51 protein-coding genes and 1 tRNA gene (2 of these 52 only partly in view) are annotated in these 56,954 nt (G+C 72.5%); 32 read left to right on the forward strand and 20 right to left on the reverse strand.

Going from position 1 to position 56,954, the window contains the following annotated elements:
* From J2S63_RS11050 to J2S63_RS11085, 8 genes are all read left to right on the forward strand, one after another.
* On the forward strand, positions 1 to 345 hold the 3' portion of the coding sequence (locus J2S63_RS11050; RefSeq protein WP_310301952.1) for a hypothetical protein. The gene continues 249 nt to the left of window position 1, outside the view; the window shows 345 of its 594 coding nt (coding positions 250-594); its start codon lies off the left edge, out of view; it ends in the stop codon at positions 343 to 345.
* A 42-nt stretch (positions 346 to 387) separates the two neighbouring features.
* On the forward strand, positions 388 to 828 hold the full coding sequence (locus J2S63_RS11055; RefSeq protein ID WP_310301953.1) for a nuclear transport factor 2 family protein: 441 nt from the start codon (positions 388 to 390) through the stop codon (positions 826 to 828).
* Between the two features lie 46 nt (positions 829 to 874).
* The gene (locus J2S63_RS11060) at positions 875 to 1,450 is read left to right on the forward strand and encodes a hypothetical protein (protein ID WP_310301954.1); all 576 of its coding nucleotides are present in this window, start codon (positions 875 to 877) and stop codon (positions 1,448 to 1,450) included.
* Between the two features lie 230 nt (positions 1,451 to 1,680).
* Complete coding sequence (gene dnaK / locus J2S63_RS11065) at positions 1,681 to 3,543, forward strand: molecular chaperone DnaK (protein WP_310301955.1); 1,863 nt, start codon at positions 1,681 to 1,683, stop codon at positions 3,541 to 3,543.
* Positions 3,540 to 4,178: a nucleotide exchange factor GrpE gene (gene grpE / locus J2S63_RS11070; protein ID WP_310301956.1), complete on the forward strand. Its 639-nt coding sequence runs from the start codon at positions 3,540 to 3,542 to the stop codon at positions 4,176 to 4,178. The genes dnaK and grpE overlap by 4 nt, the downstream gene beginning before the upstream one ends.
* A 49-nt stretch (positions 4,179 to 4,227) precedes the next feature.
* Positions 4,228 to 5,424, forward strand: a complete 1,197-nt coding sequence (gene dnaJ, locus J2S63_RS11075) for a molecular chaperone DnaJ (protein WP_310301957.1) — start codon at positions 4,228 to 4,230, stop codon at positions 5,422 to 5,424.
* The gene (locus tag J2S63_RS11080) at positions 5,421 to 5,870 is read left to right on the forward strand and encodes a heat shock protein transcriptional repressor HspR (protein WP_310301958.1); all 450 of its coding nucleotides are present in this window, start codon (positions 5,421 to 5,423) and stop codon (positions 5,868 to 5,870) included. The genes dnaJ and J2S63_RS11080 overlap by 4 nt, the downstream gene beginning before the upstream one ends.
* A gap of 105 nt (positions 5,871 to 5,975) precedes the next feature.
* Positions 5,976 to 6,368: a response regulator gene (locus J2S63_RS11085; protein WP_310301959.1), complete on the forward strand. Its 393-nt coding sequence runs from the start codon at positions 5,976 to 5,978 to the stop codon at positions 6,366 to 6,368.
* Between the two features lie 147 nt (positions 6,369 to 6,515).
* Here the strand turns inward: J2S63_RS11085 and J2S63_RS11090 are convergent, their stop codons facing one another.
* Positions 6,516 to 8,636, reverse strand: a complete 2,121-nt coding sequence (locus tag J2S63_RS11090; RefSeq protein WP_310301960.1) for an ATP-binding protein — start codon at positions 8,634 to 8,636, stop codon at positions 6,516 to 6,518.
* A gap of 209 nt (positions 8,637 to 8,845) precedes the next feature.
* On the opposite strand from J2S63_RS11090, the gene clpB reads away from it, so the two are divergent.
* Positions 8,846 to 11,431, forward strand: coding sequence for an ATP-dependent chaperone ClpB (gene clpB / locus J2S63_RS11095; RefSeq protein ID WP_310301961.1), 2,586 nt, complete (start codon positions 8,846 to 8,848; stop codon positions 11,429 to 11,431).
* On the opposite strand, the gene J2S63_RS11100 is transcribed toward clpB, so the two are convergent.
* Both J2S63_RS11100 and J2S63_RS11105 read right to left on the reverse strand, forming a co-directional pair.
* A complete protein-coding gene (locus tag J2S63_RS11100) occupies positions 11,418 to 11,798 on the reverse strand; it encodes a GntR family transcriptional regulator (RefSeq protein ID WP_310301962.1) in 381 nt (126 codons plus the stop codon). The two genes, clpB and J2S63_RS11100, sit on opposite strands and share 14 nt — an antisense overlap.
* Positions 11,795 to 12,640, reverse strand: coding sequence for a hypothetical protein (locus J2S63_RS11105; RefSeq protein WP_310301963.1), 846 nt, complete (start codon positions 12,638 to 12,640; stop codon positions 11,795 to 11,797). The genes J2S63_RS11100 and J2S63_RS11105 overlap by 4 nt, the downstream gene beginning before the upstream one ends.
* 119 nt (positions 12,641 to 12,759) lie before the next feature.
* On the opposite strand from J2S63_RS11105, the gene J2S63_RS11110 reads away from it, so the two are divergent.
* The gene (locus J2S63_RS11110) at positions 12,760 to 13,902 is read left to right on the forward strand and encodes a hypothetical protein (protein WP_310301964.1); all 1,143 of its coding nucleotides are present in this window, start codon (positions 12,760 to 12,762) and stop codon (positions 13,900 to 13,902) included.
* Here J2S63_RS11110 and J2S63_RS11115 read toward each other — a convergent pair.
* Complete coding sequence (locus J2S63_RS11115) at positions 13,877 to 15,055, reverse strand: pyridoxal phosphate-dependent aminotransferase (RefSeq protein ID WP_310301965.1); 1,179 nt, start codon at positions 15,053 to 15,055, stop codon at positions 13,877 to 13,879. The genes J2S63_RS11110 and J2S63_RS11115 overlap by 26 nt on opposite strands.
* Before the next feature lie 49 nt (positions 15,056 to 15,104).
* Between J2S63_RS11115 and J2S63_RS11120 the strand changes: the two genes are divergently transcribed.
* Positions 15,105 to 15,758: a class E sortase gene (locus tag J2S63_RS11120; protein WP_310301966.1), complete on the forward strand. Its 654-nt coding sequence runs from the start codon at positions 15,105 to 15,107 to the stop codon at positions 15,756 to 15,758.
* Positions 15,759 to 16,149: 391 nt separating this feature from the next.
* Here the strand turns inward: J2S63_RS11120 and J2S63_RS11125 are convergent, their stop codons facing one another.
* On the reverse strand, positions 16,150 to 16,908 hold the full coding sequence (locus J2S63_RS11125; RefSeq protein WP_310301967.1) for a DedA family protein: 759 nt from the start codon (positions 16,906 to 16,908) through the stop codon (positions 16,150 to 16,152).
* A gap of 100 nt (positions 16,909 to 17,008) precedes the next feature.
* Between J2S63_RS11125 and J2S63_RS11130 the strand changes: the two genes are divergently transcribed.
* Positions 17,009 to 17,650, forward strand: a complete 642-nt coding sequence (locus J2S63_RS11130; protein ID WP_310306673.1) for a TrmH family RNA methyltransferase — start codon at positions 17,009 to 17,011, stop codon at positions 17,648 to 17,650.
* Here J2S63_RS11130 and J2S63_RS11135 read toward each other — a convergent pair.
* The 3 genes from J2S63_RS11135 to J2S63_RS11145 are packed head-to-tail and all read right to left on the reverse strand — an operon-like array spanning position 17,631 to position 19,909.
* Complete coding sequence (locus J2S63_RS11135; RefSeq protein ID WP_310301968.1) at positions 17,631 to 18,119, reverse strand: SigE family RNA polymerase sigma factor; 489 nt, start codon at positions 18,117 to 18,119, stop codon at positions 17,631 to 17,633. The genes J2S63_RS11130 and J2S63_RS11135 overlap by 20 nt on opposite strands.
* A complete protein-coding gene (locus J2S63_RS11140) occupies positions 18,116 to 18,964 on the reverse strand; it encodes a hypothetical protein (RefSeq protein ID WP_310301969.1) in 849 nt (282 codons plus the stop codon). Before J2S63_RS11140 ends, J2S63_RS11135 begins: the two co-directional genes overlap by 4 nt.
* A gap of 54 nt (positions 18,965 to 19,018) precedes the next feature.
* Complete coding sequence (locus J2S63_RS11145; protein WP_310301970.1) at positions 19,019 to 19,909, reverse strand: HDOD domain-containing protein; 891 nt, start codon at positions 19,907 to 19,909, stop codon at positions 19,019 to 19,021.
* Between the two features lie 194 nt (positions 19,910 to 20,103).
* Here J2S63_RS11145 and fbaA point away from each other — a divergent pair, with 194 nt between their 5' ends.
* From fbaA to J2S63_RS11160, 3 genes are all read left to right on the forward strand, one after another.
* Positions 20,104 to 21,138 (forward strand): class II fructose-bisphosphate aldolase, encoded by a 1,035-nt coding sequence (gene fbaA / locus J2S63_RS11150; protein ID WP_310301971.1) that lies wholly within the window; start codon positions 20,104 to 20,106, stop codon positions 21,136 to 21,138.
* 187 nt (positions 21,139 to 21,325) lie between these two features.
* Entirely contained in the window at positions 21,326 to 27,553 is a 6,228-nt protein-coding gene (locus tag J2S63_RS11155) for a CLIPPER-2 domain-containing protein (RefSeq protein WP_310301972.1), read from the forward strand.
* A 53-nt stretch (positions 27,554 to 27,606) separates the two neighbouring features.
* Entirely contained in the window at positions 27,607 to 28,020 is a 414-nt protein-coding gene (locus tag J2S63_RS11160) for a DUF3151 domain-containing protein (protein WP_310301973.1), read from the forward strand.
* Between the two features lie 7 nt (positions 28,021 to 28,027).
* Here J2S63_RS11160 and J2S63_RS11165 read toward each other — a convergent pair whose 3' ends face one another.
* Positions 28,028 to 28,972, reverse strand: coding sequence for a diacylglycerol/lipid kinase family protein (locus J2S63_RS11165; RefSeq protein WP_310301974.1), 945 nt, complete (start codon positions 28,970 to 28,972; stop codon positions 28,028 to 28,030).
* A 212-nt stretch (positions 28,973 to 29,184) separates the two neighbouring features.
* On the opposite strand from J2S63_RS11165, the gene J2S63_RS11170 reads away from it, so the two are divergent.
* Entirely contained in the window at positions 29,185 to 30,459 is a 1,275-nt protein-coding gene (locus tag J2S63_RS11170; protein WP_310301975.1) for an adenylosuccinate synthase, read from the forward strand.
* A 13-nt stretch (positions 30,460 to 30,472) separates the two neighbouring features.
* Here the strand turns inward: J2S63_RS11170 and J2S63_RS11175 are convergent, their stop codons facing one another.
* Genes J2S63_RS11175 through J2S63_RS11190 form a run of 4 tightly spaced genes read right to left on the reverse strand, consistent with a single transcriptional unit; the run spans position 30,473 to position 34,709 of the window.
* Entirely contained in the window at positions 30,473 to 30,868 is a 396-nt protein-coding gene (locus J2S63_RS11175; protein WP_310301976.1) for a response regulator transcription factor, read from the reverse strand.
* Positions 30,865 to 32,490 carry a sensor histidine kinase gene (locus J2S63_RS11180; RefSeq protein ID WP_310301977.1) on the reverse strand — a complete coding sequence of 542 codons (1,626 nt, stop codon included), beginning with the start codon at positions 32,488 to 32,490 and terminating at the stop codon, positions 30,865 to 30,867. The genes J2S63_RS11175 and J2S63_RS11180 overlap by 4 nt, the downstream gene beginning before the upstream one ends.
* Complete coding sequence (locus J2S63_RS11185) at positions 32,477 to 34,360, reverse strand: sensor histidine kinase (protein ID WP_310301978.1); 1,884 nt, start codon at positions 34,358 to 34,360, stop codon at positions 32,477 to 32,479. The genes J2S63_RS11180 and J2S63_RS11185 overlap by 14 nt, the downstream gene beginning before the upstream one ends.
* Entirely contained in the window at positions 34,353 to 34,709 is a 357-nt protein-coding gene (locus J2S63_RS11190) for a response regulator (protein WP_310301979.1), read from the reverse strand. The genes J2S63_RS11185 and J2S63_RS11190 overlap by 8 nt, the downstream gene beginning before the upstream one ends.
* 176 nt (positions 34,710 to 34,885) lie before the next feature.
* On the opposite strand from J2S63_RS11190, the gene purD reads away from it, so the two are divergent.
* The 9 genes from purD to J2S63_RS11235 all read left to right on the forward strand — a co-directional run bounded on the left by purD (position 34,886) and on the right by J2S63_RS11235 (position 45,486).
* Entirely contained in the window at positions 34,886 to 36,121 is a 1,236-nt protein-coding gene (purD, locus tag J2S63_RS11195) for a phosphoribosylamine--glycine ligase (protein WP_310301980.1), read from the forward strand.
* 6 nt (positions 36,122 to 36,127) lie between these two features.
* Entirely contained in the window at positions 36,128 to 37,546 is a 1,419-nt protein-coding gene (gene purB / locus J2S63_RS11200) for an adenylosuccinate lyase (protein ID WP_310301981.1), read from the forward strand.
* Between the two features lie 129 nt (positions 37,547 to 37,675).
* Positions 37,676 to 38,257, forward strand: coding sequence for an RNA 2',3'-cyclic phosphodiesterase (thpR, locus tag J2S63_RS11205; protein WP_310301982.1), 582 nt, complete (start codon positions 37,676 to 37,678; stop codon positions 38,255 to 38,257).
* An 87-nt stretch (positions 38,258 to 38,344) separates the two neighbouring features.
* Positions 38,345 to 38,995, forward strand: a complete 651-nt coding sequence (locus J2S63_RS11210; RefSeq protein ID WP_310301983.1) for an ACT domain-containing protein — start codon at positions 38,345 to 38,347, stop codon at positions 38,993 to 38,995.
* A gap of 109 nt (positions 38,996 to 39,104) precedes the next feature.
* Complete coding sequence (locus J2S63_RS11215) at positions 39,105 to 41,747, forward strand: PAS domain S-box protein (protein WP_310301984.1); 2,643 nt, start codon at positions 39,105 to 39,107, stop codon at positions 41,745 to 41,747.
* Positions 41,744 to 42,412 carry a class I SAM-dependent methyltransferase gene (locus J2S63_RS11220; protein WP_310301985.1) on the forward strand — a complete coding sequence of 223 codons (669 nt, stop codon included), beginning with the start codon at positions 41,744 to 41,746 and terminating at the stop codon, positions 42,410 to 42,412. The genes J2S63_RS11215 and J2S63_RS11220 overlap by 4 nt, the downstream gene beginning before the upstream one ends.
* A 94-nt stretch (positions 42,413 to 42,506) precedes the next feature.
* Positions 42,507 to 43,772, forward strand: coding sequence for an NAD(P) transhydrogenase subunit alpha (locus J2S63_RS11225; RefSeq protein WP_310301986.1), 1,266 nt, complete (start codon positions 42,507 to 42,509; stop codon positions 43,770 to 43,772).
* On the forward strand, positions 43,769 to 44,080 hold the full coding sequence (locus tag J2S63_RS11230) for an NAD(P) transhydrogenase subunit alpha part 2 (RefSeq protein WP_310301987.1): 312 nt from the start codon (positions 43,769 to 43,771) through the stop codon (positions 44,078 to 44,080). Before J2S63_RS11225 ends, J2S63_RS11230 begins: the two co-directional genes overlap by 4 nt.
* Positions 44,080 to 45,486 carry an NAD(P)(+) transhydrogenase (Re/Si-specific) subunit beta gene (locus tag J2S63_RS11235; protein ID WP_310301988.1) on the forward strand — a complete coding sequence of 469 codons (1,407 nt, stop codon included), beginning with the start codon at positions 44,080 to 44,082 and terminating at the stop codon, positions 45,484 to 45,486. The genes J2S63_RS11230 and J2S63_RS11235 overlap by 1 nt, the downstream gene beginning before the upstream one ends.
* 55 nt (positions 45,487 to 45,541) lie before the next feature.
* On the opposite strand, the gene upp is transcribed toward J2S63_RS11235, so the two are convergent.
* Entirely contained in the window at positions 45,542 to 46,183 is a 642-nt protein-coding gene (upp, locus tag J2S63_RS11240) for a uracil phosphoribosyltransferase (protein WP_310301989.1), read from the reverse strand.
* Positions 46,184 to 46,354: 171 nt separating this feature from the next.
* Between upp and J2S63_RS11245 the strand changes: the two genes are divergently transcribed.
* From J2S63_RS11245 to J2S63_RS11255, 3 genes are all read left to right on the forward strand, one after another.
* Complete coding sequence (locus J2S63_RS11245; RefSeq protein WP_310301990.1) at positions 46,355 to 46,843, forward strand: tRNA adenosine deaminase-associated protein; 489 nt, start codon at positions 46,355 to 46,357, stop codon at positions 46,841 to 46,843.
* A 47-nt stretch (positions 46,844 to 46,890) separates the two neighbouring features.
* On the forward strand, positions 46,891 to 47,334 hold the full coding sequence (locus J2S63_RS11250; RefSeq protein ID WP_310301991.1) for a nucleoside deaminase: 444 nt from the start codon (positions 46,891 to 46,893) through the stop codon (positions 47,332 to 47,334).
* A 30-nt stretch (positions 47,335 to 47,364) separates the two neighbouring features.
* Positions 47,365 to 47,451, forward strand: a tRNA-Ser gene (locus J2S63_RS11255).
* 148 nt (positions 47,452 to 47,599) lie between these two features.
* On the opposite strand, the gene J2S63_RS11260 is transcribed toward J2S63_RS11255, so the two are convergent.
* From J2S63_RS11260 to J2S63_RS11270, 3 genes are all read right to left on the reverse strand, one after another.
* Positions 47,600 to 47,776 carry a hypothetical protein gene (locus J2S63_RS11260; RefSeq protein WP_310301992.1) on the reverse strand — a complete coding sequence of 59 codons (177 nt, stop codon included), beginning with the start codon at positions 47,774 to 47,776 and terminating at the stop codon, positions 47,600 to 47,602.
* A 212-nt stretch (positions 47,777 to 47,988) separates the two neighbouring features.
* The gene (locus tag J2S63_RS11265) at positions 47,989 to 49,068 is read right to left on the reverse strand and encodes a fibronectin-binding protein FnbA (RefSeq protein ID WP_310301993.1); all 1,080 of its coding nucleotides are present in this window, start codon (positions 49,066 to 49,068) and stop codon (positions 47,989 to 47,991) included.
* A 241-nt stretch (positions 49,069 to 49,309) separates the two neighbouring features.
* Positions 49,310 to 50,215: an LPXTG cell wall anchor domain-containing protein gene (locus J2S63_RS11270; RefSeq protein WP_310301994.1), complete on the reverse strand. Its 906-nt coding sequence runs from the start codon at positions 50,213 to 50,215 to the stop codon at positions 49,310 to 49,312.
* 375 nt (positions 50,216 to 50,590) lie between these two features.
* Between J2S63_RS11270 and J2S63_RS11275 the strand changes: the two genes are divergently transcribed.
* A complete protein-coding gene (locus J2S63_RS11275; RefSeq protein WP_310301995.1) occupies positions 50,591 to 51,346 on the forward strand; it encodes a M23 family metallopeptidase in 756 nt (251 codons plus the stop codon).
* Positions 51,347 to 51,647: 301 nt separating this feature from the next.
* On the opposite strand, the gene J2S63_RS11280 is transcribed toward J2S63_RS11275, so the two are convergent.
* Positions 51,648 to 52,835 carry a pyridoxal phosphate-dependent aminotransferase gene (locus J2S63_RS11280; RefSeq protein WP_310301996.1) on the reverse strand — a complete coding sequence of 396 codons (1,188 nt, stop codon included), beginning with the start codon at positions 52,833 to 52,835 and terminating at the stop codon, positions 51,648 to 51,650.
* Positions 52,836 to 52,946: 111 nt separating this feature from the next.
* Here J2S63_RS11280 and J2S63_RS11285 point away from each other — a divergent pair, with 111 nt between their 5' ends.
* The gene (locus J2S63_RS11285; RefSeq protein WP_310301997.1) at positions 52,947 to 54,440 is read left to right on the forward strand and encodes a potassium/proton antiporter; all 1,494 of its coding nucleotides are present in this window, start codon (positions 52,947 to 52,949) and stop codon (positions 54,438 to 54,440) included.
* 6 nt (positions 54,441 to 54,446) lie between these two features.
* On the opposite strand, the gene J2S63_RS11290 is transcribed toward J2S63_RS11285, so the two are convergent.
* Positions 54,447 to 54,959: a LytR C-terminal domain-containing protein gene (locus J2S63_RS11290; protein ID WP_310301998.1), complete on the reverse strand. Its 513-nt coding sequence runs from the start codon at positions 54,957 to 54,959 to the stop codon at positions 54,447 to 54,449.
* Positions 54,956 to 55,276, reverse strand: coding sequence for a type II toxin-antitoxin system VapB family antitoxin (locus J2S63_RS11295; protein WP_310301999.1), 321 nt, complete (start codon positions 55,274 to 55,276; stop codon positions 54,956 to 54,958). The genes J2S63_RS11290 and J2S63_RS11295 overlap by 4 nt, the downstream gene beginning before the upstream one ends.
* Positions 55,277 to 55,331: 55 nt before the next feature.
* Between J2S63_RS11295 and J2S63_RS11300 the strand changes: the two genes are divergently transcribed.
* Positions 55,332 to 56,930, forward strand: coding sequence for a helicase HerA-like domain-containing protein (locus tag J2S63_RS11300; protein ID WP_310302000.1), 1,599 nt, complete (start codon positions 55,332 to 55,334; stop codon positions 56,928 to 56,930).
* Positions 56,927 to 56,954, forward strand: partial view of a nuclear transport factor 2 family protein gene (locus tag J2S63_RS11305; RefSeq protein ID WP_310302001.1) — the beginning only. It continues 455 nt past the right edge of the window; only the first 28 of its 483 coding nucleotides appear in the window; its start codon is at positions 56,927 to 56,929; its stop codon lies beyond the right edge, outside the window. Before J2S63_RS11300 ends, J2S63_RS11305 begins: the two co-directional genes overlap by 4 nt.

Genomic DNA, 56,954 nt, shown 5'->3' on the forward strand with positions numbered 1-56,954 from the left:
GGCGCCCGGACGGTGTACGCCGAGTACGCCCGCGGGCGCAGCACGCTGGCCCTCACCGGCATCCTCCCCGCGGGCGGGACCGACCTGCGCCAGGCGCTGGAGGACTCCCCGGGCGGGGCCATCGCCCACCAGTTCGTCAACGTCGGCCTCGGCGAGGGCACGCCCTACCCCTCCGGGGTCCCCGGCGTCTCGCTGCGGTGCGAGGCGCCCCGGCCCGGTCGGCAGGCCTGCATCTGGGCCGACTCCTCCGCGCTGGTCCTCATGTCCTGGCGGCTCGAGGGCGGGGTCGCCCGCGCCGCGGAGCTGACCCGGGCACTGATCCCCGTCTTCCGCCGGCCCGCCTGAGCGGACTAGAACACGTTCCACTTGTGCGGCTAGGGTGCGCCGATGGACGACGTACGCCGCTTGCTGGACCGCACCGAGATCGCCGACCTGCTGACCCGCTACACCCGGGCGGTCGACACCGGCCAGGTCGACGGGTTCGACCAGGTGTTCACCGAGGACGCGACCATCGACTACACCGCCAGCGGCGGTGCCTCCGGCCCGGTCGCGGAGGTGAAGGCCTGGATGGCCACCGAGGCGATCCCGCTCTTCGCCCAGACCCAGCACCTGGTCGGCCAGGTCGCGACCGAGTTCACCGGCGACGACCAGGCGCACGTGACGGCGTACTTCTGGAACCCGATCCGCATCCAGCTGCCGGCCGGCCCCGACGGTCCGGTCGACCCGTTCGACATGGAGATCGGCGGGCTCTACGAGCACGACCTGGTCCGCACGGGCGAGGGCTGGCGCAGCCGCCGGCTCGTGGAGCACGTCCTCTGGCGCAAGTAGCCGGGGGCGGCTTGGACGGCGCCGGCGCGTCGGGGAGGATGGGCGCATGGCGACCCCTGACGACCGCGAGGACGACCCCGGGCGCGCGCTCGCGTGGGCGCTCGCGACGATGCTGGGCGTCGCGGTCGTCGTGGGCCTGTGCATCGGCGGCGCGATGGTCGCGGTGGCCCAGGTGGGCGGTCTGACCGGCGACGCCGGCGGCGGGGGGCGAGCGGCGGCGCCGGCCTCGCTCTACATGCCCTCCTACGTCCCGACCAAGGACTCCGGCCAGGAGGGGTTCGACCTGCCGGGCCCGCAGGCCATGCCGTCCGCGCTGCCGAGCGACGGCTCCGCCACGACCGCCCCCAAGGGCGACAAGATCACCCTCTTCGTGGCCCCGCAGAACGTCGGGCCGGGCGAGCGGATCAACTTCAACGGCGTCTACACCGACGGTGAGGGCGCCCGGCTCCAGGTGCAGCGCCGCGAGGGCGGGTCGTGGAGCGACTTCCCGGTCGAGGCCACCGTGCGCGGGGGATCGTTCGAGACCTGGATCCAGACCAGCCGCAGCGGACGGACCAAGTTCCGGGTCCTCGACAAGGACGCCAACCGCGCCTCCAACGTCGTCACCGTCACCATCGGCTGAGCACCTCTCCCGGGTCTCACTCCGCCCTCTCTCCGCCCTCTCTCCGCCCTCTCTCCGCCCGGCAGCGTGACCCAGGTCACACCGCAGACGGAAACACCGCTGCCTTCCGCCGGGTTGAACCAGTCGAACGAAGTTGAGTTGAAGCGGCTCAACTTGTTTGACAGACTCGGAGAGGTGCGGCCCGGTCCTGGAGCCGCCCCACCGACCCAAGCAGTGGAGGTAGCACACACATGGCACGAGCCGTCGGTATCGACCTCGGTACGACGAACTCCGTCGTCGCCGTCCTCGAGGGTGGCGAGCCCACCGTCATCGCCAACGCCGAAGGCGCCCGCACGACCCCCTCGGTCGTCGCGTTCGCCAAGAACGGCGAGGTCCTCGTCGGTGAGGTCGCCAAGCGTCAGGCGGTCACCAACGTCGACCGCACCATCCGCTCCGTCAAGCGCCACATGGGCACCGACTGGAAGCAGCAGATCGACGACAAGTCGTTCACCCCGCAGCAGATCTCCGCGTTCGTGCTGCAGAAGCTCAAGCGCGACGCCGAGGCCTACCTCGGCGAGACCGTCACCGACGCGGTGATCACCGTGCCGGCGTACTTCTCCGACGCGCAGCGCCAGGCCACCAAGGAGGCGGGCGAGATCGCCGGCCTCAACGTCAGCCGCATCGTCAACGAGCCGACCGCGGCGGCGCTGGCCTACGGCCTCGACAAGGAGTCCGACCAGACGATCCTCGTCTTCGACCTCGGTGGCGGCACGTTCGACGTGTCCCTGCTCGAGATCGGCGACGGCGTGGTCGAGGTCAAGGCCACCTCCGGTGACAACCACCTCGGTGGTGACGACTGGGACGAGCGCCTCGTCGAGTGGATGGTCAAGAAGTTCAAGGGCAACAACGGGGTCGACCTCGGCGCCGACAAGATCGCCAAGCAGCGCCTCCAGGAGGCCGCCGAGAAGGCCAAGATCGAGCTGTCCTCCTCCTCGGAGACCACGATCCACCTGCCCTACATCACCCACGGCGAGAGCGGCCCCCTCCACTTCGAGGAGAAGATCAGCCGCACCGAGTTCCAGAAGCTCACCGCCGACCTGATCGAGCGCACCAAGGCGCCGTTCCGCTCGGTGATCAAGGACGCCGGCATCGACGTGTCCGGCATCGACCACGTCGTGCTCGTGGGTGGCTCCACCCGCATGCCCGCCGTCGCCGAGGTCGTCAAGGAGCTGACCGGCGGCAAGGAGCCCAACAAGGGCGTCAACCCCGACGAGGTCGTCGCGGTCGGTGCGGCCCTGCAGGCCGGCGTGCTCAAGGGCGAGGTCAAGGACGTCCTGCTGCTCGACGTGACCCCGCTGAGCCTCGGGATCGAGACCAAGGGCGGCGTGATGACGCGCCTCATCGAGCGCAACACCACGATCCCGACCAAGCGGTCCGAGGTGTTCACCACGGCCGACGACAACCAGCCCTCGGTGATGATCCAGGTCTACCAGGGCGAGCGCCAGATGGCCGCGCAGAACCAGCCCCTCGGCAACTTCGAGCTGACCGGCCTCCCGCCGGCCCCGCGCGGCGTGCCGCAGATCGAGGTCACCTTCGACATCGACGCCAACGGCATCGTCCACGTCTCCGCCAAGGACCGTGGCACCGGCCGTGAGCAGTCGATGACGATCACCGGTGGCTCGGCGCTGTCCAAGGACGACATCGACCGCATGGTCAAGGAGGCCGAGGAGTACGCCGAGGAGGACCGCAGGCGCAAGGAGGAGATCGAGGCCCGCAACCAGGCCGAGACCCTCGCCTACTCGACCGAGAAGTTCCTCACCGACAACGGCGACAAGATCCCGGACGAGGTGAAGACCGAGGTCCAGGCCGACATCGACGCGCTCAAGAAGGCGCTCGAGGACACCTCCGAGGGCTCGACCGACCTGATCGGCTCCGCCGCGGCCAAGCTCGCCGAGTCCAGCCAGAAGATGGGCGCCGCGATGTACGCCGCCGGCGAGTCCGAGGCGGCCGGGTCCGGTGCGGGTGACTTCGCCACCGGTGACGCCGACGACGACGTCGTCGACGCCGAGATCGTCGAGGACGAGGGCGACGGCACGGCGGGTGACGCCAAGTGACCGACCCGACCGGAGACAGTCACGAGGGAGGTCACTTCCCGGACGCCGGCCAGGTGGACTTCGACACCGACGTCGACCTCGAGCGGGAGGGGTCGCGGGAGACCGCGACCCCGCCCGTGGGGCCCGAGGGGCCCTACGACGAGGCGCACGCCGGCCCGGACGCCGAGGCCGGGACGGACGAGGTCCCCTCCGGCGAGGAGGAGTCCCGTGAGCTCGACAAGCGGGTCGCGGAGCTCACCGCCGACCTGCAGCGGCTCCAGGCGGAGTACCTCAACTACAAGCGCCGCGTCGAACGCGACCGCGATCTGGTCGTGCAGAACGCCAAGCTCTCGGTCCTCAACGCGCTCCTGCCCGCGCTCGACGACGTCGACCGCGCCCGGGAGCACGAGGAGCTGAGCGGCGGCTTCAAGGCGGTCGCCGAGGCCCTCGAGCGGGTCGTGGCCGGCGCCGGGCTGGAGAAGTTCGGGGCCAAGGGCGACGAGTTCGACCCGCGGCTGCACGAGGCGCTCATGCACGGCCACTCCAGCGAGGTCACCACGACCGTGTGCGACAACGTGTTCCAGGCGGGCTACCGCCTCGGCGACCGCGTCGTGCGGGCGGCCAAGGTGACCGTCCTCGACCCCGAGCCGAGCTGATCGGCCCGGTTCCACCAGCGACACCCACGACCTCGGGAGGGAGGGAGCGATGACCAGCTCCGACTGGGCGACCAAGGACTTCTACCAGGTCCTCGGCGTGGCCAAGGACGCCTCGGCCGCGGACATCAAGAAGGCCTACCGCAAGCTCGCGCGGGCCAACCACCCCGACTCCAACCCGGGGGACAAGGCGGCCGAGGAGCGCTTCAAGGCGATCGCCGAGGCCTACGACGTGGTCGGCGACGAGCAGAAGCGCAAGCAGTACGACGAGACGCGCGCCATGTTCGTCGGCGGCGGCTTCAACGGCGGTTTCGGTGGCGGCGGGGCCGGGCAGCCCTTCGACCTCAACGACCTCTTCGGGGGCGGGGCGGGGGGCGCCGGCTCGGCCAACCTGGGCGACCTCTTCGGCGGCATGTTCGGCAGCGGTGGCGGGGGCGGTCCCCGCACCACCCGCCGCACCCGGGCCCGCCGCGGCTCCGACATCGAGACCTCGACGACGATCAGCTTCAGCGACGCGCTCGAGGGCGTCACGGTGTCGCTGCGGCTGGCCTCCGAGCAGCCCTGCGCGGTGTGTCACGGCACCGGCGCCCAGCCGGGGTCCCAGCCCCAGATGTGCCCCGACTGCGAGGGCTCCGGCATGCGGGCGGCGTCGATGGGTGGCGCCTTCACGATCAACGAGACCTGCCCGACCTGCCGCGGGCGCGGCATCTACGTCTCCGACCCGTGCCAGGTCTGCCACGGCTCCGGCCGTGCGCTCTCCGACCGGGCCATCCAGGCGCGCATCCCCGCCGGGGTCAAGGACGGCCAGAAGATCCGCCTCAAGGGCCGCGGCGGCCGAGGCGAGCACGGCGGGCCGCCGGGCGACCTGTTCGTGGTGGTCAAGGTGTCCCCGCACCCGGTGTTCGGCCGGTCCGGCGACGACCTGACCATCACGGTGCCGATCTCCTTCGACGAGGCGGCGCTGGGCGCCGACATCGCGGTGCCCGTCCCGGTCGTGGGCGGCACGCCCGGCGGGTCCAAGGTGACCGTCAAGGTGCCCCCGGGCACGCCCAACGGCCGCACCTTCCGGGTGCGCGGCAAGGGCGCGCCCCGCAAGGACGGCACCCGCGGCAGCCTGCTGGTCACCGTCGAGGTCCACGTGCCTGCGACGCTCTCCTCCGAGGCGCGGGCGGCCGTGGAGGCCTACCGTGAGGCCACGGCCGGCAACGAGCTGAGGGGGAGGCTCCTCGAGGCGGGAGGCGCGCGATGAGCAGCACGCCGCGCCGGCGCCCGGGCGGCCAGGTCCCCGGCCCCGAGATCGGGGTCTACGTCATCTCGGTCGCCGCCGAGCTGACCGGGCTCCACCCCCAGACGCTGCGCACCTACGACCGGCTCGGCCTGGTCTCCCCCGGCCGCACCGGTGGGGGAGGGCGCCGCTACTCCCTGCGCGACATCGAGCAGCTGCGCGAGATCGCCGAGCTCACCGCCTCCGGCATCGGGCTGGAGGGGGTGCGCCGCATCCTCGACCTGGAGAACCACCTCACCGCGCTGCGGATGCGGGTGCGTGAGCTCGAGGACCAGCTCGAGGCCACGGAGTACGCCCTCGGGCAGGCCCTCGCCCGCGGCGAGCGCGGCCCCGAGCCGCGCCCCAACCTCCCGGCCGTCCAGTCCGGTGTGCCGGGGGCGTCGCTCATGGTGTGGCGACGCCAGAGGTGACCGAACAGCCGATCAATTGCGGAACCCAGCGCGTGGTGTCGGTCCCCGGGTCTAGACTCCCGGCATGCCACCAGGGGTGTGTGGCGCGGAAGGCTGGGAGGCCCTGTGACTGTCGTGCTCGCTGAAGACGACGTCGACATCCGAGATCTCGTGCAGATCGTCCTCGAGGGGCTCGATCTGACCGTGACCGCGGTCGGCAACGGCGCTGAGGCGTTGGCCGAGTGCCGTCGCGTCAAGCCGCGGCTGCTGCTGCTCGACATCACGATGCCGATCATGAACGGCCTCGAGGTCTGCCGCGAGGTCCGCGCGGACCCCGAGCTCAAGGACGTGCCCGTCATCTTGATGACGGCCCGTGCCCAGGCCAGCGACGTGCAAGCCGGCATGGAGGCGGGTGCCGACACCTACATCATCAAGCCGTTCGGCCCGATCGAGCTGCGCGAGCACGTGGAGGACATCCTCGGCAACGGGCGCGGCGACTGGACCACCAACGTCGGCTGACCCCCGCGCGGACCCCTCACGCCACCCGCACGGACCGAGCCGGAGCGCTCACCGCCCCCAGCGGCCACCGAGCAACCGCGACCCCGTCGACATCGGCGGGGTCGCTGCGCGTCCGGGACCCCCAGGCCTGCTCGGCCAGGCGGCCGCTCAGGCGTCGGCGGCGGCGTCGGCCGCACCGACGCCCTCGGCCGCGAAGGGGAGGGCCACGGTGAACGTCGAGCCCTCGCCCAGGGACGAGACGCAGCTGATGGAGCCGCCGTGGCCGTCGACGATCATGCTCGTGACCGACAGCCCGAGCCCGGCGCCCTGGATCGCGCGGGCGTGGGCGTCGCTGCCGCGGAAGAACCGGTCGAACAGGTGCTCCTGGTCCTCGCTGCTGATCCCGAGCCCGTGGTCCACGACGGCGACCCGGGCCGCGTCGTCGTCGCGGGAGACCGCGAGGTGGACCACGTCGCCGGGCTGGCTGTACTTCGCGGCGTTGTCGAGCAGCGCGGCCAGGGCGCGCTCGAGCTTGTCGGGGTCGGCCTCGACCCAGACCGGCTGGCCGACGACGTCCTGGGTGAGCTGGACCCCGAGGGAGCCGAAGACGCTCGTCTCGGTCTCCACCGCGCTCTGGACGACGCTGCGCAGGTCGACGCGCTGGAAGACGTAGCGGAAGTCGCCGACCTCGACCTGGGACATGGTGAGCATGTCCTCGATCAGTCCGAGCAGCCGGCGGCCGTTGCGCTCGATCCGGCCGACGATCTGGCGGTGCATCACCGGCAGCGCGCCGGTCTCGTCGGAGAGCAGGAGCTGGGAGTAGCCCAGGATGCTGGTGATCGGGGTGCGGAGCTCGTGGCTGACCGTCGACATGAAGTCGTTCTTGGTGCGGTCGACCTGGGCGAGCCGGTCGACCAGCTGACGCTCGGCGTCGAGGGCCGCGGCGGCGGACTCCTCCTCGCGGCGCTTCTCGGTGACGTCCTCGGCGATGCCGACGTAGCCGACGCCCCGCCCGTGGTCGTAGCGACGGCTGATCGTCACCGCCAGCGTGCGCCGCTCGCCGTCCCGGCGCAGGAGGGTCCAGTCGTCTCGGAAGGTGTCGTCCTCGGTGTCGACCAGGAACGGCTCGATCAGGGCCTCGAGCGAGCCCGCCCCGGGCTGGTCGAGGTCGACGGTGACCAGGTGCTCCTCCTGCCCGTCCTCACCCTCGGTGGTCACGATCGCCAGGCAGGCGTGTCCCACGACCTCCGCGGCGGTCCAGCCCGAGATCTCCTCGGCGCCGATGTTGAAGAACTCGATGTTGCCGACCAGGTCGGTGCCGATCACGACGGTCGAGGTCGCCGCGGCGAGGATGTTGTCGAGCAGGTCGCTCGACGAGCTCGCCTGCTGCAGGGCGACCGCGCGCTGGGACTTGAGCACCGCCAGGGGCAGGGCGACCAAGGCGCAGGAGGCGATCGCGGCCTGGGACAGCGCCGCCACGACCTGAGGGCTGGCGTCGCCGAGGTTGGCGAACGGGCCCCACCCGCTCGTCGTGGCCGTGGTGATCACGAGTGCGGTGAGGAAGACCTGCCAGGCGACGGCGCGGACGCTGAGCCGCATCGCGCCCCACAGCAGCGGGACGAAGACGAGGTAGACCAGGGGCAGGCCCTGGTCGGGGGCGAAGACGACCCCCACCACCAGGGCGAGGGAGAGCCACTGCACGGCGAGCTCGGTGCGTCCGGCCCGCTGCCGCACCTCGGACGAGCCGAGGCCGAGGGGCGTGATCGCGAGGATGGCCGCGAGGTGGCTGGCGAACACCGTCCGCCAGGTGATCAACGGCTCGGCGCCGTCCATCGCCAGCCCGACCGCCACGAACAGCCCTGCCGCGGTCGCGCCGGCCAGGGCGGCGAGCACGAAGCGCACCAGGTCGTCGAGCCCGGTGAGGACGGGGCGCAGGTCGCGGTGGCGGCTGAGAAGGGCGGCGGTGACCAGGGCGTCGGCCCCGGTGGCGAGACCGAGGAGGGCCGCGACGCCGGGGTCGCGGCCGAAGGTCCAGTTGGCCAGGAAGCCGCAGAGGGCGACCCCCAGTGCGACCAGGGGCCGTGACCGGCGGGGGGCGAGGGCGGCGGCGATGACGCCGACGCCGGCCGCGGGCCACCACATCGCGAGGTTGGTGCCGAACCGGCCCCAGGCCAGGGCGGTCATGCCGAGGGGGAGGACGAGGAGCACGAGCAGCCAGACGAGCGGCCTGGGCGTGGCCGTCTGGCCCGCCGTGGGGCCGGTGACCTTGCCCTGGGTCACAGCGCTCATCGGGGGAAGCTCCGGGTTCCTGCTCGATGGTTCCGTCGTCGGTCGACGGGGTCGCGCGCCCGTGCAGGCGCGCTCTCCCCGCGCGTGCCACGCTACTTGCTCATCCCCCCGCTGGTGGGCATTGCGGTAAAACTGGAGTTGAGCGGAACAGACTCAACTTTGGCCGCGTTGTGCAAGTGTCAGGTCCCCTCCGTCACAGGGAGTCGTGCATGGAGATTGCGAAGTTCACCACCCGCGCGCAGGAAGCGATCGCCGCGGCGATCCAGGCCGCGACCGGCCGGGGCAACACCCAGCTGGAGGCGCTGCACCTGCTCGAGGCTCTGCTCGGCCAGAGCGACACCGTCGTGCCCCCGCTGCTGGAGGCGGTCGGGGTCCAGCCCGCCGCGCTGAGCGCGGCCGTCCAGGCCGAGATCGGCAAGCTGCCGGCGGCCAGCGGCGCCACCGTGAGCGCGCCGACGTACTCCCGTGGTGCGGTCAACGCGCTCACTCTCTCCCAGCAGATCGCCGACTCGATGAAGGACGAGTTCACCTCCGTCGAGCACGTCCTGGTCGCGCTCGCCGAGACCGAGTCGAGCGCCCAGCAGGTGCTGCTCGACCACAAGGTGACCGGCGAGGCGCTGCGTGCGGCGCTGCCCGGCGTGCGCAAGGGGCGTGTGACCAGTGCCGACCCGGAGGCGACCTTCGAGGCGCTGGAGAAGTACTCCGTCGACCTCACCGCACGCGCCGAGGAGGGTCGCATCGACCCCGTCATCGGTCGTGACTCCGAGATCCGCCGGGTCGTCCAGGTGCTCTCGCGTCGCACCAAGAACAACCCGGTCCTCATCGGCGAGCCCGGCGTGGGCAAGACCGCCGTCGTCGAGGGCCTCGCCCAGCGCATCGTCGACGGCGACGTCCCCGACTCCCTCAAGGGCCGCCGGCTGCTCAGCCTCGACCTGGGCGCGATGGTGGCCGGGGCGAAGTACCGCGGCGAGTTCGAGGAGCGCCTCAAGGCCGTCCTGACCGAGATCAAGGACGCCGAGGGGCAGGTCATCACCTTCATCGACGAGCTCCACACCGTCGTCGGCGCGGGCGCCGGCGGCGACTCGGCGATGGACGCCGGCAACATGCTCAAGCCGATGCTCGCGCGCGGCGAGCTGCGGATGATCGGCGCGACCACGCTCGACGAGTACCGCGAGCGCATCGAGAAGGACCCGGCGCTCGAGCGTCGCTTCCAGCAGGTGTACGTCGGCGAGCCGAGCGTCGAGGACACGATCGCGATCCTGCGAGGTCTCCAGGAGAAGTACGAGGCCCACCACGGGGTCAAGATCAACGACGCCGCCCTGGTGGCCGCGGCCACGCTGTCCGACCGCTACATCACCGGGCGCAACCTGCCCGACAAGGCGATCGACCTCATCGACGAGGCCGGCTCGCGGCTGCGCATGGAGATCGAGTCCTCCCCCGAGGAGGTCGACCAGCTGCGCCGCGCCGTCGACCGGATGCGCATGGAGGAGCTCGCGCTGGAACGTGAGACCGACCCCGCCTCGCGCGACCGGCTCGAGCGCCTGCGGCAGGACCTCGCCGCACGCGAGGCCGAGCTCGACGAGCTCCAGCAGCGGTGGGAGCGCGAGAAGGCCGGGCTCGAGGGCGCCGGCGAGCTGCGCAAGCAGATCGACCAGCTGCGCGTGGAGTCCGACCGGCTGCTGCGCGAGGGCGACCTCGCCGGAGCCAGCGAGATCCGCTACGGCCGCATCCCCGAGCTGGAGAAGCAGATCGACGCCATCGAGAGCGCCGAGGCCGACCCGGGCGAGGAGCCGATGGTCCACGAGGAGGTCGGTCCCGAGGAGATCGCCGACGTCGTCGAGGCCTGGACCGGCATCCCGACCGGACGGCTGCTCGAGGGCGAGACCGCCAAGCTGCTGCGCATGGAGCAGGTGATCGGCGAGCGGCTGATCGGCCAGCGGGCCGCGGTCAACGCGGTCTCCGACGCCGTACGCCGGTCGCGCGCGGGGGTGTCCGACCCCGACCGGCCCACCGGGTCGTTCCTCTTCCTCGGCCCGACCGGCGTCGGCAAGACCGAGCTGGCCAAGGCGCTCGCGGACTTCCTGTTCGACGACGACCGGGCGATCGTGCGCGTCGACATGAGCGAGTACTCCGAGAAGCACTCGGTGGCGCGCCTGGTCGGTGCGCCTCCGGGCTACGTCGGCTACGAGGAGGGCGGCCAGCTCACCGAGGCCGTGCGGCGCCGGCCCTACTCCGTCGTGCTCCTCGACGAGGTGGAGAAGGCCCACCCCGAGGTCTTCGACATCCTGCTGCAGGTGCTCGACGACGGGCGGCTCACCGACGGCCAGGGCCGCACGGTCGACTTCCGCAACGTGGTGCTGATCCTGACCTCCAACCTCGGCTCGCACTTCCTGGTCGATCCCACGCTCGACCCGGAGAAGCAGCGCGAGTCCGTGATGGGGGTCGTGCGGCAGGCGTTCAAGCCCGAGTTCCTCAACCGCCTCGACGAGATCGTCACCTTCGACGCGCTCACCCGCGACGACCTGGCGCACATCGTCGACCTGCAGGTGGCCGCGCTCGACCGGCGCCTCGCCGTGCGGCGGATCGCGCTGGAGGTCACCGAGGCGGCGCGCGACTGGCTGACCCGCACGGGCTACGACCCGCTCTACGGTGCGCGCCCGCTGCGACGGCTGGTGCAGACCGCGATCGGCGACCCGCTGGCCAAGCTGCTCCTGTCGGGCGCCGTGCTCGACGGCAGCACGGTCGTGGTGGACGCCGGGCCCGACGCGACCGAGCTGACCCTCACCCCCCGCTGACCCGGCCCAGGGCGGCCTCGACGGCCTCCCGGATCCGGTCGGCCGCCGTGCCCCGGGCCAGCTCGGCCCGGACGAACTCCGCGACCCGCTCTGCCGCACCGTCGGTGGGGCGGGTCGTGGCGTCCGGGCGCAGGACGCGCGTCCCGGCCGCACGTCGGGTCGCGACCAGGCCCTCGGCCTCCAGCTCGCGGTAGGTGCGCGCGACGGTGCCCACGGCCAGGCCGAGGTCGGCGGCGAGCTGCCGCACGGGTGGCAGCCGCTCGCCCTCGGCCAGTGCCCCGGTGGCGACCAGCGTGGCGATCTGGCGGCGCAGCTGCTCGAAGGGCGGGGTCGGGTCCGCGGGGTCGACCCGGAGCCAGTGGCTCACTGGTCCGAGCGCACGCGGTCGCGGGCCGGAGCGGGGCGCAGCAACGTCGCGGCGGACGCCACCAGCAGGGCGAGCGCGGCGAGGGCGAGGACGGTGGCGACGAGCAGCAGCGCCGTCCACGAGCCCGGGCGGCAGTCGATCCCGTTCAGCGCCCCGGCGGTGGTCACGGCGACGCCACCCAGGGGCACGGCCACGAGCACCCCGAGGGCGGCTACCACGTCGGCCACCGACGAGCGCCGCGCCTGCGTCTCGGCGGCCAGGTCGGCGTCGGCACCCAGCCTCAGCGGACGTCGTACGACGGCGCGCGCGGCCAGCGCGGACGCCACGGCGCCACCGAGGAGCACCGCCGCCAGCGGGACGGCGTAGAACGAGCCGGGCCACGGGCCCCGCGCCTGTCCGAACCCGTTGCCGCAGCTGATCGCCAGGGAGCGGCCGGCCCGCCCGAGGTCGTCCGGCGAGCCGAGGGCGATCCCGGCGGCCAGCAGGCCGAGGAGGCCGGTGAGCCCGGCGGCCACGGCCGCCGTGAGGACGCGGGGCAGGTGGTCGGCGACGCGGCGCACCTGGAGCGAGGCGTGGCGGGTGCCCTGGGCCGGTGCCAGGCCGCGCGTCTCGCCGACGAGCACCCCCGCGAGCAGCCCCAGGGCCACGAGCGGGACCGCGAGCATCGTGCCGCGCCCGAGGTCCGAGACCCGGTCCACGCCCCACGCGGCGACCACCCCCACGGCCAGCCCGCCCCACCGCCACGCGGCCGGACGTCGCTGGGTGACGGGTCGTGGGGTGCCGATCGCGAGCGCGACACCGAGGGTGGGGACGAGGACGACGAGCAGCAGGAGGAGGGGCACGACGACTCCTTGTGTCAGATGGTTGGCACAAGAGTGCGGGCCGTCGCCCCTTGTGTCAAGTCTTTGGCACAAGGGGTGTCTCAGGGAGTCCTCAGCCGGGTCCGGCGACAATGGGGGACGTGAGCGACTCCCCCCGCCCTGCCGCCCGCCCGCCGAGGGTCACCTTCGCATCGGTGCTGGGCGCGGCCGGGTGCGCGGTGCTCGTGGTCAGCCTCTTCGACACCATGGCCCGGCTGCGTGGCACCGACGCCCGCGAGCAGGTCGCCGAGCTGCTCGCGGACCCGCCGCTGCGGGGCAGCGGGGTCGGCGTCGACGAGGTGCTCGGCGCGCTGCGGGGGCTCGGCTACGCCGCCGGCGCCCTCGCCGCGGCCGGCGTCGTCCTCGCGGTCTTCGTGGCGCTGCGCCACCGGGGCGCCCGCATCGGGTTCACCGTCGTGGCCGCGCTGCTGCTGCTCACCATGCCGACCACCGGCCTGCTCCCCGTCCTCCCCGCCGTCGCGGCCGCCCTGCTGTGGCGCCGCGACGTCCGCGACTGGTTCGCCGGCCGCGAGCCGGCTCCCGCGCAGGTCCGGCCGCCGACCCCGCCGACCCCGCCGACCCCGCCGACCGCACCTCCGCCGACCCCGACGCTGCCGACCGGCCCCACCCCGCCGGCCGCGCCTGCCCCGCCGGCCGCCGGGCAGCCGCCCCAGCCGGCCCCGTCGCCGTACGCCGCACCACCGCAGGCCGTGCCCTGGGCCGGCCCCTACGCGGCGGTCCCCCCGGCCGGTCCCCCGCCCGGGGCGTACGACGGCCGGCGCCCGCGCACCGTCACCGTCGCCGGCGTGCTGTCGTTCGTCGGGGCCGCGCTCGGGCTCCTCGCCGGTGGGGCCGTGCTCGCGGTGGCTGCCCTCTCCCCGAGCACGATCGAGGAGGCGATGGCCCGCGACGACCAGTTCCAGCGCCTCGACGTCACCACCAGCCAGGTCGTCGCGATGGTCTGGGCGATGGGTGCGGTGATGGTCCTCTGGTCGCTGGTCGTCGGGGTGCTCGCGGTGCTCGTCCTGCGCCGCCAGCAGGTCGCGCGCATCCTGCTCGCCGTGTCCGCCGGGATGGCGGCGCTGTTCAGCCTGCTGGCCATCCTCAGCGGTGTCGCCCTGGTGACGCTCGTGCTCGCCGGCACGACCCTGGTCCTGCTCTTCAGCGGCGGCGCCAACGACTGGTTCGCCCGCCGGCCGCCCGGTGCGAGCCGAGGGGTCAGCGGGTCAGGTCAGCCCTGGTGAGCCGCTCGAGGGCCGCCTCGAGGGTCGAACGGTCCTTGCAGAACGCCCACCGCACGAGCTGGTCGCCGGCGGCGGAGTCGTAGAACGGCTGCGCCGGCACGGCCACCACGCCGGCACGTTCCGGCAGGGCGAGGCAGAACTCGGTCGCGTCGGACCAGCCCAGGTGGCTGATGTCGCCGAGCAGGAAGTACGTCGACCGCGAGGGCCGCGGACGCAGCCCGGCGGCGGCGAGGCCCTCGGTGAGCAGGTCGCGGTGGGCGGCCAGGGTCGCGGCCAGGTCGGAGACGAAGCCCATCTCGTGGTCGAGCGCGTGCGCGACGGCCGGCTGCAGCGGCGCCGCGTTGGTGAAGGTCAGCCACTGCTTGGCGGCCATGACGGTGTCGACCAGCTCCGGGCTGCCCGTCACCCAGCCGACCTTCCAGCCGGTGACCGAGAACGACTTGCCGGCGCTGGAGACCGTGATCGTGCGGTCGGCCATGCCGGGCAGCGTGCACAGCGGCACGTGCCGCCGCCCGTCGAAGGTCAGGTGCTCGTAGACCTCGTCGGTGACCACCACCAGGTCGTGCTCCTGGGCGACCGCGGCGACGGCGGCGAGGTCGGCCTCGCCTAGCACGGTGCCGGTCGGGTTGTGCGGGGTGTTGAGCACCAGCGCGACGGTCCGGTCGGTCACCGCGGCGCGCAGCGCCTCGGTGTCGAGGGCGAGGCCGTCGTCGGTGGGCACCAGGCCGACGGTCCGTCGTACGCCCCCGGCCATGGTGACCGCGGCGGCGTAGGAGTCGTAGTAGGGCTCGACGAGCACCACCTCGTCGCCGGGTCCGACCAGCGCCAGGATCGCCGCGGTCAGGCCCTCGGTGGCGCCCGCGGTCGCCAGCACCTGCGTCTCGGGGTCGAGGTCGAGGCCGTAGTGACGCTGCTGGTGACGTGCCACCGCCTCGCGCAGGGCGGGGACGCCGCGGCCGGGGGCGTACTGGTTGGCTCCGCCCAGCACCGCGCGCGCCGCCACCTCGAGCATCCCGGTGGGACCGTCGGCGTCGGGGAAGCCCTGACCGAGGTTGAGCGACCCCGTCCGGACGGCCAGCGCCGACATCGTGGTGAAGATCGTCGGCGGGATCGCCGCCAGCCGGGGGGTGAGGCGGGGGAGCGGGGCGGGCATGCCGCCGAACGTACCCCGGCGCCACCGCTGCGCCCCTACCCTGAGGCGCGTGCGCGGTCGATGGGTCACCAGGCTCGGGATGCTCCTCATCGCCGGGGGGCTGGTCGCCCTGGGCTACGTCGCCTGGCAGCTCTACGGCACGACGTACGTCGCCAAGCGCGACCAGGAGCGCACCGTCGAGCGCACGCTCCAGGCGTGGGCGAAGCCGGTGACGGTGCGCAGGGCGGGCCCGGTCCCGAAGGGCGAGGCGACCGCGCTCGTGCGGATCCCCGCGTTCGGCAAGTCCTACGTCGTGCCGGTGTTCGAGGGCACCGACGACGACGTGCTGGCTCGTGGCTACGGGCACTTCGAGGGGGCTGCCGGGCCCGGGCAGGTGGGCAACTACGCCCTGGCCGCGCACCGGATCACCCACGGCGAGCCGCTGCGCCGCATGCCCGAGCTGCGCCCCGGCGACCGCGTCGTGGTGGAGACGCGCGCGGCGACCTACACCTACGTGCTCGACACGAATCCCAACGACCTGGTCGTCGACTTCACCCAGGGCTGGGTGGTCGACCCGCTGCCGACCAACCCGGCCGGCGGGGTACAGCCCGCGCAGCGGCCCGGGCAGCGCCTGATCACGCTCACGACCTGCGCCGAGCTGTTCCACACCGACGAGCGCCTGATCGCCTTCGGGCACCTGGTCACGACCGACCGGAAGCGCTGAAGGTAAAGACTTCCGATCTTTACCTTCGGGCCCGTAACCGGCCCTCCGAGGGGTCGTTGATGCCTACGTAGCCGGCCCGGAGAGCTGTGGGGCAGACCCGGACCGGCCGCACGCGAGGAGGAGAAAAACTCTCCCTCCCTTCCTCTCCCCCTCGCAGCAAGGTCCGCCGGGCTCCTCCTGGCCCGACGGACCAACGTGGGTGCAGGACTCCTCCCAAGTCCGGCACAGCCCGCGGCAGGACCTCCCATCCACCGCGGCGACCGTGCGGTCCCCCTCCCAGGGCTCGTACGAAGACGAGAGGCCCCCGGTCCACGGACCGGGGGCCTTTGTCGTGCTCAGCCGCTCACTCGGCGGCTCACTCGGCGGCTCACTCGGCGGCTCACTCGGCGGCTCACTCAGCCGGGTGGCGCCTCGTGTCGCCCCCGACGATGTCGACGTCGGGGACGCCGTCACCGTCGTTGTCGTCGCCCTCCGGGCCGGACGTGCGGCGGTGGCGCCACCACTCGAAGGCCACGGGGATCACCGAGAAGACCAGGATCGCGATGATCGCCAGGTCGATCTTGTCCCCGAGCCAGGGGAAGACGCCGCCGAGGAAGTAGCCCAGCAGGGTGATCGAGATGACCCACAGCACGGCGCCGACGAGGCTCCACGTGAGGAACCGCCGGCGCTCCATCCGGGTGACGCCGGCCACGACGGTGATGAAGGTGCGGACGAACGGCACGAAGCGGCCGATGACCAGCGCCTTGTTGCCGTGCTTGTCGAAGAACGCCTCGGTCTGGTCGAAGTACTTGCGCTGGAGGAGGCGCCCGTCCCGCTCGTAGAGCGGTGGACCGACCTTGCGCCCGATCTCGTAGCCCACCACGTTGCCCAGGAAGGCCGCGGCGCTGAGCACGGTGAGCGCGAGGAGCAGCTCGACGAACGGGGCCGAGGAGCCGAACACGTCGATCTTGCCGGTGGCGATGAACAGCCCCAGCGCGAACAGCAGGGTGTCGCCCGGGAGGAACGGGAAGAGCAGTCCGCACTCGACGAAGACGATGAGCAGGCTGATCCAGAACAGCTCGGTGCCGAATCGGTCGAGGAGCCAGTTGGGGTCCATCCAGTCCATGCCCAGCAGCAGAGGCGTGGCCAGCGTGGCGAGGGCGTCGGGCATGCCGCGATCGTATCCAGCGGCACCGACCCCGCCCGGTAGCCTCCCAGCCGTGGAGCAGCCGGAGGAGCCCGACGTCGCGCGCCGGGCGCCGTACGACCCGATGCCGCACGGGCCGGTCGAGGTCGGCGTCGGTCCCTGGACCGGGCCGCGGCCCACCGGCCCCGGGTCCGAGGTGTACGACGAGCGGCTGCTCGCCGACGGCGACCGGCGCAACGTGGTGGACCGCTACCGCTACTGGACCCTCGAGGCGATCCGGGCCGACCTCGACGCCCGGCGGCACGACTTCCACGTCGCGATCGAGAACTGGCAGCACGACTTCAACATCGGGACGATCGTGCGGACGGCCAACGCCTTCCTGGCCGCCGAGGTGCACATCGTGGGCAGACGGCGGTGGAACCGCCGCGGGGCGATGGTGACCGACCGCTACCAGCACGTGCGGCACCACCCCGACGTGGCGACGCTGCGGGAGCACCTGGGCGACGTCCCGCTGCTCGGCATCGACAACCTGCCCGGGTCGGACCACCTGGAGACGATGACGCTGCCGCGCCGGGTGTGCCTGCTGTTCGGCCAGGAGGGACCCGGGCTCTCGCAGGAGGCCCGGGAGGCGTGCGACGGGACGTTCTCGATCGCGCAGTTCGGCTCCACCCGCAGCATCAACGCCTCGGCCGCCGCCGCGATCGCCATGCACACCTGGGTCCGCCAGCACGCCGACCTGTCCGGTCTCACGACCTGGAGGGGCTGAGCACCTCCCGCAGCCGGTCCCGTCCCCGTGAGGCGTGGCTCTTGACGGTGCCGGGGGAGATCCCGAGCTCGGCGGCGGTCTCCTCCACCGACAGGTCGAGCAGGTAGCGCAGCACCACGACCTGCCGCTGCATGACCGGCAGGGTCTGGAGCACCTCGACCAGCGCCGAGCGGTCCTCCGGGGCGGGGTCGTGGACGGACCGGTCGTGCCCGTCCAACGGGGTCCGCTCGCGTCGCCACGGTCGCCGGCCCTCGTCGACGTGCGAGGTCAGCACCGCCCGCCGTACGTAGGACTCCTCCGCGCCCTGGGTGTGCAGCCGCCCCCAGGCGAGGTAGGTCCTGACCAGCGCGGTCTGCACGAGGTCGTCGGCGCGGTGCCAGTCCCCGCACAGGGCGTAGGCGAACCGACGCAGGGCAGGGCGCCGGGCCTCGACGAAGGTGGTGAACTCCGCGTCGACGTCGCGCCTCACCGCCGGCCCCCGGCCGCGAGGGCGGAGAACAGGTCGCCGTAGAGGCTCCTCGCGTCTCGGACCAGGGCCGGGAGCGAGTCGGCGAACCGGTCGCCCTGCACCAGGACGTAGACCGGCGCGTGGCCGGGACGCAGCCGCGCCAGGACCCAGCGACGCTGTCCCCTCACCCTGAGCTCGGCGGCTGCGGTGAAGGTGCCGTCGGCGGCGGGTCCGAGGTCGACCCCCGTCCGCACCGCGACGACCCGGGTGGGCCCGGTGCCCCGGAGCGACCCGTCCGGGGTGAAGTAGACCGGGTGCGGCTCGACGGTGCCGGTCGACGCGGCCACCACGTGGTCGAGCCAGTCCTCCACCGCGGCGAACCGGACCCGCGCCGGCTCGACGGAGGTGAAGGTGCCTGCGCCGGACCAGTCGACCAGGCCCCACAGCTCGGTGTCGCCGCGTCGCACGACCAGGCCCCAGGACCTGCCGGAGGGCTCGCGGCCGAGCGGGTCGGCGACGGTCCGCTCGATCGCGGTGCCGGGGCTCGCGACCAGCCGTCCCTCGGAGGTGACGTGCACCTCCAGGTCCGGCGGGGGCTGCTCCTCCGCGGGCCGGGTGGCGAGCCCGGTGCGGTCGTCCCCGCCGGTGACCGGCGCCGCGAGCAGGTGCGTCCCGGCCAGGACCGCCGCGGCCGCCACCGCGGCGACGGCCAGACCGCCGGCCGCCCGGCGTACGCCCCGGCCACGCCGGGCACGGTGGGCGGCGAGGAGCAGGTCGTCGAGCGGTGCTGCCGGTGGGCCGCACGCCACGGCGGCGTGCAGCGCGTCGCGCAGCTCCGGGTCGTCGTCCACGTCGAGGTCGTTCATGACCCTGGGACGGAACCACGGCGGCGCGCGGTTGTCACGCGCGCCACGAGAAGGTCAGTCGACCCCGAACTTGTCGGCCATCAGGACGTAGCGGGCCCGCGCGGCCTCCAGCAGTGCGGGGTAGCCCGCCGGGTCGATGCCCAGCGCCTGGAGCAGCACGCCGTGGCTGGCGGCCACGTCCTCCGCCGGCGGCGCGTCCTCGGCGGACGGGGCGTCGTCCTGGCCGTGGAGGACGTCGGCCACCATCGCGTGGGCGACGCTCACCGCGGCGACCGTCGGCGTCATGCCCGGGTCGATGTCGTGGTGGTGGATGATCGCGTCCACGATCGTGTGGGGCAGCTTCCACCGCTGGGCCACGACCCCGCCGATGTCGGCGTGGTCGACCCCGAAGACGGCACGCTCGGCAGACAGCAGGTCCATGCCGTCGGAGCTCGCGGCCTGCTCGAGCATGGTGAGCACCTGGGCGCCGAAGTGGGTGGAGAGCACGACCTTGCCGAAGTCGTGCAGCAGCGCGGCGGTCGAGGCCTCCGGCGGGACCGTGACCTTGGCCTTCATCCGCAGCACGTCGGTCGACAGCGAGGCCGAGACCGACTGCTTCCACAGCTCGCCCGCCGAGAGGCCGTACGCCGGCAGCGCGCCGCCCATGCGGTTGTGCACCGAGCTGGCCAGGGCCATCGACAGCAGCGCGCCCGTGCCGAGCCGCATCGCGGCGTCACGGACGGTGGTGATCTGGGTGCGGCCGCCCATGGCGACCGAGTTGGCCCGGCGCAGCAGCAGCGCGGTCAGCGACTGGTCCATGGAGACGACCTCGGCGATGTCGCGGAAGTCGTGGGCGTCGTCGGCCACCAGCTCCGCGAGCCGCGTGACGGTGATCGGCAGCGCGTCGATCGCCTCGGCGGACGAGAAGAGGTCGAGCAGGTCGATCGCCTGGGCGGCGCGCTCCACGGTTGAGGACCTCCTGGGTCACGTCGGGGGCAGGTGTGACGTCCCAATGGTTCCTCATCAACCGCCACCACGGAAGGTTTTGGCCCCGCCGGGTGGGTGGTCCAGGAGTGGTCGGTACGGGCCGGTCCCAGGTGGCCCCCGGTGGATAGAGTGATGGTGACCGACCGCCGCCGGGCCGCCAGGAGACAGCCGACATGCCGATCGCCACCCCTGAGATCTACGCGCAGATGCTCGACACCGCCAAGGAGCGCGGGTTCGCGTTCCCGGCGATCAACGTGACCTCGTCCCAGACCCTCAACGCGGCCCTCGCCGGGTTCGCCGAGGCGGGCAGCGACGGCATCCTGCAGGTCTCGACCGGCGGGGCCGACTACCTGTCCGGTCCCACCGTCAAGAACATGGTGTCGGGCTCGCTGGCCTTCGCGGCCTACGCCCACGAGGTCGCCAAGAACTACCCGGTCAACGTCGCGCTGCACACCGACCACTGCCCCAAGGACAAGCTCGACGCGTTCGTGCGGCCGCTGATCGCCGCCTCCGCCGAGCAGGTCAAGGCCGGCGGGCTGCCGATCTTCCAGTCGCACATGTGGGACGGCTCCGCGGTGCCGCTGGAGGAGAACCTCCAGATCGCCGAGGAGCTGCTCGCCAAGTGCGCCGAGGCACGCATCATCCTCGAGATCGAGGTGGGCGTCGTCGGCGGCGAGGAGGACGGCGTCGTCGGCGAGATCAACGAGAAGCTCTACACCACCCCCGAGGACGCCATCGCGACCGTCGAGGCGCTCGGCACCGGCGAGAAGGGCCGCTACATCACCGCGCTGACCTTCGGCAACGTGCACGGCGCCTACAAGCCCGGCCACGTCAAGCTGCGCCCGGAGATCCTCAAGAAGGCCCAGGAGACGATCGTCGAGCACCTCGGCCTCGAGGCCGGCTCCCGTCCGTTCGACCTGGTCTTCCACGGTGGCTCGGGCTCGAGCGCCGAGGAGATCGGCGCGGCGGTCGACTACGGCGTGGTCAAGATGAACGTCGACACCGACACCCAGTACGCCTTCACCCGCCCGGTCGTGGCGCACATGTTCACCAAGTACGACGGCGTCCTCAAGATCGACGGCGAGGTCGGGGACAAGAAGTCCTACGACCCGCGCTCGTGGGGCAAGTCGGCCGAGGCCGGCATGGCGGCCCGGGTCGTCGAGGCCTGCGAGAACCTCCGGTCGACGGGGCACTCCCTCACCGCCTGACCCGCCCCAGGGCGACCTTCCGGCATGCCCACCCCCGTGCCCTCAGTCCCGTTGATACCGGGACCTTCCGGGACATAGCCGAGGCCTTCGGACTCCTGTTTACCCCCTTGTGTCCAGGTTGGATGGATATGGGAGGGGGCCGTTCCCGCGGAGGGGACGGCAACACACTGGGGTAGATGGGGCCGTCATGAAGACTCGCAAGCCGCTGTACAAGCACGTCAAGACGCCGGAGGGGTCCCGCAAGCGACTCGCCCTGGCGGCGGTCCCGCTGCTGGTGGGGGCAGCGACGGCGATCGTGCCGGTCCTGCCCGCCGCGGCCGCCTCCGGCGACTTCTCGCTCAACTTCGTGGGCGCGGCGCCGTACTCCTACAACCACCTGCACGGCGGCGGTGCGTTCGACGACGGGACCAAGGGCAAGACCGCTGACATCGTCGAGTCGCTCGAGGCCGTCGACTTCTCGTGCGGCGACATCGTCACCTACCTGACCAAGGTCTCGGTCGGCGACACCGCGCAGGCCGCGACCGACGGCCCTCAGACCATCGACATCGACTACCGGTTCCTGATGGACACCACCGGCCAGTCCGGTGTCGCCATCGGTGACATCACCAAGGTCGAGGTCAACCGGGCCCCGGTGGTCGACCTGGTGGCGGGGGAGGACTCCACCGACCAGGCGATCGTCGACGACGGGGGCAGCGTCGCGACGCTGACCAGCGAGACCAAGTCGGGTCCGATGTTCGTGGCGGGGTCGACGCTCAACGGGACCGTGCGGCTGACGGACCTGGAGCGGGCCGAGACCGTCGTCGTCCGGACCGACGTCCGGCTCTACTGCAAGCCCGGCGCCAGGCCGACCGGCAACCTGCAGGGCGCGGTCACCGCAGCGCGGCTGACGAAGGTCCAGGGCTCGGTCCCCGTGACCCCGGCGGCCGCCATCAGCGTCGGCAACCAGACGGTCCCCTTCTACCAGTTCGGCAACCTGCACTGGCCCGAGCTCGACCTCCAGAAGACCGTGACCACCAAGAACGGCACGCGTCCTGGGGTCGAGACCCTCGACATCGCCTCCGGCGACGAGGTCAAGTACCTCTACAAGGTCTCCAACCCCAGCAACGTCGGCAACCCGCCCGGGGCGGCGCTGTACGACGTGTCGACGATCACCGACGACAACCGGACGCCGGGCGACCCGAGTGACGACTTCACCGTCGCCCTGACCGGGCTGACCGACGTCGACGGTGACGGCCAGGCCGACGACCTGGCGGCCGGCGGCGTCGCCTACGGCGAGAAGGTCATGACGATCACCGTGCCGCAGGTCGGCACCTACACCAACACCGCGGCCGTGAGGGGCTACACCTTCCCGGGCGACGACACGCTCCCGCTCACCGACTCCGACACCGCCGCGGTCCGGGTCACCTCGGTGCCGGCCCCCGCGATCGACGTCGAGAAGGACGTCAGCGTCGACGGCGGCGCCACGTGGAAGGACGCCGACACCCTCGCGGGGGCGCCGACGGTCGCCGAGCGCAGCAACGTCAAGTACCGCTTCACCGTGACGAACACCGGCAACGTCCCGCTCTCGTCCCTCACGCTCTCCGACGACAAGCTCGGGCTCTCGGGGTGCACCGTCCCGGCCACCCTCGCGGTGGGTGCCTCCTTCACCTGCATCGTCACGACGACGCTGGCCCAGGCCAACCCCGACCACGTCAACATCGCCACCGCGACGGGCACCTCGAGCGGGACCACGGTCCAGGACACCGACCCCGCCCACGTGGTCGTGACCGACGTCGCGCCGACGATCCAGGTCACCAAGACCGCCGACAGGGCGACGGTCCCCGAGTCGGGTGGCGACGTCGACTTCACCTTCGTGGTGAGGAACACCAGCGGTGAGCCGGTGACGATCACCAGCCTGTCCGACTCGGTCTTCGGGACCCTGGCCGGTGACGCGGACTGCCAGGTCGGCACGGCGCTGGCCGTCGGGGACAGCTGTGCCTTCTCCGTCACGCGCTCGCTCGCGGGTGACGCCTCGGGTGCGGACCACCACAACGTGTTCACCGCCAAGGCGGTCGACAACGAGGGCACCGAGGCGAGCGACCACGACGACGCGACCGTGGGCTTCACCGACGTGCCGCCCACCATCGTGGTCACCAAGACGGCGGACAAGACGGCCGTGCCCGAGACCGGCGGCAACGTCGAGTTCACGTTCGTGGTGAGGAACACCAGCAGCGAGCCCGTCACCGTCACCAGCCTGGTCGACTCGGTCTACGGCGTGCTCGACGGCGACGCGGACTGCCAGGTCGGGACCGTCCTCGCGGCCGGCGCGGACTGCAGCTTCTCGATCACCAGGAACGTCGCGGGCGACTTCTCCGGCCCTGCCCACCACAACCTGTTCACGGCCATGGCGGTCGACAACGAGGGCACCGAGGTGAGCGACGACGACGACGCGACGGTGGACTTCACCGACGTGGCGCCGACGATCGAGGTCACCAAGACCCCCAACGTCGCGAGCGTGCCCGAGTCGGGTGGCTACGTCGTCTTCACGATGACGGTGAAGAACACCTCCACCCAGGAGCCGGTGACGGTCACCTCGCTGTCGGACTCGGTCTACGGGACGCTCGACGGTGACGCGGACTGCCAGGTCGGCACGGTGCTCGCGGTCGACGCCGAGTGCAGCTTCACGCTCGTGAAGTGGGTCTCGGGTGACCAGGTGGGTCCTGCCCACGTCAACGTGTTCACGGCCAAGGCGGTCGACGACGACGGCACCGAGGCCACCGACACCGACGACGCGACGGTGGACTTCACCGACGTGGCGCCGACCATCGAGGTGACCAAGACGGCCAACCCGACCGCGGTGCCGGAGACCGGTGGCGACGTGGACTTCTCCTTCACGGTGCGCAACACCTCCGGTGAGGAGGCCGTGGCGATCACCTCGCTGTCGGACTCGGTCTACGGGACGCTGGACGGTGACGCGGACTGCAAGCTCGGCACGGTGCTGGCGGCGGGTGCGGAGTGCTCGTTCTCGATCACGCGGACGGTCGAGGGTGACTTCTCGGGTCCGGACCACGTCAACGTGTTCACCGCCCAGGCGGTCGACAACGACGGCACCGAGGCCACCGACGACGACGACGCGACCGTGGACTTCACCGACGTGGCGCCGACCATCGAGGTGACCAAGACGGCCAACCCGACCGCGGTGCCGGAGACCGGTGGCGACGTGGACTTCACCTTCACGGTGAAGAACACCTCCGGTGAGGAGGCCGTGGCGATCACCTCGCTGTCGGACTCGGTCTACGGGACGCTGGACGGGGACGACGACTGCAAGGTCGGCACGGTGCTGGCGGCGGGTGCGGAGTGCTCGTTCTCGATCACGCGGACGGTCGAGGGTGACTTCTCGGGTGCGGACCACGTCAACGTGTTCACGGCCAAGGCGGTCGACAACGACGGCACCGAGGCCACCGACGACGACGACGCGACGGTGGACTTCACCGATGTCGCACCGGCGATCGAGGTCACCAAGACCCCCAACGTCACGAGCGTGCCGGAGACGGGCGCCTACGTCGTCTTCTCCATGACGGTGAAGAACACCTCGGCCCAGGAGTCGGTGACGGTCACCTCGCTCAGCGACTCGGTCTACGGCGTGCTCGACGGCGACGCGGACTGCCAGGTGGGCACCGTCCTCGCGGCCGACGCGGAGTGCAGCTTCGCGATCGTGAAGTGGGTCGCGGGTGACCAGTCGGGGCCGGACCATCACAACCTGTTCACGGCCAAGGTGGTCGACGACGACAAGACCGAGGCCACCGACGACGACGACGCCACGGTCGGCTTCGACGACGTCGCTCCGACCATCGAGGTGACCAAGACGGCCAACCCGACCGCGGTCCCCGAGACCGGTGGGCCGGTGGACTTCTCCTTCACGGTCGAGAACACCTCCGAGGAGACGGTGACGGTCACCTCGCTCAGCGACTCGGTCTACGGGACGCTGGACGGGGACGCGGACTGCAAGCTGGGCACGGTGCTGGCGGCGGGCGCGGAGTGCTCGTTCTCGATCACGCGGACGGTCGAGGGTGACTTCTCGGGTCCGGACCACGTCAACGTCTTCACCGCCCAGGCGGTCGACAACGACGGCACCGAGGCCACCGACGACGACGACGCGACGGTGGACTTCACCGACGTGGCGCCGACCATCGAGGTGACCAAGACGGCCAACCCGACCGCGGTGCCGGAGACCGGTGGCGACGTGGACTTCACCTTCACGGTGAAGAACACCTCCGGTGAGGAGGCCGTGGCGATCACCTCGCTGTCGGACTCGGTCTACGGGACGCTGGACGGGGACGCGGACTGCCAGGTCGGCACGCTGCTGGCGGCGGGCGCGGAGTGCTCGTTCTCGATCACGCGGACGGTCGAGGGTGACTTCTCCGGCCCGGACCACGTCAACGTGTTCACCACGAAGGCGGTCGACAACGACGGCACCGAGGCCACCGACGACGACGACGCCACGGTGGACTTCACCGACGTGGCGCCGACCATCGAGGTGACCAAGACGGCCAACCCGACCGCGGTGCCGGAGACCGGTGGCGACGTGGACTTCTCCTTCACGGTGAAGAACACCTCCGGTGAGGAGGCCGTGGCGATCACCTCGCTGTCGGACTCGGTCTACGGGACGCTGGACGGTGACGCGGACTGCAAGCTCGGCACGGTGCTGGCGGCGGGTGCGGAGTGCTCGTTCTCGATCACGCGGACGGTCGAGGGTGACTTCTCGGGTCCGGACCACGTCAACGTGTTCACCACGAAGGCGGTCGACAACGACGGCACCGAGGCCACCGACACCGACGACGCCACGGTGGACTTCACCGACGTGGCGCCGACCATCGAGGTGACCAAGACGGCCAACCCGACCGCGGTGCCGGAGACCGGTGGCGACGTGGACTTCACCTTCACGGTGAAGAACACCTCCGGTGAGGAGGCCGTGGCGATCACCTCGCTGTCGGACTCGGTCTACGGGACGCTGGACGGTGACGACGACTGCAAGGTCGGCACGGTGCTGGCGGCGGGTGCGGAGTGCTCGTTCTCGATCACGCGGACGGTCGAGGGTGACTTCTCGGGTGCGGACCACGTCAACGTGTTCACCACGAAGGCGGTCGACAACGACGGCACCGAGGCCACCGACGACGACGACGCGACGGTGGACTTCACCGACGTGGCGCCGACCATCGAGGTGACCAAGACGGCCAACCCGACCGCGGTGCCGGAGACCGGTGGCGACGTGGACTTCTCCTTCACGGTGAAGAACACCTCCGGTGAGGAGGCCGTGGCGATCACCTCGCTGTCGGACTCGGTCTACGGGACGCTGGACGGTGACGCGGACTGCAAGCTCGGCACGGTGCTGGCGGCGGGTGCGGAGTGCTCGTTCTCGATCACGCGGACGGTCGAGGGTGACTTCTCGGGTCCGGACCACGTCAACGTGTTCACCACGAAGGCGGTCGACAACGACGGCACCGAGGCCACCGACGACGACGACGCCACGGTGGACTTCACCGACGTGGCGCCGACCATCGAGGTGACCAAGACGGCCAACCCGACCGCGGTGCCGGAGACCGGTGGCGACGTGGACTTCACCTTCACGGTGAAGAACACCTCCGGTGAGGAGGCCGTGGCGATCACCTCGCTGTCGGACTCGGTCTACGGGACGCTCGACGGGGACGACGACTGCCAGGTCGGCACGCTGCTGGCGGCGGGCGCGGAGTGCTCGTTCTCGATCACCAGGACCGTCTCCGGTGACTTCTCCGGCCCGGACCACGTCAACGTCTTCACCGCCCAGGCGGTCGACAACGACGGCACCGAGGCCACCGACGACGACGACGCGACCGTGGACTTCACCGATGTCGCACCGGCGATCGAGGTCACCAAGACGCCGAGCAGGGACGCAGTCCCCGAGACCGGCGCGGCAGTCGTGTTCACCTTCACGGTGACGAACACCTCGGCCGAGGAGCCGGTGACGGTCACCTCGCTCAGCGACTCGGTCTACGGGACGCTGGACGGGGACGACGACTGCCAGGTCGGCACGCTGCTGGCGGCCGGCGCGGAGTGCACCTTCTCGATCACCAGGAAGGTCGCGGGTTCCGTCGACGGTCCCGACCACGTCAACGTGTTCACGGCCGTCGTCGCCGACAACGACGGGACCACGGCCGAGGACACCGACGACGCCGTCGTCCGCTTCGCCGAGGTGCTGCCCGAGCAGGAGACGCGCGACCCGCACCACCCCCAGAAGAAGCCCGTCGCCGAGGTGCGGCCCGCGCCCCGCGCCCCGGCGGCCGTGCTCCCTGCCACCGGCGGACCTCAGCGGTCGCTGCTGTGGGCGGGTGCCTCCGCCCTCCTGGCGGGCTTCGTGCTGGTCGTGGCGGGTCGCCGCCGCGGTGGGGCGCGCCGCTGACGGGGGCCGGGGCGGGGCCCCGCCGCAGGGGTGCACCGGGCACAATCGAGCCCATGACGCACCAGGACCTGCTGGCGGGGCCCCCGCCCACCCACCTTCCCGCCGACCCGGCCGACGCCGAGCTCGAGGCCGGGCAGGCCCCGGGTGACGTCGTACGCCGGCACCCTGAGTCGCCGACCGCGTGGGCGGCGCTGGCCGCCGAGGCACGGGCTGCCGGCAACGACGACCTCACCGTCTACGCCTACGCCCGCGTCGGCTACCACCGCTCGCTCGACCGGCTGCGCCGCCACGGGTGGAAGGGTCACGGCCCGGTGCCGTGGGACCACGCGCCCAACCGCGGGTTCCTGCGCTCGCTGGCGCTGCTCAGCGAGGCGGCCGCGGCGATCGGCGAGGAGGCGGAGGCCGCGCGCTGCGCGGACTTCCTGCGCGACTCCAGCCCCGAGGCCCACGCCGCCCTGCTGGGCTGAGGCCGGATCAGGCCTCCGAGGCCTCGGCGCCGGGCTCGGACTCCGCGGCGAGTCCACGGCCCGGCAGGAACATCCGGACCGCGTCGGGACGCAGCTCCCACGACATGTGCGTGTGCGGGCCGGTCACCTCACCGTCGGCGCTGAGGTAGAACTCGTCGCCCTCGACCTCGACCTTGCTGCCCTGCAGCTGCTCGACCTCCTTCATCAGGTGGTGGGAGCCGCCGCGGAGCCGCAGCATGTAGCCCAGGCGGCTCCACGGTCCGACGGCCCGCGAGACGATCACGGTGATGCGGCCGCTGGTCGGGTCGGCACCCGGGATCAGCTCGGTGCCGCCGCCGACGTCGGGGCCGTTGCCGATCGCGACCTGGGCCAGGCGGTGGGGCCGGTCGATCAGCTTGCCGTCGATGGTGACCTTGGCGTAGATGAAGTCGGGGCGCAGACCGGCGCTCAGCGCGCCGATCGCGTAGCCGAGCCGCCCCAGGCCGACCTTGCCCATGCGGGGCTTCCACTTCAGCGCGGACCGGCTCGCGTCGGCGCCGATGCCGAGGTGGGCGTTGTTGACGATCACCCGGTCGCAGTCGTCGACGACGAGGTCGATGGCCACGGAGTCGCCGGCGTTGACGACCCGGGCCGCGTCGGCCGGCTCGAGCGGGATGCCGGCACCGCGGGCGAAGTCGTTGCCGGTCCCGAGCGGGATGAGCCCGAGCCGGGTCTTCTCGAGGCGACGAAGCCGCCACAGCGCGTTGACGACCGCGTGGAGGCTCCCGTCGCCGCCGGCCACCGCCACGACCCGGTCACCCGACTTCTTCAGGACGTCCTCGAGCTCGTCCTCGTCCTCGGTCGCGACCTGCTCGACGTCGTACTTCTCGCGCAGGACCTCCACCGCCTCGGCGACCGCGTCGTCCTCGTTGGTCCCGGCCCCGGCGTTGCTGATCAGCAGAAGTCCCTCCACCTGCGAAGCGTACGGGTCCGCCCCTCCCTCCCGGTGGGGCACGGCCCTCCTGGCCCCGGGGGCCGGCCACCGACGCCCGCTCGGCAGGCGCGCGATTTGGTATCGTCGGGTCGCAAGAGCCCCGGAGTGCTGGTTGCACCCCCGGGGCTTTCGACTTGTCGGGGACCCGCTCACGGGCGGCCCCGGCGCGAGACGGCTCGGAGTGGTGGCAGATGCCGGCGATCGTGGTGCTCGGCGCCCAGTGGGGCGACGAGGGCAAGGGCAAGGCGACCGACCTGCTGGGGTCGGAGATCGACTACTGCGTGCGCTACCAGGGCGGCAACAACGCGGGCCACACCATCGTGGTCAACGGGGAGAAGTTCGCCACCCACCTGCTGCCCAGCGGCGTCCTCACGCCCGGGTGCACCCCGGTGATCGCCAACGGCGTCGTGCTCGACGCCCGCGTCCTGCTCACCGAGGTCGACGGCCTCGAGGCCCGCGGAGTCGACACCTCGTCGCTGCTGCTGTCGGGCAGCGCGCACCTGATCACCAGCTACCACACCGCGATCGACAAGGTCACCGAGCGCTTCCTCGGCAAGAACCAGATCGGCACGACCGGCAGGGGCATCGGCCCGGCGTACGCCGACAAGATCAACCGCATCGGCGTGCGGGTCGCCGACGTCTTCGACGAGAAGATCCTGGCCGCCAAGGTCGAGGCCGCACTCGAGGTCAAGAACCACCTGCTGGTCAAGGTCTACAACCGGCGCGCGATCAGCGTGGACGAGATCCTCGAGGAGATCGGGGGCTACGCCGAGCGGCTCGCCCCGATGGTCGCCGACACCTCGCTGGTGCTCAACCAGGCGCTCGACGAGGAGAAGGTCGTGCTGTTCGAGGGCGCCCAGGCCACGATGCTCGACGTCGACCACGGCACCTATCCGTTCGTCACCTCCTCCAACCCGATCGCCGGCGGCGTCGGGGCGGGTGCGGGCATCGGCCCCAAGCGCATCGACCGCATCATCGGGGTGATCAAGGCCTACACGACCCGGGTCGGCGCGGGCCCCTTCCCGACCGAGCTGTTCGACGAGGACGGCGACAAGCTGCGCCAGATCGGCGCGGAGTTCGGCACCACGACCGGCCGTCCCCGGCGCTGCGGCTGGTACGACGCGGTGATCGCCCGCTACGCCGCCCGGGTCAACGGGCTCACCGAGTTCTTCCTCACCAAGCTCGACTGCCTCGGCGAGTGGGACGAGATCCCCGTCTGCGTGGCCTACGAGGTGGACGGCGAGCGGGTCGAGGAGATGCCGATGACCCAGACCGAGTTCCACCACGCCACGCCCGTCTACGAGATGCTGCCGGGCTGGCGCGAGGACATCTCGGGCTGCCGCACCTTCGAGGACCTGCCGGCCAACGCCCAGGCCTACGTCCGCCGGCTCGAGGAGCTCTCGGGTGCCCCGTTCTGGGGCATCGGGGTCGGGCCCGGCCGCGAGGAGTCGATCGTCCTGCGCTGAGCGCGCCCGGCCCTCAGCCGTCGAGCAGGTCCCGCAGGATCCGCGGCAGCTTGGCGGTGTCGACCTTGGACACGCAGGCCCGGACGCCGAGCTCGCGGGCGCGGGTGGTCACGGCCGGGTCGAGGTGTGCCGAGAAGAGCACGACGATCTGTCCGGGGTGGTGCTGCAGGATGCGCTCGGCGGCGTCGAGCCCGCCCAGCCGCGGCATGCGGTTGTCGAGGAGCACGACGTTGGGGACCGGCGGCGGGTCGAGCTCGACGTACTGCTCCACGGCGTGCTCGCCGTCGACCGCCTCCCCCACGACGTCGAAGCCGTCCATCTCCAGCAGCACCCGCGCGAGCTCCCGGATGTCGGGCTCGTCGTCCGCGACGAGGACGGTCGGACGTTCGGGTGCAGGTGCGCTCGTCATGGTGTGGCGAGTCTAGGCGCCGCGACCCGGCTCAGTGGCAGCTCGACGACGAAGCGGGTCTGACCCGGGCGGCTCTCGGCCCAGATGCGTCCGTGGTGGGCCTCGACGATCTGGCGCGCGATGTAGAGCCCGAGTCCGGTGCCGGACACCGCGCCTTCGCGGCCGCGGACGAACTTGTCGAAGATCCGCTCCAGCTGGTCGGGGTCGATGCCGCTGCCGCTGTCCTCGACGGTGAGACGGGCGAGGTCGCCGTCGAGGCCCAGGTCGACGCGGACAGGGGTGTCGGCCGGCGCGCTGCGGCGGGCGTTGTCGAGCAGGTTGGTGAGCACCTGCTGGAGCCGGTCGGCGTCGCCCTCCACGGGCACGGCGTCCACGGGCACGGAGATCTCGACCCCGCTGGGACCGAACGCGTCGGCGGCGGTGCGGACCTCGTCGGCGAGGTCGACCGGGCCCATCACGTAGCCGAAGCGACCGGACTCCAGGCTCTCGGTGTCGAGCACGTCCCGGGTCATCGCCTGGAGCCTGCGGGCGTTGAGGAACGCCCGGCTGACCGCGTTGCGCCGCTCGCCGTCGTCCATGCCGTCCCAGTGGTCGAGGCTGGTCTGCAGGAAGCCGAGGACCCCGGAGACCGGCGTGCGCAGCTCGTGGGAGACCACCGAGATGAACTCCTCCTGCGACCGGGTCAGCTCCTGGAGGCGACGACGCTCCTCGCGCTCCTGGCGCAGCCGCCGCGCCAGCACGACGGTCAGCAGCAGTCCGGTCGCCAGCAGCACGACGATGAGGATCAGCCCGACGGTCTGCAGGGGGCCGGCGAGGGGGCCGACGAACTCGTCCTTCTGCTGGGTGAACATCACGCGCCACCCCACCGACGGGACGTCGGCGCTGAAGACGAGGTCGTCGCCGATCTCGTGCTTGCCGGGCGCGAGCCCGACCAGGGAGGCAGGCACCTTCTCGCCGAGCCCGGTGGCCGTCGAGGTGGCCACGACCCGGCCGCTGTCGTCGACGAAGCGCCAGCTCTCGGTGCTGGCGCTGGTGTCAGCGAGCCCCTGGATCTCCTGGTTGAACGCGGAGTCCTTGCTCAGCGCCCCCTCGAAGACGAAGGCGCCGCGCACGCTGCTCGGGTCCTTGGGGTCGCGGATCGCGACCGCGAAGGCGTAGGACGGCAGCTCGCTGGTCACGCCCGAGTCGGCCACCGGCAGCATGACCGCGGGGGCCGAGGCCAGCTTGGTCTTGGCCTGCTCCCAGCCCGGGGCGTCGTACGTCGACCCGAGCTTGCCCGGGCGCAGGAGCGTGCCGCTGACGATCCGGTCCTGCTTGTCGACCAGGAAGCTGCCCGACTCGGCATCGGGGTCGATGGTGAAGGTGTCGAGGACGGCCTGGTCGGCCTTGCTGCGCAAGGTGAGCTCCCAGGGTCGCGAGCCCAGCCCCGACAGCGACTGGAACGTGGACACCACGCGGGCGTCGAAGCTCTGGGCGGTGGTCTGCACCTGCGCCTGCTTGGCGTCCTCGAGGGCGTGGGTGCCGTCCTGCTCGGCCCCTCGCAGCAGGGCGACGATGACGATCCCGACCAGGAGGACGGCGAGCCCGGCGACGGCCGGGACGAAGCGGTCACGTGAGGACATCGGTCGTTCCTTCGGCAGGGGCCCGCGTGGCGGGCAACGAGGGGTCGGTCCGGTCGGCGAGCGGGAACCTGACGGTGAAGCGGGCGCCGCCCGACGGGGCCTCCGTCACCGACGCGACACCGCCCATGGAGGCCGCGAACTCGTGGACGATCGCGAGCCCGAGACCGGCGCCACGGGTGTTGGTCACCGCGTCGCCACTGCCGCGGTAGAAGCGGCTGAACACCTGGTCGCGGTCGGCGGGCGCCACCCCGGCGCCCTCGTCGTCGACGTGGAGCACGGCCTTGCCGCCCTCCTCGCGGACGTGCACCCGGATCGTGGTGCCGGCGGGGGAGTACTTCGCGGCGTTGCCCACGAGGTTGGTCAGCACCCGCTCGACGGCGTGCTCGGTGCCCCTGACCACGAGCTCGGGCGCCGTGGCCAGGACGACCTCGTGGTGGGCCGAGAGGTCCTGGTGCTCGTCGAGGATGCGACGCACGGTGTCGCCCAGGTCGAGGTCGTCCTGCTCGCCCTGCCCGACGATGCCGCGCTCCATCCGCGAGAAGTCGAGGAGGTTCTCCACCAGGGAGCCCAGCTGCTGGGCGGTGGCGTCGATGCGGGCGGCGTACTCCCGGACCTTCTGCGCGCTGAGGGTCTCCACGTGGGCCGACAGCAGCTCGGCGAAGCCCGAGATGACGCCGACGGGGGTCCTCAGCTCGTGGGAGGCGGTGGCGAGGAACACGGTCTTGAGCTCGTCGACCGAGCGCAGGCGCTGCAGCGCCTCCCGCTGCTGGGCGAACGCCTCCGCGTTGGTGAGCGCGGAGGTGAGGATCTCGCCGGCGGCCTCGAGCGTGGCCATGTCCTCGGCGTCGAGGGGGCGCCCTGCCAGCACGTTGAGCCGCGCGATCGTCCGCCCGCCCCGGGCGAGCAGGAGGGACAGCGACCGGCCCGGAGGGACGCTCTCGGGGAGCGCGGAGCCGGGGGCGGGCGTCGGCAGCTCGCCGTTGCGGAAGAACGCCCGCTCCTCGCCGTCCCGGGTCGGCGTGGTCAGGGAGATGCCGCGCAGGCCCAGGGCGTCGCTCAGCTGGGTCGTGACCGCGGGCAGCACGTCGGCCAGGTCGAGGCTGCGCTGTGCGACGCCGGCCAACCCCGCCAGCACGCTGCTCTGGTGCCGCAGCTGGTCGAGCTCGGCCGCGGTGTCGGCGACGACGCGGCCTCGGCGCACGACCCACAGGCCGCCGAGCAGCCCGGCGAGGACGCAGAGGGCGGCCACCAGCCACGCCCCCGGACCCGCCTGCCCGCCCGGGGTCCAGACGGTGACGTCCCACCCCGGCGCGAGGGCGGTCGAGAGCGTCACCGTGTACGACGACGCGTCGCCGGGCCGGGTGCCACCGATCGAACCGACCATCCGTGAGGGGCCGGTGATCGTGACCCCGCCGTCCGGGGGACGCAGCCGGCTCAGGGTGGAGGCGATGCGCACAGGGGCGACGTACAGGCCGACGAAGGCGTCCCGTCGCGCGGCGACGCTCTCGGGCGGGGCCGGGGCGCCGTAGTGGGGGGCGACGACGAGGCCGGTGTCCGCCAGGAGGGCCTTGCCGGTGTCCCGCGCCTGCACGACGAGATCGGCCGGGATGCCTTCCGCCCGGACCTGGTCGAGCTCGACCTCCCGCGCGCCGCTGCCGCCACCCGTCTCGACGGTGGTCATCGCGCTGCGCAGGGCCGCCGCGACGACGGGGACCGCGTTGGCCGCAGCCGCACGGGTGCGGTTGTCGGCCTCGAGGCCGGCGGTGTGCTGGGCGGAGAGCACCACCGCGACCCCGGCGAGCACGCCGACCAGGGCCACGACCGCGGCGACGACCTTGGAGACCAGTCCGAGCCCGGTGCCCTCACCCACCGTGGACCTGCCCCTCCACCGCGGCACGGAGCGTGCGCAGGTTGCCCTTGGCCAGGAAGGGGACGTCGATCAGTGCCGCGCGGGCACGGAGCGTGGGGTCCTGGTAGTTGCTGTAGATGACGATCCGGGCGGTCGTGCCGACGCCGACCAGCTCCTCGGCCAGCTCCAGCCCGGTGGGGCCGGGCGGCATGCGGTGGTCGAGGACCACGACGTCGGGACCGACCGTCTCGACCAGGGCGCGCGCGCCGGCGGCGTCGGTGGCCGGGTGCACCTCGTGACCCTCGAGGCGGAGGTCGGTCAGCGCGAGCTCGAGGGCGTCGGGGTCGTTGTCGGCGATGACCACGCGCATGCAGCACCCCCTCCGTCCTGTTGCCCTGATGTGCGGAGACACGCCCGGTGGTGCGACCAGTCAGGGGAAAGGTAGCGCCCCGGGTCGCGGGGCGGGCCGAATCCGAGCAGGTCGGCGGATTCCAGGGACCTGCGCGTGGTGCGGGCACCTGGCGCGGCTCGTCTAGCCTGTGCGCCGTGAGGACCCTCGTGATCGGCACCGGTGGCCGCGAGCACGCGCTCGCCCTGGCGTTGTCCCGGGACCCCGGGGTGAGCGAGGTCCACGTGGCGCCCGGCAACCCCGGCATGAGCCAGGTGGCGACCCTCCACCCGGTGGACCCGATGGACGGCGAGGCCGTGGCGGCGCTGGCCACCCGGCTCGGCGTCGACCTGGTCGTCGTGGGTCCCGAGGCCCCCCTCGTGGCCGGGGTCGGGGACGCCGTCCGCGCGGCCGGCATCTCCTGCTTCGGGCCGACCGCGGAGGCCGCTCGGCTCGAGGGCTCCAAGGCCTTCGCCAAGGACGTCATGGCCGCCGCGGAGGTCCCCACCGCGATGGCTCGCGTCTGCACGACCCCCGAGCAGGCCGCGGACGCGCTCGACGCCTTCGGGGCGCCGTACGTCGTGAAGGACGACGGTCTCGCCGCGGGCAAGGGCGTCGTGGTGACCGAGGACCGCGAGGTCGCGCTCGCCCACGCGGCGGCGTGCGAGCGCGTGGTCATCGAGGAGTTCCTCGACGGACCCGAGGTGTCGCTCTTCGCGATCACCGACGGCGAGACCGTCTACCCCCTCCAGCCCGCGCAGGACTTCAAACGCGCCCTCGACGGCGACCAGGGACCCAACACCGGGGGGATGGGCGCCTACACCCCGCTGCCCTGGGCGCCGCCCGGGCTCGTGGACGAGGTCACCGAGCGGGTGCTGGTCCCGACCGTGCGCGAGATGGACCGTCGGGGAGCCCCGTTCGCGGGGCTGCTCTACGCCGGGCTCGCGCTGACCAAGCGGGGCGTGCGGGTCGTCGAGTTCAACGCCCGCTTCGGCGACCCGGAGACCCAGGCCCTGCTGCAGCGGCTGTCCTCCCCGCTCGGGGTCCTCCTCAAGGCCGCCGCCGACGGCCGGCTCGACGAGGTCGACCCGCCGCGCTGGGGAGGGGGCGCCGCGGTCACCGTGGTGATCGCCTCGGCCGGCTACCCCGAGTCCGCGCGCAGGGGCGACGTGATCACCGGCATCGAGGACGCCGAGTCCGTCGAGGGTGTCGACGTGATCCACTCCGGCACCGCCTCGCAGGACGGCGGCGTCGTGACCGCCGGCGGTCGTGTGCTGGCCGTGACCGCGGTCGGCGACGACGTCGCCGATGCCCGCTCCCGCGCGTACGACGCCGTGGGCCGCATCCACTTCGACGGCGCCCAGCACCGCACCGACATCGCCCAGGGAGTCTGAGCTCGCATGACCGTCCCCAACGTCCTGGCCACCCGCTACGCCGCGGCCGACCTCGCCGCGATCTGGTCCCCGGAGCACAAGATCGTGCTCGAGCGCCGGCTCTGGATCGCCGTCCTCGAGGCCCAGCGCGACCTCGGCGTCGCCGTCCCCGACGGCGTCGTCGAGGCCTACGAGGCGGTCGTCGACCAGGTCGACCTGGCCTCGATCGCCGCGCGCGAGCGGATCACCCGGCACGACGTGAAGGCGCGCATCGAGGAGTTCTGCGCGCTCGCCGGTCACGAGCACATCCACAAGGGCATGACCTCGCGCGACCTCACCGAGAACGTCGAGCAGCTCCAGGTGCTCTCGTCCCTCCGGCTGGTGCGCGACCGCGCGGTCGCGGCCCTCGCCCGCCTCGCGCGGCTCGCCGCCGAGCACCAGGCGACCGTGATGGCCGGCCGCTCGCACAACGTCGCCGCACAGGCGACCACCCTCGGCAAGCGCTTCGCCACCGTCGCCGACGAGATGCTCGTCGCCGTGCAGCGCCTGGAGGAGCTGGCCGCGCGCTACCCGCTGCGCGGCATCAAGGGCCCGGTCGGCACCTCCCAGGACATGCTCGACCTGCTCGACGGCGACACCACCCGGCTGGCCGAGCTCGAGCAGCGGGTGGCGGCCCACCTCGGCTTCGAGCAGGTGCTCACCAGCGTCGGCCAGGTCTACCCCCGCTCGCTGGACTTCGAGGTCGTCTCCGCGCTGGTCCAGCTGGTCGCGGGCCCGTCCAACCTCGCCACCACGATCCGTCTCATGGCCGGCATCGAGCTGGTCACCGAGGGGTTCAAGGAGGGGCAGGTCGGCTCCTCCGCGATGCCCCACAAGATGAACACCCGGTCCTGCGAGCGGGTCAACGGCCTCGCGGTCATCCTGCGCGGGCACCTCTCGATGGTCGGCGAGCTCGCCGGCGACCAGTGGAACGAGGGTGACGTCTCGTGCTCCGTCGTACGCCGGGTGGCGCTGCCGGACGCGTTCTTCGCCACCGACGGGCTGTTCCAGACCTTCCTCACCGTGCTCGACGAGTTCGGGGCGTTCCCCGCGGTGATCCAGCGCGAGCTGGACCGCTACCTGCCGTTCCTGGCCACCACCAAGGTGCTCATGGCCGCGGTGCGTGCCGGGGTCGGCCGCGAGACCGCCCACGAGGCGATCAAGAAGGCGGCCGTCGGGGTCGCCCTCGACATGCGCCGCGGCCAGGCCGAGAACGACGTGTTCGAGCGGCTGGCCGCCGACCCGTCGCTCGGGCTCTCCCGCGCGGACCTCGACGCGCTCGTCTCCGACCCGATCACCTTCACCGGCGCGGCCGTCGACCAGGTCCGCGAGGTCGTGCGTCGCGTGGAGGCGGTCGTCGCCCGCCACCCCGACGCGGCGGCGTACACCCCCGGCGCGATCCTCTAGCCACCCGCCAGGCGTACTCCGACGTACGCGCTGGACATATCGGACATCGGCAGCTCGTACGTCGGAGTACGCCGGGCCGGGGACGCGTACGTCGGAGTACGCCGGGCCGGGTCGCGGCAGGATGGGGCCGTGCCCCACCGGATGTTCGTGGCCGTCGTCCCTCCCGAGGACGTGGTCGAGGAGCTCGAGGACTTCCTCGCGCCGCGCCGGGAGGCCGGTGACTTCCGCTGGACGGTGGCCGCGTCGTGGCACGTCACGCTGGCCTTCCTCGGCCGCGTGCCCGAGCCCACCCTGGACGACCTGGAGGAGCGGCTCGACCGGGCCGCGCGCCGACGCGCCCCCTTCACGCTGCGGCTCGGCGGGGGTGGGGCGTTCCCGGATGTCGCCCACGCCAAGCTGGTGTACGCCGACGTGCGCGGCGAGGAGCAGGACCGCGAGGAGCTGCGGCGCCTGGCGACCGGCGCCCGCGCCGCTGCCGCCCGGGCAGGGGCGCCACCCGACGGCGCGCGCTTCCGCCCGCACGTGACCCTGGCGCGCACCCGGCGCCCGGCCGACGTCGTCCGCTGGGTCCGCCTGCTCGAGGGGTGGGCCTCGCGTCCCTTCCTGGTCGAGGAGGCGGTGCTGGTCGAGTCGTTCCTCGGGGAGGGGCCGCGGGGACGGCCGCGCTACGAGGTCCGGTCGACCCACCCGTTGGGGCGAACCGGCGGCTGAGATCGCGCCCGGCCGCCCGGCCCGGCCAGCGATAGTCTGCCTCTGCATCCGTCGCCCCAGCGGGTGCTGGAGGGGAGGACCGCGACCGTGCCCTACCTGCTGCGCGTCTCGCTGCCCGACGTGCCCGGGAGCCTGGGTCGCGTCGCCACCGCCATCGGTGAGGCCGGTGGTGACATCGAGGCGATCGAGATCGTCGAGCACCGTGAGGACGGCACCGCCGTCGACGACGTGCTGCTCGAGGTCGCGCCCGGCACGATGCCCGACTCGGTGGTGTCGGCCTGCAACACCCTCGACGGCGTGACCGTCCTGTGGATCTCCCGCTACGCCGCCGGCGGCAACGTGTTCCTCGACCTCGAGGTGGTCGAGCAGCTCACGCAGAACCCACCCACGGCGTACGACGACCTGGTCGACCTGCTGCCCGTCGCGTTCCGCGCCGACTGGGCCACCCGGCTGAGCGTCACCGGTGGAGGGGTCAAGCAGGTGCACTCGACCTCGGCGGCCCCCGACCTGGGCGACGAGCAGGCGCGCTGGCTCCCGCTCAGGCGTGCCGCGCGGCTCGAGGTGGACCCCGACTGGAGCATGCTGACCGGCAACGTGGTCGCCGGCGCCCCGCTGGGGGAGGACGGCCTGGTCGTGATCGGCCGCCGCGGCGGACCCGACATCCTCGACTCGGAGGTCGCCCGGCTCGCCCACCTGGTCGGGCTCGCCCAGACCATCTCGGCCTCCGACGGCGGCTGAGCGCACCTTCGAGGTTCCGGCCTCGGGGCGGACCCGTCGACACTAGGATCGAGCCGACGATGCGGCGCGCGTCCGGGGGTGGGCGAGCCGCCGAGAGTGGGAGTCTCCCGTGTCGCACAAGCGCCTGGCACTCGTGGTCGACGACGACCCGGACATCGCCCTGGTGTGCACGCTGCACCTGGAGGGCGCCGGCTTCGAGGTGATCGAGGCGGGCAACGGCCAACTCGCGCTCGACCTGGCCGCGGTCAAGCACCCCCACGTCATCGTCCTGGACTACATGCTCCCCGACCTCGACGGCGTCGAGGTGCTGCGGCGGCTCAAGGCCGAGCCCGCCACGGCCGCGATCCCGGTGCTCATGCTGACCGCGCGGACGCACAAGAAGGACCAGGCCGCCGCCTGGGAGGCGGGCGCCCACGACTTCATGGTCAAGCCGTTCGACGGCAAGGAGTTCGTCGAGGCGGTCAGCCGGGCGGCCGAGGAGGGCGAGGGGGACACCGCGCAGCGCCGCGACGAGGCGATCGGCCAGATCGTCGACGCCCGGCGAGCCGTCGACGCGACCCTTGCCGCGGTCGTCCGCGAGGCCACCGACGCGGTCATCTGCAAGGACCTCGACGGCACGATCACGTTCTGGAACCACGGTGCCGAGGAGCTCTACGGCTGGACCGCCGAGGAGGCGGTCGGCCAGTCGATCCGCATGGTCGCGGCCCCCGAGACCGTGGAGGAGATCGACGAGATCCTCGACCGTCTCTCCGCGGGCGAGCGGGTGACCCTCCACGAGACCACCCGGCTCCACCGCGACGGTCGTCGGCTCCACATCTCGCTCTCGGTGACGCCCATCCACGACGACCTCGGGCGGGTGGTCGGCGGAGCCGCGATCGCGCGCGACGTCACCGACCGGGTGCGGCGCGAGACCCGCTACGAGGGCCTCATCGAGGCCGCGCCCGACGCGATGATCCTGCTCAACGAGCAGGGCGAGATCGAGATGGTCAACCAGCAGGCCGAGCTGATGTTCGGCTACGACCGCTTCCGGCTGCTCGGCCGCAAGGTCGAGATGCTCGTGCCGGAGCGGTTCCGTGGCCAGCACCCGGTGTTCCGCCGGCAGTACGCCGAGAACCCCCGCACCCGCTCGATGGGCGCCGGCCTCGACCTCTACGCGCTGCGCTCCGACGGCTCGGAGTTCCCGGTCGAGATCTCCCTGAGCCCGCTCGAGGAGCGGGAGCACGGCCGCACCTACGCCGCGGCGATCCGCGACGTCACCGAGCGTCGTACGACGGAGGCGCGGTTTCGCGGCCTGCTCGACGCGGCGCCGGACGCCATGGTCGCCGTCGACCAGGCCGGGCTCATCACCCTGGTCAACCGGCAGGCCGAGAAGCTGTTCGGCTACGCCCGCGAGGAGCTCCTCGGCGAGCCGGTCGAGCTGCTGGTGCCCCTGGGGTCACGAGGCGCCCACCCGGTGCTGCGGGAGGGCTACCTGCGCGGCGGCGGCGGCCACCGCACGTTCGGGCTGCGTCCCGAGCTCTCGGCGCGCCGCAAGGACGGGACGGCGTTCCCCGCCGAGATCTCGCTGTCGAGCCTCCAGACCCCGGAGGGCGTGATCGTGTGCGCCGCGATCCGCGACATCACCGCCCGCAAGCTCGCCGACAACCGCTTCCGCGGGGTCATCGAGTCGGCCCCCGACGCGATGGTGATCGTCTCCGACACCGGCGCGATCGAGCTGGTCAACGGGCAGGTCATGCGGCTGTTCGGCTACGAGCGCGAGGAGCTGATCGGGCAGCCGATCGAGGTGCTCATGCCGCTGCGCTACCGCGGTCGTCACCCCGAGCACCGCCGCCGCTTCGTGCGCAGTCCCCGGCTGCGCCCGATGGGGGCCAACCTCCAGCTGTCCGCGCTGCGCAAGGACGGCACCGAGTTCCCCGTCGAGATCTCGCTGAGCCCGATCGAGGCCGACGGCACGGTGAGCGTGTGCGCGACGATCCGCGACGTCACCGCGCGCCGGCAGATCGAGCAGAGCCAGCGCCTGGCCGCCGAGCGGGAGCGGGAGGCGTCCGCGCGGCTGCGCGAGGTCGACCGGCTGCGCACCGACTTCCTCGCCACCGTCTCCCACGAGCTGCGCACGCCGCTCACCGCGATCAAGGGGTTCGCAGAGTGGCTGGTCGGCTCCTGGGACGTCACCGAGGAGTCGCGCAAGCGCGACATGGTCCAGCGCATCCACCACGCCGGCGGTCGCCTCGACTTCCTCATCCAGGACCTCCTCGACTTCTCGCGGCTCGAGCGCGGCAAGCTCAAGGTCGAGCTGGAGACCCAGGTGCTCGGCGAGCTGCTCGAGGAGGCGCTGCGCAACACCGCGACCGCCCTGGAGGACCACCACGTCGACAACCGGGTCGACGCGGACCTCGAGGTGGTCGTCGATCGCAGCGCGTTCCTGCGCGTGCTGGAGAACCTCCTCACCAACGCCGCGAAGTTCTCCCCCCGGGGCTCGGCGATCCACCTCGACGTGGACGTCGCGCCGGAGACGGTGGTCCTCTCGGTGCGCGACGAGGGGGTGGGCATCCCCGAGGAGGAGCACGAGAAGGTCTTCGACCGCTTCTACCGCAGCCCCGCGACCGCCACCAGCGCGCCGGGCACGGGCATCGGGCTGGCGATCGTCAAGCACTTCGTCGAGGCGCAGGGCGGCAGCGTCGAGCTGCGCTCCGGCCCCGACGAGGGCTGCGACTTCCGGGTGACCATCCGCCGCGTCCTGCCGGGCTCGTGACGCCCTCCGGTGCCGGTGCGCCCGGTGAGCCCGGGGAGCTCTGGCGTCGGGTCGCGCGGGGGTCCTTCGGCGGTGACGGCTACGCGGGCGCCTACGCCGAGCGGTTCGACGCCGTCGCCGAGCGCCCGGACGCCCACGGCGAGGCGGACTTCGTCGAGACCCTGCTGGGTCCGGGTGCACGGGTGCTGGACGCCGGCTGCGGCACTGGTCGGGTGGCCGCCCGGCTCGCCTCGCGCGGCCACACCGTGACGGGCGTCGACGTCGACCCCTCCATGGTCGAGGAGGCCCGACGGCGCTGGCCGGGGCTGGAGTGGCGGGTGGCCGACCTGGGCGCGCTGCCGGCGCCTGCCACGCCGTACGACCTGGTGGTGATGGCCGGCAACGTCGTCCCCTTCGTGGAGGCCGCCGCGCTGCCCGCGACGATGGCCGCGCTCGCGGGCCAGCTGGCGCCGGGAGGGCTGCTGGTCGCCGGCTTCGGCACCGACCGCGACCACCTGCCATCCGGCACCCCGCTGCTCCCCCTCGCGGCGTACGACGAGGCCTGCCTCGCCGCTGGCCTCGCTCTCGTGGCCCGCCACGCCGGGTGGAGCGGGGAGCCGTGGCCCGAGGACGGCGACCCGGGCTACGCGGTGAGCGTGCACCGCCGCGAGGACCCGTTGTCCTGACAGGAATTCGCGTTCTCCTCCGGGTCCGGACGGCCCTGAGACACACGTCTCATCGGTTGGTCTTGGGTCTGCGCGGACAAGTAGGGTCCGGCAGGTGAAGATCGCTGTCGCCAGAGAGACCAGGCCGGGTGAGGGGCGCGTCGCCATGGTCCCGGAGCTGGTCGAGAAGCTGACCAGGCTCGGCTACACGGTTGCCGTGGAGACCGGGGCCGGGGACCTCGCGCAGTACTCCGACCAGGACTACGCCGAGGCCGGTGCCGAGGTGAGCGAGGACCCCTACGCCGACGCGGTGCTGGTGGTCTCGGTCAACCCCCTCGACCGCTCGGTGGTGAGGCGGCTGCCGGAGGGCACGGCGACCATGTCGTTCCTCCCGGTCAACCAGTCGCACGAGCTCGTCGCCGACCTGCGCGACTGTGGCCTCACGTCCTTCGCGATGGAGCTCGTGCCGCGCATCAGCCGCGCCCAGTCGATGGACGCGCTCTCCTCGCAGGCACTGGTGTCCGGCTACCGCTGCGCGATCGTCGCGGCGGGCATGCTGCGCCGCTTCTTCCCCCTCAACATGACGGCCGCCGGCACGGTCCAGCCCGCGCAGGTGGTCGTCCTCGGCGCCGGCGTCGCCGGGTTGCAGGCGATCGCGACCTGCAAGCGCCTCGGCGCCGTGGTCAAGGCGTACGACGTCCGTGCGGCCGCCGCGGAGGAGATCGCCTCCCTCGGGGCGGTGCCGATCAAGCTCGACCTCGAGACGCTCGAGGGGTCCGGCGGCTACGCCCGCGAGATGACCGAGGAGCGTGCCGCCCGCCAGATGGAGCTGCTCGCGCCCTTCGTGGCCGACGCCGACGCGCTCATCACCACCGCGGCGGTGCCGGGTCGCCAGGCGCCCCTGCTCGTCACGCGCGAGATGGTCGAGCAGATGAAGCCCGGCTCGGTCGTGGTCGACCTGGCCGCCGAGTCCGGCGGCAACGTCGAGGGCGCGGTCGCCGGCGAGGTGGTCCGCATCGGCCACGCCCAGGTGTGGGGCGGGGCCAACGTGCCCTCCCAGCTGCCGGGGCCGGCCTCCAAGCTCTACGCGCAGAACATCGTCAACCTGGTCACGCTGATGACCCGCGCCGGTGACGAGGAGTCGGCGGGCGGCTTCGCCCCGGACTTCGCCGACGAGATCGTCGACGGCAGCTGCGTCACCGAGGGCGGTCGCATCCACCACAAGCCCACTCGTGAGGCGATCGAGGGGCCCGACCCCGACCCCGAGCCGGAGCCCGAGCCGGCTCCGCAGCCGACCGCGGACCCGGACGCCACCCGGTTGATGCCGGCCGCCGACCCCGCCGACCCCGCCCACAACGCCCCTGAGGAGGGACAGCCGTGAACGACGGAGTCGTGTGGCTCACCATCTTCGTGCTGAGCGTGTTCGTCGGCATCGAGGTCATCTCCAAGGTGTCCTCGACGCTGCACACCCCGCTGATGTCCGGCGCCAACGCCATCCACGGCGTCATCCTGCTCGGCGCGATCATCGCGACCGCCGAGACCACCAACGGCTTCGCCGTGGCGGTGGGCCTGGTCGCGATCGTCCTGGCGACGATCAACATGGTGGGCGGGTTCGTCGTCACCGACCGCATGCTGCAGATGTTCACGCGCAAGAAGAAGCCTGCGCGCAACGAGGAGGGCGCGGCCTGATGGCGACCTGGGTCCAAGTCACCTACCTGATCTGCGCGGTCGGCTTCATCCTCGCGCTCAAGGGCCTGTCCGGTCCCAAGACAGCTCGCACGGGCAACCTGATCGGCGCCGCCGCGGCGACCGTCGCCTGCCTGCTGCCCTTCATCTACCTCGACCACCCGCGCCACGTGCCGCTGATCCTGGTGGCGATCCTCGTGGGCGTGGCCGGCGGTGTCTTCGGCGCCCAGCGCGTGCAGATGACCCAGATGCCCCAGATGGTCGCGCTGTTCAACGGCGTCGGCGGCGGTGCTGCCGCGCTGGTCGCGCTGATCGAGCTCAACGGCATCCTCACGATCTCCGACAACGCCGGGGTGGACCCCAGCGACGTCTCGGGCTGGTTCACCCTCGCCGCGACGGCGTTCACGGTCTTCGTCGGCTCGGTGTCGTTCTCCGGTTCGCTGATCACCTTCGCCAAGCTGCAGGACCTGATGACCTCGCGGCCGGTGGTCTTCCCCGGTCTCCCGGTGGCGTTCGGCGGCATGCTGCTCGTCGCGGTCGTGCTCTCGGTGCTCACCGTGTCCGGTCCCTCGGTGCTCGTCGGCATCGTGCTCTGCCTGGTGGGCCTGGCCTTCGGCGCCCTGCTCGTGCTGCCGGTGGGCGGCGCCGACGTCCCGATCGTGATCTCGCTGCTCAACGCCTTCACCGGCCTCACCGTGGCGGCGGGCGGCTACGTCCTGTCCAACCTGGTGCTGCTCGTCGGCGGCACGCTCGTCGGTGCCTCCGGAACCTTCCTCACCCTGCTGATGGCCCGTGCCATGGGCCGCTCGGTCGCCAACATCCTGTTCGGCGCGCTCAAGGGCGGGTCGACGCTGGGCGCCGGCGAGGCCTCGGACCGACCGGTGAAGTCCGCCGGCCCCGAGGACGTCGCGATCATGCTCAACTACGCCGACCGCGTGATCATCGTGCCGGGCTACGGCCTGGCCGTCGCGCAGGCCCAGCACACCCTGCGAGAGCTGGTCGACCTGCTGGTCGCCCGTGGCGCCAAGGTCGACTACGCCATCCACCCGGTCGCCGGTCGCATGCCCGGCCACATGAACGTCCTGCTCGCCGAGGCCCAGGTGCCCTACGAGCAGCTGGTCGAGATGGACGACATCAACTCGGAGTTCAAGGACGCCGACGTCGTGCTCGTGGTCGGAGCCAACGACGTGGTCAACCCCGCCGCCAAGACGACGCCCGGCGCGCCGATCTACGGCATGCCGATCCTCAACGCCGACGAGGCCAAGCAGGTCGTGTTCATGAAGCGCTCGATGCGCCCCGGCTTCGCCGGCATCGAGAACGAGCTGCTCTTCGAGGACCGGACGACGCTGCTGTTCGGTGACGCCAAGGACATGCTCGGCAAGGTGCTCAAGAGCGTCGAGGCCCTCTGACCGCTCGCGGCTCGCAGCGGGCGGCGTACGCCGTCACGCCGGCCCCGCGCTGCCCTCAGTGGGCGAGGCCGTAGAGCCGGTCGCCGGCGTCGCCGAGACCCGGCACGATGTAGCCCTTGTCGTCGAGCCGCTCGTCCATCGCGGCCGTGACCAGGGTGACCGGCACCTGCAGGCCGCTCAGCTCCTGGTCGACCCGCTCCACGCCCTCCGGCGCGGACAGCAGGCAGATCGCGGTGATGTGGTCGGCGCCGCGGTCCACGAGGAAGTGGATCGCCGCGGCGAGGGTGCCACCGGTCGCGAGCATCGGGTCGAGCACGTAGCACTGGCGCCCGGACAGGTCGGCCGGCAGCCGCTCGGCGTACGTCATCGCCTCGAGGGTCTCCTCGTTGCGCGCCATCCCGAGGAAGCCGACCTCGGCGGTGGGCAGCAGCCGCACCATGCCGTCGAGCATGCCGAGGCCGGCCCGCAGGATCGGCACCACGAGCGGCGCCGGGGTCACCAGCCGCACGCCCGTGGCCGGCGCGACCGGCGTCTGCACCTCGGTCGGCTCGACGCGCACGTCGCGGGTGGCCTCGTAGGCCAGCAGCGTCACCAGCTCGTCGACCAGACGCCGGAAGGTGGGGGAGTCGGTGCCCTGGTCACGCAGCGTCGTGAGCTTGTGGGAGACGAGGGGGTGGTCGACGACGTGGACGCGCATGGCCGACACCGTAACGAATCGCCGACGACTCGCCGACGTCACAGTGACCACCGGCAGACAGGTCCGTTCTCGCCTGGCTTCCGTCGTGCGACCGGTGTCATGATCGAGGCGACGACCCCCTCGGGACCGATGGGTCGACCAGAGCCGTTGCGGCGGCGGGAAGGAGCCGAGGTGTCCGGGTACGACGACGACGAGGCGGTCGACTTCGCCCTCGTGGTCTACCGCGAGGAGAACGTCTGGCGGGTCGAGGAGATCTCCGACGACAAGCTGCACGACGTGGACGCGCTGGCCGCCGAGCTGCGCCGCTGGCCAGGTGACTTCGGCTCGCTCGGCCTGGTGTCGATCGACGAGGACTTCTTCGTGCTCGCGCGCGTCGCCGGGTCCCACGTGCGGCTGCTGCTCTCCGACGTCACCGCGGCGACGGAGTGGCCGCTGGCCCGCTCCGTCCTCGAGACCCTCGAGCTCGACATGCCCGACGACGAGGACGACCAGGAGCCGGCCGGCGACCTCGGCATCGTCGCGGACCTCGGCCTGCCGGCGATGGACATGGGCGCGCTGCTCGACGACGAGGAGCTCTACCCCGACGAGGCGCTCGGCGACATCGCCCACAAGCTCGGCTTCGGCCCGTTGTACGACGACGCCGTGGGCGTCAGCGCCTGACGCAGGTGGACCTCCCCTCCGCCGTCCGGGACCGGTGGGAGCCGGCCATGCGCCTGGCCCTCGCCGAGGCGGGGTCGTCCGGTGACGACGTACCCGTCGGTGCGGTCGTGCTCGACGCCCACGGCGTCGTGGTGGGACGGGGGCGCAACCACCGCGAGGACCGCGCCGACCCCACCGCCCACGCCGAGGTGGTCGCGCTGCGCGAGGCGGCGCTGACCCAGGGCGAGTGGCGCCTGGAGGGCTGCACGCTGGTGGTGACGCTCGAGCCCTGCACGATGTGCGCCGGGGCTGCGGGGCTGGCCCGCGTGGACCGCGTGGTCTTCGGCGCCCACGACCCCAAGGCCGGCGCGGTCGGCTCCCTGTGGGACGTGCTGCGCGACCGCCGGCTCAACCATCGGCCCGAGGTCGTGGCCGGCGTGCTGGCCGACGAGTGCGGGGCCGTCCTGCGGGAGTTCTTCGAGGCGCGGCGGACCTCCGACCTGCGTTCATGACCCCGGTCCCGCTGCTGTACCCTCGTCCGCGGTGGCGTGTCCGAGCGGCCTAAGGAGAACGCCTCGAAAGCGTTTGTGGGTGAAAGCCCACCGAGGGTTCAAATCCCTCCGCCACCGCCGTGTGATGTCTCAGGACATCGGAGACAGCCGGACCCCGACGGGGTCCGGCTGTCGTGTTCTCCGGCCCCTGGCTCGCGCCTCCCGGCACGCAGCAAGGCCCCGGCTCGAGGAGCCGGGGCCTGGAGGTTCGGGTGGTGCGGGACCCTCAGGACTTCGCGGGTGCGGAGCGCACCAGCTGGTAGATCCCGGCCGTGACCGTGGCGACCCCGCCGGCCAGCAGGGCCGTGATGGTGAGGTCGGAGTGGAGGACGGGGCCGGCACCCACGACGGCCGCGCCGGCTGAGCCGGTGAGGGCGAGGAAGAGCTTCGTGGAAGCGAGCATCGCGAGCCTCCTTGGTCAGGGGTAGGGAAGGTCCAGCATGCCGGACGATCGGGACCTCTGGGGGGAGAACCAGGAACTTGGTCCTATGGGTCGAGGCCGTGCGGTCCACACGGCGGCCCGGATTGACCATGAGTGACTAGCCTCGCGGCCGAAAGGTGGAGAGGCCGCCGCGCCATGCTCGCGGGTCTCTCCACCTCTCGGAGCTGGGAGGGTCAGGCCTGCGTACGGCGCGAGCGGCGCACCAGCACCAGCCCGGCGAACGTCATCGCCACGCCGCCGACGAGGAGCAGACCGTCCTCGGCGCCGGCCCCCGTGTTGGGCAGCACGCCGGCGACGGCGCGAGCGGGGGCGGTGACCGGGGCCACGCGGCCGGCGGGAGCCGCAGGGTGACGCGTGGCGGGCGCGGCGGCGGCGGCGGCCGGGGCGAACTCCTCGACGCCGAGGACGACCGGCGTGGTGGTGGGCTCCTCGACGGCGGGCACGTCGTCGATCACCGGCACCTCGACGCCCGGGTTGCCCATGGTGGGCTCCTCGACGGCCGGGACCTCGGTGGTCGGCTCGTCGGTGGTGGGCTCGTCGGTGTCCTCGCCGCCCCGCGGGTTGAGGCCGTCGACGGGCTCGTCGGTCGTGTCGTCGGCGCCCTGGTCGTCGGTGTTTCCGTCCGAGCCCTCGTCAGTGCCCTGGTCCGAGCCCTCGTCGGTGCCCTGGTCGGCGGTGGCGTCGCCCTGGTCGGCGGGCGTCTCGTGCGTGGTGTCGTCGGTGTTCTCGTCGGCCGTGGTCTCGTCGGTGTCGTCGGCCGGGGGCTGCTCGTCGGTGGTGTCCTCGCCCTGGTCGTCGGTGCCCTCGTCACCCTGGTTGTCGGTGCCCTGGTCGTCGGTGCCCTGGTCGTCGGTGCCCTGGTCGTCGGTGCCCTGGTTGTCCGTGCCCTGGTCGGCGGGGGTCTCGTCGGTCGCGTCGTCGGCGGGGGGCTGCTCGTCCGGGACGGTGGTCCCGCAGCGAGCCGGGACGCCGCGGCCGTTGTTGTCGTCCTCGCAGTCGGCGTCGTTGCCGCTGCCGTTGTTGCCGTCCTGGTCGCCGGTGCCCGGCTTGTTCGGACCGCCGTTGCTGTCGCCGTCGGGGTCGGAGGGAGACGCGCCCTGGGTCGAGCCGTTGCCGTTGCCCTGCCCGTTGGCCTGGCCGTTGCCGGGGGTCGCGTACGCCGGGGAGGCCATGCTCGCCAGGACCATGACCGCCGAGGCGGCGAGACCGACCGAGAGGCGGGTGGTGAGGGGGGTGCCGGTGGTGGTGCGCATGGTGGTTCTCCCTGATCGGCGGCCCTGCCTGGCGGCGGGGACCTGCTGTGGTGAACACGAGCATGCAGGGAAAAAACCGGCGAACCTGGACATAGAGCCGCCAATCATCCTCGGCAAGGACGGTGGTCCAGGGGCCCTCGGGACCTCTGCGGGCCCGGGTCGTCGAAGGGTCCTGCCCCCACCCAGGACCATGGGCCCGGATCGTGGCGATCCGGGCCCATGGTCAGGCAGCTCGAGAGGCTCAGGCCTCCTCGCGGCGGCGACGCACGAGCACCGTGCCGGCCACCACGGAGGCGAGTCCGCCGGCCAGGAGGGCGAGCATCGCGGCGTCCGCGCCGGTGTTCGGGAGGACGGCCGCGGCGCGGGCGACCGGGCCGGCGACCGGGCCGGCCACCGGGGTCTCGGCGGCGTCCCGAGCCGGGCTGGCGGAGCGCTGCGGGGCCACGGTGTCGGCGAACCGCTCGATGCCCAGGACCACGGGCCGCGTCGCCTCGGTCACCGCCACCTCGGTGGTGTCCGTCGTGTCGGTGCTGTCCGTGCTGTCGGTGGCCTCCACCGCCGGCGTGCCGGCGCCAGGCGAGTCGACGGAGTCGTCGGTCGAGCCCTCCGGGGCGTGCTCGACGGCCGGGGGGCCGGGCTGCTCGGCGCCGGGAGCGCCGTGCTCCTCGCGCGACGGGGCGCCGGTGTCCTCGGTGTCGTCGGTGACCTTGGGGCCCTTGGAACCCTTGGAACCCTCGGCGTGCTTGCCGCCCTTCCCGTGGGTCTTCTCCTTGCAGTGCCCCGGGACGCCCTTGCCGCGGTTGTCGTCCTCGCAGTCGGAGTCGTTGCCGCTGCCGTTGTTGCCGTCCTGGTCGGAGGTGTCGACGCCGCCGGCACCGCCGGGCTGGTCGATCCCGCCGTTCTCGTCACCGTCGGGGTCGGCCTGCGCCTGCCAGTCGTCGTCGTGGCCGCGGCCGCTCTTGTTGGAGCTGGCGCGGTGGTCGTGGCCGGCGGCCGCGGAGTGCGAGTGCGAGGTGGTGGAGCGGGACGGTGCGGCGTCGTGGCCGGGGGCGGCGTACGCCGGGGTGGACAGGCCCAGCAGGGCGAGGGTCGCGGCGCTGCCGATCGCCAGAGCGGCTCGCTGGGTGTTCCCGAGGGTCGTGCGCATGTCAGGCTCCTGGAGGTCCGTCCGCCTCGTCGGTTGAGGCGATTTGTCCAGATAAACGGCGTATGGCACGATCGAGTCACGCCGTCGTACGTCGATGAATATCACGTTTGATAGTCCGAACGGGTGGGCACCCTGGCCCGACTGGCCCATCCGGCGCTCGTCCCGTAGGGTCTCCGATCGGGCCGCCGGCCCCGCGTGCGCTTGGTCACCTCTGCCCCCCAGGAGTTGAACCCGCGCGAGTGCCCGTGACTTACTGGGCGCTAACAAAAGTTAGCAGGACGCTTGCTGTCTGCTTCCGGACTGCCTTCGCCACGGAAGCTCTCGGGACGGCCACGCCATCGACCGGCGGAGGAGGGGCTTGGAGGAGCCCGCGTCATGCCGCACCAGCCCACGACCTCTCGTCGCCGCGCCTACCGCCCGACGCACCGCGCACCCCGCCGCCTGAGCCGCACGCTGGCCTCCGTCGCCGCCGCCTACGCCGTGGCCGCGATGGTCCTCGTCCTCGTCGTCACGGTCGTGCTCCCGGTGACCGCAGCCCGGCACAAGGTGCCCGCGCTCGCCGCCGCCGGCCTGGCCCCGAGCCTCTCGGCGAGCACCGCCCCCGCCGCCGCCGTCCTCGCCGGTCGCGAGGATGCGGCCCGGCCCTCGCGCAGCCTGGCCACTCCGGCGCTGCGTGCCCTCCCGCGTCCCGCCCCGGTCGCCCGCCCGGTCACGATCCAGAGGATCACCTGGGCGCTGCCGGTCAGCGGCTACCACCTGACCGGCCGGTTCGGTGACCGCAGCTGGCTGTGGTCCAGCGGGATGCACACCGGCCTCGACTTCGCGGCGCCCGCCGGCACCCAGATCCGCGCCATCGCGGCCGGTGTCGTCAAGGAGGCCGGGTACGCCGGCTCCTACGGCAACCGCACGATCATCACCCTGCCCGGCGGCGGGGAGGCCTGGTACTGCCACCAGACCTCGATCGGCGTGACGCCGGGTCAGCGCGTGGCCGTGGGCCAGCCGATCGGCACCGTCGGGGCCACGGGCAACGTGACCGGGGCGCACCTGCACCTGGAGATCCGGCCGACCGGCGAGCACGGCGACCCCGTGGACCCCTACGCGGTGCTGGTCGCGCACGGCCTCCGGCCCTGAGTGACTGGCCCGGCCCCGGGACGCGGTGACGCCCCGGGCTGGGGATGGCAGCCCGGGGCGTCTGGTCGCGTGACCTCCACCTGGATGGTCCGACGCCCCACGCATCGGGTCCAACAGGTCACGCAGCCTGCCCTGAGTCTTCTGAGTGGCAGGAAGCACTCGGGAGACGAAGGACGAAGGGCAGGGGTCGGTGGGTGAAGCCACCGCGGCGGAGGTGGTCCGTCGCGGCGTACGCCAAGTGTGACCCAGGGGCGCCTCGTCGCGGAGGAGTTCCCTGCAACAAAAGCGTAAAATGTCCGAATCAGGACTTAAGCCACTGACCCAGCCGCTCGAGTCCGGTCTCGATCTCGTCGCGGTGCCCGGCGAAGGACAGGCGGACGAAGTGGTGGCCGCGCTCGGTGTCGAAGTCGACGCCCGGCGTGAGCGCGACGCCGGTCTCCTCCAGCAGCCGCAGCGCGAAGCCCATCGAGTCGTCGGTGACCCCCTCGAGGTCGGCGTAGACGTAGAACGCCCCGTCCGCCGGCGCCAGCCGCGTCCACCCGAGCGACCGCAACCCGTCGAGCAGGACCGCACGGTTGTCGGCGTACCTCGCGACGTGGCCGTCGCACTCGGCGTACGACGAGGCGTCGAACGCCGCGACCGCGGCCTGCTGGGACAGCACCGGGGGACAGATCGTGAAGTTGCCGGTGAGCACGTCGACCGGGCGTCGCAGGTCCTCGGGGACCAGCATCCAGCCCAGCCGCCACCCGGTCATCGAGAAGTACTTCGAGAACGAGCAGAAGACGACCCCGGTGCGCGACCACTGCCACGCCGAGGCCGGTGGGGGAGCCGAGTCGTAGGAGATGCCGTGGTAGATCTCGTCGCTCACCAGGCGGACCCCGTGCCCCTCGCACCAGGTCGCCAGGGCACCGAGCTCCTCGGGGGCCAGCATGGTGCCGGTGGGGTTGGCCGGGCTCGCCACCACCAGTCCCTTCACCGGCTGCTCGAGTTCCTCGAGCATCGCGACCGTGGGCTGGAAGCGCGTCTGCGGCCCGGTGGGCAGCTCGACGACCTCGCACCCGAGGGCGGTCAGGACGTTGCGGTAGCAGGGGTAGCCCGGTCGGGCGATCGCGACGCGGTCCCCGGCCTCGAACGCGGCGAGGAAGGCCAGCAGGAAGCCCCCGGACGAGCCGGTGGTCACCACGACCTCCTCGGGGGAGACCTCCAGGCCGTGCCAGCGGGCGTGGTGGGCCGCGATCGCCTCGCGCAGCTCGGGGATCCCGGTGGCGACGGTGTAGCCCAGCACGTCGTCGTCCAGCGCCCGCTTGGCCGCGTCGCGCACCGCGCGGGGTGCCGGGGTCGAGGGCTGGCCGGCGACGAAGTTGACCAGGTCGCCGTGCGAGCGCCGGCGCTGAGCGGCGCGCGCGAGGAGGTCCATCACGTGGAAGGGCGGCACGTCCGCGCGCTGGGCGACCTGGAGGCGCGTGGCGGGTGAGGGGTCCAGGGTCACGTGCCCAGCCTAGGGAGCGACCGGTGCACCACTAGACTCGAGTCCTCCCGCCCGCCCCCAGCGCTCCGTCGTACTCCGTGCGTCGTGGCCTCCTGCCGCAGACGAGGTGACGTGGACTTCGACGTCGAGCAGCTCGACCAGGCGCTGCTGGGCGGCAGCGCGGTCATCCTGGTCGCCGTCCTCGCCGTCCGGGTCTCGGTGCGGGTGGGTCTGCCCAGCCTCCTGATCTACCTGCTGTTGGGCGTCGTGCTCGGCACCGGGGGTCTCGGCATCGAGTTCGACAACGCCGAGGTCGCCCACGCCCTGGGCTTCGCGGCGCTGATCATCATCCTCACCGAGGGCGGCGTGACCACTTCGTGGCAGGACCTCAGACCCGCGATGCGGACCGGCGCGCTGCTCGCCACGGTCGGGGTCGCGGTCGGGGTGGGGTCGATGGCGCTGATGGCCCACTTCTGGCTCGGCTTCAGCTGGGAGCTCGCCGTCCTCCTCGCAGCCGTCACGGCTCCCACGGACGCCGCCGCGGTGTTCTCCGTGCTGCGACGGGTCCCCCTCCCGCGGCGGCTGACGGGGCCGCTCGAGGCGGAGTCCGGGCTCAACGACGCCCCGACGGTGCTGCTGGTGATCCTCGCCAGCGAGGGCAAGCTGTTCCACGAGGGCGTGGCGCACGTCGGCGGGCTGATCGTCTACGAGCTGGCCGTCGGCGTCCTCCTCGGGCTCGGCCTGGGCCGTGCGGGTGCGTGGGCGATGCGCCGGGCCGCCCTGCCCGCCTCGGGCCTCTACCCCCTCACCGTGCTGTCCATCGCGATCCTGTCGTACGGCGTCGCGGTGGTCCTGCTGCACGCCTCCGGCTTCGCTGCCGTCTACGCCGCCGCGCTCGTGCTGGGCAACACCGAGATGCCGCACCGCACGGCGACCAAGTCCTTCATCGAGGGGCTTGGCTGGCTCTCGCAGATCGGGCTGTTCGTCATGCTCGGCCTGCTGCTCTCGCCGGACCAGCTCACCTGGTCGGGGATGTGGCAGGCGGTGCTGGCCGGTGGCCTCCTGGCCCTGGTGGCCCGGCCGCTGTCGGTCCTGGCGAGCGTGGTGTGGGCCCGCATGCCCTGGCCCGACGTGGTGTTCCTGTCGTGGGCGGGCCTGCGCGGTGCGGTGCCCGTGGTCCTGGCCACGATCCCGCTGGCGGCCGGGGTGGAGGGCGCGCGCGACCTGTTCAACGTGGTGTTCGTGCTGGTCGTGATCGACACGCTGGTCACCGCTCCGACGCTGCCGTGGCTGGCGCGCACCCTGCGCCTGCTCGATCCGAGCGAGCTGCGTGACCTCGACATCGAGACCGCCCCGCTGGACCGGATCGCGGTCGACCTCCTCCAGATCCGGATCACCCGTCGCTCGGCGATGCACGGGGTGGAGGTCGGCGAGCTGCGCCTGCCGAGGGGCGCGTCGGTCACCCTGGTGGTCCGCGACGGGGAGACCAAGGTGCCGAGCGGGCGCACCGTCCTGCGGCGCGGGGACGAGGTCCTGGTCGTCACCCCGCGTCGGCTGCGGGCCGAGACCGAGGACCGGCTGCGGGCGGTGTCGCTGAGGGGCCGGCTCGCGACCTGGCTGGAGTGAGCCGGGTCAGCAGCCGGAGCCGGCTGCCTTGGCCTTGAGCTGGCGCGGCGCCTTGGCCAGGCCGACGAAGCGGTCGCCGACGATGACGTCGACGCCCGGCCCCAGGTCGGTCCGGGTCGGCTGGACCAGGGTCTGCGGGCCGAACTGGCGCGCGACCAGCTGAGCCGCGGGGTCGTTCTTGCTCGGCGCGAGCACGCGCACGAACTTCACGTTGGCGGCGTCGGCGGGGGCGTTGCCCACGTCGCCGGCCAGGAACCCCCGCGCGGTGAGCTGCCCGAGGGTCTGGTCGGCGAGGCCCGACCGGTTGCCGGCGTTGAAGACGCTGACCGTGACGTCGCCGGTGCGCACGACGTCGCCCGGCGCGAGGCCGGCGTTGCACGACGGACCCGCGCTCGGCTCCTCCTGGGTGAGGCTGGGGACCGGCTCGCTCACGGCGTGCCAGCCGACGACGACGCCCACCGCGAGGATGCCGAAGAGCACGAGGAAGGTGATGCCCGCCAGGCCGCTGCGGCGGTTCACTCGCCCTCTCCCGCCGTGCTGCGCGAGTCGAGGTCGAGGACCCGGGCGTGGAGCACGGAGCGCTTCTGCAGCGCCGCCCGCAGCGCCCGGTGGAGCCCGTCCTCGAGGTAGAGGTCGCCCTTCCACTGCACGACGTGGGCGAACAGGTCGCCGTAGAACGTCGAGTCCTCGCCGAGGAGGGTGTCGAGCTGCAGCGTGGCCTTGGTCGTCACCAGGTCCTCCAGGCGCACCTGCACGGGTGCGATCGCAGCCCAGTCCCGCGACTCGAGGCCGTGCTCGGGGTAGGGCCGCGTGGAGCCCACGCGCTTGAAGATCACACTGCGAAGGATAGTGGGGATGGAGCCGTGCCCGCCGAGCGGTTACGTTCGGCCCATGCCAGACAACAGTGCCGACCCACCCGCCCCTGGAGGCGGCTCCCTCGAGGAGACGATCCGCGCCGGCTACACCTTCGACGGCCCGGCGCTGGAGCTCGGTGGGCTGATGCTCGACGCCGAGCACCTGGCCGGGCCGGAGGCGGTGCCCGTCCGGATCCCGCTGGGCATGCTCAACCGGCACGGGCTCGTCGCCGGCGCGACCGGCACGGGCAAGACCAAGACGCTGCAGCTCCTCGCCGAACAGCTCTCGACCGCGGGGGTCGCCGTCTTCGCCGCGGACATCAAGGGCGACCTGTCCGGCCTGTCCACCCCCGGCACCCCGAGCGACAAGCTGACCGCCCGCAGCACCTCGGTGGGCCAGCAGTGGGCCGCGACCGGGTTCCCGGTGGAGTACTTCGCCCTGGGCGGCGAGGGCACGGGCATCCCGCTCCGCGCGACGATGACCGCCTTCGGCCCGACCCTGCTCGCCAAGGTGCTCGGCCTCAACGATACCCAGGAGTCCTCGCTCGGGCTGGTCTTCCACTACGCCGACCGGGCCGGCCTGCCGCTGCTCGACCTCGAGGACCTGCGGTCGGTCGTCCAGTTCCTCACCTCCGACGAGGGCAAGCCGGAGCTCAAGGCGCTCGGCGGGCTGTCCTCGGCCACCGCCGGCGTCATCCTGCGCGAGCTGATCACGCTGTCCGACCAGGGTGCCGACGCGTTCTTCGGCGAGCCCGAGCTCGACACCCGCGACCTGATCCGGCTCGCCCCCGACGGCCGCGGCGTCATCTCGCTGGTCGAGCTGCCCAACCTGCAGGACCGGCCCGCGCTGTTCTCGACCTTCCTGATGTGGCTGCTCGCCGACCTGTTCCACGACCTCCGCGAGGTCGGCGACCCCGACAAGCCATCGCTGGTGTTCTTCTTCGACGAGGCCCACCTGCTGTTCGCCGACGCCTCCAAGGACTTCCTGTCCGCGATCACCCAGACGGTCCGGCTGATCCGCTCCAAGGGCGTCGGCGTCTTCTTCGTGACCCAGTCCCCGACCGACGTGCCCGACGACGTGCTGGCCCAGCTCGGGTCGCGCATCCAGCACCAGCTGCGCGCGCACACCCCCAACGAGGCCAAGGCGCTGCGGGCGACGGTCGACACCTACCCCACCAGCGGCTACGGCGACCTGGGTGGCGTCCTCACCACGCTCGGCATCGGCGAGGCGGTGGTGACGGTGATGAACGAGCGCGGCGCCCCGACCCCCGTGGCGTGGACCCGTCTCCGCGCCCCGGAGTCGCTGATGGGCCCTGCCTCCCCCGAGACGATGCAGGCCGCGGTCACCGCGAGCCCGCTGCACGCGAAGTACGCCGAGACCGTCGACCGCGACTCGGCCCACGAGATGCTCGCCCGCAAGGTCGAGGCAGGGGCGGAGAAGGCGGCCCAGGAGCCGGCTCCTTCGCCGGCCCCCGGCGGCGAGCACGTGCCCTACCCCCGGCAGTCGCGCACCCGAACGCCCAAGAAGGAGAAGAGCGTGGTGACGGAGGTGCTGCAGTCCTCGGCGGCCAAGCAGTTCATGCGCACCGCGGCGCGGGAGATCGCGCGCGGGCTGTTCAAGACGGGCCGCCGGTGAGCGGCGGCGGCCCCGCCGGTCGGG

Source organism: Nocardioides marmoribigeumensis, from assembly GCF_031458325.1.
GTDB classification, from domain to species: Bacteria; Actinomycetota; Actinomycetes; order Propionibacteriales; family Nocardioidaceae; genus Marmoricola_A; species Marmoricola_A marmoribigeumensis.

Coding starts and splice junctions, on each gene's coding strand:
- J2S63_RS11055 (WP_310301953.1), top strand. CDS start 388: ATGGACGACGTACGCCGCTTGCTGGACCGCACCGAGATCGCCGACCTG.
- J2S63_RS11060 (WP_310301954.1), top strand. CDS start 875: ATGGCGACCCCTGACGACCGCGAGGACGACCCCGGGCGCGCGCTCGCG.
- dnaK (WP_310301955.1), top strand. CDS start 1,681: ATGGCACGAGCCGTCGGTATCGACCTCGGTACGACGAACTCCGTCGTC.
- dnaJ (WP_310301957.1), top strand. CDS start 4,228: ATGACCAGCTCCGACTGGGCGACCAAGGACTTCTACCAGGTCCTCGGC.
- J2S63_RS11080 (WP_310301958.1), top strand. CDS start 5,421: ATGAGCAGCACGCCGCGCCGGCGCCCGGGCGGCCAGGTCCCCGGCCCC.
- J2S63_RS11090 (WP_310301960.1), bottom strand. CDS start 8,636: ATGAGCGCTGTGACCCAGGGCAAGGTCACCGGCCCCACGGCGGGCCAG.
- clpB (WP_310301961.1), top strand. CDS start 8,846: ATGGAGATTGCGAAGTTCACCACCCGCGCGCAGGAAGCGATCGCCGCG.
- J2S63_RS11115 (WP_310301965.1), bottom strand. CDS start 15,055: ATGCCCGCCCCGCTCCCCCGCCTCACCCCCCGGCTGGCGGCGATCCCG.
- J2S63_RS11125 (WP_310301967.1), bottom strand. CDS start 16,908: ATGCCCGACGCCCTCGCCACGCTGGCCACGCCTCTGCTGCTGGGCATG.
- J2S63_RS11130 (WP_310306673.1), top strand. CDS start 17,009: ATGCCGCACGGGCCGGTCGAGGTCGGCGTCGGTCCCTGGACCGGGCCG.
- J2S63_RS11140 (WP_310301969.1), bottom strand. CDS start 18,964: ATGAACGACCTCGACGTGGACGACGACCCGGAGCTGCGCGACGCGCTG.
- fbaA (WP_310301971.1), top strand. CDS start 20,104: ATGCCGATCGCCACCCCTGAGATCTACGCGCAGATGCTCGACACCGCC.
- J2S63_RS11155 (WP_310301972.1), top strand. CDS start 21,326: ATGAAGACTCGCAAGCCGCTGTACAAGCACGTCAAGACGCCGGAGGGG.
- J2S63_RS11160 (WP_310301973.1), top strand. CDS start 27,607: ATGACGCACCAGGACCTGCTGGCGGGGCCCCCGCCCACCCACCTTCCC.
- J2S63_RS11170 (WP_310301975.1), top strand. CDS start 29,185: ATGCCGGCGATCGTGGTGCTCGGCGCCCAGTGGGGCGACGAGGGCAAG.
- J2S63_RS11175 (WP_310301976.1), bottom strand. CDS start 30,868: ATGACGAGCGCACCTGCACCCGAACGTCCGACCGTCCTCGTCGCGGAC.
- J2S63_RS11180 (WP_310301977.1), bottom strand. CDS start 32,490: ATGTCCTCACGTGACCGCTTCGTCCCGGCCGTCGCCGGGCTCGCCGTC.
- J2S63_RS11190 (WP_310301979.1), bottom strand. CDS start 34,709: ATGCGCGTGGTCATCGCCGACAACGACCCCGACGCCCTCGAGCTCGCG.
- purB (WP_310301981.1), top strand. CDS start 36,128: ATGACCGTCCCCAACGTCCTGGCCACCCGCTACGCCGCGGCCGACCTC.
- J2S63_RS11235 (WP_310301988.1), top strand. CDS start 44,080: ATGGCGACCTGGGTCCAAGTCACCTACCTGATCTGCGCGGTCGGCTTC.
- upp (WP_310301989.1), bottom strand. CDS start 46,183: ATGCGCGTCCACGTCGTCGACCACCCCCTCGTCTCCCACAAGCTCACG.
- J2S63_RS11250 (WP_310301991.1), top strand. CDS start 46,891: ATGCGCCTGGCCCTCGCCGAGGCGGGGTCGTCCGGTGACGACGTACCC.
- J2S63_RS11260 (WP_310301992.1), bottom strand. CDS start 47,776: ATGCTCGCTTCCACGAAGCTCTTCCTCGCCCTCACCGGCTCAGCCGGC.
- J2S63_RS11265 (WP_310301993.1), bottom strand. CDS start 49,068: ATGCGCACCACCACCGGCACCCCCCTCACCACCCGCCTCTCGGTCGGT.
- J2S63_RS11270 (WP_310301994.1), bottom strand. CDS start 50,215: ATGCGCACGACCCTCGGGAACACCCAGCGAGCCGCTCTGGCGATCGGC.
- J2S63_RS11275 (WP_310301995.1), top strand. CDS start 50,591: ATGCCGCACCAGCCCACGACCTCTCGTCGCCGCGCCTACCGCCCGACG.
- J2S63_RS11300 (WP_310302000.1), top strand. CDS start 55,332: ATGCCAGACAACAGTGCCGACCCACCCGCCCCTGGAGGCGGCTCCCTC.